Annotated in this window: 54 protein-coding genes, 1 other RNA gene and 1 other annotated feature (1 of these 56 cut by a window edge); of the genes, 27 read left to right on the forward strand and 28 right to left on the reverse strand. The window is 54.0% G+C overall.

The window, feature by feature from the left end; genetic code table 11:
• A protein-coding gene (locus tag QNN86_RS15040; RefSeq protein WP_115259223.1) for a YbaY family lipoprotein crosses the window boundary here: on the forward strand, positions 1-460 show its 3' portion. It extends 110 nt beyond the left edge of the window; 460 of the gene's 570 nt are visible here — the last part of the coding sequence; the start codon falls outside the window, past its left edge; its stop codon occupies positions 458-460.
• Between the two features lie 31 nt (positions 461-491).
• Here the strand turns inward: QNN86_RS15040 and QNN86_RS15045 are convergent, their stop codons facing one another.
• Positions 492-803: an MGMT family protein gene (locus tag QNN86_RS15045; protein ID WP_153879390.1), complete on the reverse strand. Its 312-nt coding sequence runs from the start codon at positions 801-803 to the stop codon at positions 492-494.
• Positions 804-965: 162 nt separating this feature from the next.
• On the opposite strand from QNN86_RS15045, the gene ffs reads away from it, so the two are divergent.
• Positions 966-1,062, forward strand: an RNA gene (gene ffs, locus QNN86_RS15050) — signal recognition particle sRNA small type.
• A 50-nt stretch (positions 1,063-1,112) separates the two neighbouring features.
• On the opposite strand, the gene QNN86_RS15055 is transcribed toward ffs, so the two are convergent.
• A complete protein-coding gene (locus QNN86_RS15055; protein WP_096758046.1) occupies positions 1,113-2,540 on the reverse strand; it encodes a PLP-dependent aminotransferase family protein in 1,428 nt (475 codons plus the stop codon).
• An 88-nt stretch (positions 2,541-2,628) separates the two neighbouring features.
• On the opposite strand from QNN86_RS15055, the gene QNN86_RS15060 reads away from it, so the two are divergent.
• Together QNN86_RS15060 and QNN86_RS15065 are read left to right on the forward strand one after the other, a co-directional pair.
• Entirely contained in the window at positions 2,629-3,240 is a 612-nt protein-coding gene (locus QNN86_RS15060; RefSeq protein WP_153879388.1) for a YczE/YyaS/YitT family protein, read from the forward strand.
• Positions 3,241-3,322: 82 nt separating this feature from the next.
• Positions 3,323-3,676: a DUF1428 domain-containing protein gene (locus tag QNN86_RS15065; RefSeq protein ID WP_115259217.1), complete on the forward strand. Its 354-nt coding sequence runs from the start codon at positions 3,323-3,325 to the stop codon at positions 3,674-3,676.
• Positions 3,677-3,729: 53 nt separating this feature from the next.
• Here the strand turns inward: QNN86_RS15065 and QNN86_RS15070 are convergent, their stop codons facing one another.
• Complete coding sequence (locus tag QNN86_RS15070; protein WP_115259216.1) at positions 3,730-5,283, reverse strand: EAL domain-containing protein; 1,554 nt, start codon at positions 5,281-5,283, stop codon at positions 3,730-3,732.
• 184 nt (positions 5,284-5,467) lie between these two features.
• Between QNN86_RS15070 and QNN86_RS15075 the strand changes: the two genes are divergently transcribed.
• Both QNN86_RS15075 and ykgO read left to right on the forward strand, forming a co-directional pair.
• Positions 5,468-5,728 carry a type B 50S ribosomal protein L31 gene (locus QNN86_RS15075; RefSeq protein WP_115259215.1) on the forward strand — a complete coding sequence of 87 codons (261 nt, stop codon included), beginning with the start codon at positions 5,468-5,470 and terminating at the stop codon, positions 5,726-5,728.
• Position 5,729: 1 nt separating this feature from the next.
• The gene (ykgO, locus tag QNN86_RS15080; RefSeq protein WP_005125190.1) at positions 5,730-5,870 is read left to right on the forward strand and encodes a type B 50S ribosomal protein L36; all 141 of its coding nucleotides are present in this window, start codon (positions 5,730-5,732) and stop codon (positions 5,868-5,870) included.
• 73 nt (positions 5,871-5,943) lie between these two features.
• Here the strand turns inward: ykgO and QNN86_RS15085 are convergent, their stop codons facing one another.
• The 5 genes from QNN86_RS15085 to acrA form a co-directional block, all read right to left on the reverse strand.
• Positions 5,944-6,417, reverse strand: a complete 474-nt coding sequence (locus QNN86_RS15085; protein WP_096758041.1) for a YlaC family protein — start codon at positions 6,415-6,417, stop codon at positions 5,944-5,946.
• 381 nt (positions 6,418-6,798) lie between these two features.
• Entirely contained in the window at positions 6,799-7,017 is a 219-nt protein-coding gene (locus QNN86_RS15090; protein ID WP_002892050.1) for an HHA domain-containing protein, read from the reverse strand.
• A 27-nt stretch (positions 7,018-7,044) separates the two neighbouring features.
• Positions 7,045-7,419, reverse strand: coding sequence for an Hha toxicity modulator TomB (gene tomB, locus QNN86_RS15095; RefSeq protein ID WP_115259201.1), 375 nt, complete (start codon positions 7,417-7,419; stop codon positions 7,045-7,047).
• A 488-nt stretch (positions 7,420-7,907) separates the two neighbouring features.
• Complete coding sequence (gene acrB, locus QNN86_RS15100) at positions 7,908-11,057, reverse strand: efflux RND transporter permease AcrB (RefSeq protein WP_096758039.1); 3,150 nt, start codon at positions 11,055-11,057, stop codon at positions 7,908-7,910.
• A 22-nt stretch (positions 11,058-11,079) separates the two neighbouring features.
• Positions 11,080-12,273, reverse strand: a complete 1,194-nt coding sequence (gene acrA, locus QNN86_RS15105; RefSeq protein ID WP_096758038.1) for a multidrug efflux RND transporter periplasmic adaptor subunit AcrA — start codon at positions 12,271-12,273, stop codon at positions 11,080-11,082.
• Between the two features lie 141 nt (positions 12,274-12,414).
• Here acrA and acrR point away from each other — a divergent pair, with 141 nt between their 5' ends.
• On the forward strand, positions 12,415-13,059 hold the full coding sequence (gene acrR, locus QNN86_RS15110; RefSeq protein ID WP_096758037.1) for a multidrug efflux transporter transcriptional repressor AcrR: 645 nt from the start codon (positions 12,415-12,417) through the stop codon (positions 13,057-13,059).
• Positions 13,060-13,185: 126 nt separating this feature from the next.
• The gene (mscK, locus tag QNN86_RS15115) at positions 13,186-16,527 is read left to right on the forward strand and encodes a mechanosensitive channel MscK (protein WP_414211508.1); all 3,342 of its coding nucleotides are present in this window, start codon (positions 13,186-13,188) and stop codon (positions 16,525-16,527) included.
• A gap of 71 nt (positions 16,528-16,598) precedes the next feature.
• Here the strand turns inward: mscK and rsmS are convergent, their stop codons facing one another.
• Together rsmS and priC are read right to left on the reverse strand one after the other, a co-directional pair.
• Positions 16,599-16,760 (reverse strand): pleiotropic regulatory protein RsmS, encoded by a 162-nt coding sequence (rsmS, locus tag QNN86_RS15120; RefSeq protein ID WP_181490496.1) that lies wholly within the window; start codon positions 16,758-16,760, stop codon positions 16,599-16,601.
• 14 nt (positions 16,761-16,774) lie between these two features.
• Positions 16,775-17,302 carry a primosomal replication protein N'' gene (gene priC / locus QNN86_RS15125; RefSeq protein WP_414211512.1) on the reverse strand — a complete coding sequence of 176 codons (528 nt, stop codon included), beginning with the start codon at positions 17,300-17,302 and terminating at the stop codon, positions 16,775-16,777.
• A 69-nt stretch (positions 17,303-17,371) separates the two neighbouring features.
• Here priC and QNN86_RS15130 point away from each other — a divergent pair, with 69 nt between their 5' ends.
• The 8 genes from QNN86_RS15130 (at position 17,372) to hemH (ending at position 25,613) form a co-directional block, all read left to right on the forward strand.
• A complete protein-coding gene (locus QNN86_RS15130; protein ID WP_135912453.1) occupies positions 17,372-17,749 on the forward strand; it encodes a DUF454 family protein in 378 nt (125 codons plus the stop codon).
• 194 nt (positions 17,750-17,943) lie between these two features.
• On the forward strand, positions 17,944-18,495 hold the full coding sequence (apt, locus tag QNN86_RS15135; RefSeq protein ID WP_096758032.1) for an adenine phosphoribosyltransferase: 552 nt from the start codon (positions 17,944-17,946) through the stop codon (positions 18,493-18,495).
• Between the two features lie 209 nt (positions 18,496-18,704).
• Positions 18,705-20,630 (forward strand): DNA polymerase III subunit gamma/tau, encoded by a 1,926-nt coding sequence (gene dnaX / locus QNN86_RS15140; protein WP_414211515.1) that lies wholly within the window; start codon positions 18,705-18,707, stop codon positions 20,628-20,630.
• Positions 19,963-20,027: a sequence feature (DnaX frameshifting element), on the forward strand. (Overlaps the previous gene by 65 nt.)
• Before the next feature lie 62 nt (positions 20,631-20,692).
• A complete protein-coding gene (locus QNN86_RS15145) occupies positions 20,693-21,022 on the forward strand; it encodes a YbaB/EbfC family nucleoid-associated protein (RefSeq protein WP_003021764.1) in 330 nt (109 codons plus the stop codon).
• Positions 21,022-21,627 (forward strand): recombination mediator RecR, encoded by a 606-nt coding sequence (gene recR, locus QNN86_RS15150; protein WP_096758029.1) that lies wholly within the window; start codon positions 21,022-21,024, stop codon positions 21,625-21,627. Before QNN86_RS15145 ends, recR begins: the two co-directional genes overlap by 1 nt.
• 110 nt (positions 21,628-21,737) lie before the next feature.
• Positions 21,738-23,615: a molecular chaperone HtpG gene (gene htpG, locus QNN86_RS15155; RefSeq protein ID WP_414211518.1), complete on the forward strand. Its 1,878-nt coding sequence runs from the start codon at positions 21,738-21,740 to the stop codon at positions 23,613-23,615.
• Positions 23,616-23,848: 233 nt separating this feature from the next.
• Positions 23,849-24,493: an adenylate kinase gene (gene adk, locus QNN86_RS15160; protein WP_181618818.1), complete on the forward strand. Its 645-nt coding sequence runs from the start codon at positions 23,849-23,851 to the stop codon at positions 24,491-24,493.
• Positions 24,494-24,650: 157 nt separating this feature from the next.
• Positions 24,651-25,613, forward strand: a complete 963-nt coding sequence (hemH, locus tag QNN86_RS15165; protein ID WP_115259982.1) for a ferrochelatase — start codon at positions 24,651-24,653, stop codon at positions 25,611-25,613.
• Here the strand turns inward: hemH and aes are convergent.
• On the reverse strand, positions 25,610-26,569 hold the full coding sequence (aes, locus tag QNN86_RS15170) for an acetyl esterase (RefSeq protein ID WP_181618819.1): 960 nt from the start codon (positions 26,567-26,569) through the stop codon (positions 25,610-25,612). The two genes, hemH and aes, sit on opposite strands and share 4 nt — an antisense overlap.
• Before the next feature lie 153 nt (positions 26,570-26,722).
• Between aes and QNN86_RS15175 the strand changes: the two genes are divergently transcribed.
• Positions 26,723-28,027 (forward strand): inosine/guanosine kinase, encoded by a 1,305-nt coding sequence (locus QNN86_RS15175; RefSeq protein ID WP_181618820.1) that lies wholly within the window; start codon positions 26,723-26,725, stop codon positions 28,025-28,027.
• Positions 28,028-28,067: 40 nt separating this feature from the next.
• On the opposite strand, the gene ybaL is transcribed toward QNN86_RS15175, so the two are convergent.
• Positions 28,068-29,747 carry a YbaL family putative K(+) efflux transporter gene (gene ybaL, locus QNN86_RS15180; RefSeq protein WP_181618821.1) on the reverse strand — a complete coding sequence of 560 codons (1,680 nt, stop codon included), beginning with the start codon at positions 29,745-29,747 and terminating at the stop codon, positions 28,068-28,070.
• 225 nt (positions 29,748-29,972) lie between these two features.
• Positions 29,973-31,193: an MFS transporter gene (locus tag QNN86_RS15185; RefSeq protein ID WP_414211522.1), complete on the reverse strand. Its 1,221-nt coding sequence runs from the start codon at positions 31,191-31,193 to the stop codon at positions 29,973-29,975.
• A 162-nt stretch (positions 31,194-31,355) separates the two neighbouring features.
• On the opposite strand from QNN86_RS15185, the gene ushA reads away from it, so the two are divergent.
• Entirely contained in the window at positions 31,356-33,008 is a 1,653-nt protein-coding gene (gene ushA / locus QNN86_RS15190; RefSeq protein ID WP_414211524.1) for a bifunctional UDP-sugar hydrolase/5'-nucleotidase UshA, read from the forward strand.
• Between the two features lie 240 nt (positions 33,009-33,248).
• Here the strand turns inward: ushA and ybaK are convergent, their stop codons facing one another.
• The 3 genes from ybaK to copA form a co-directional block, all read right to left on the reverse strand.
• Positions 33,249-33,728, reverse strand: a complete 480-nt coding sequence (ybaK, locus tag QNN86_RS15195) for a Cys-tRNA(Pro)/Cys-tRNA(Cys) deacylase YbaK (RefSeq protein ID WP_146717221.1) — start codon at positions 33,726-33,728, stop codon at positions 33,249-33,251.
• A gap of 201 nt (positions 33,729-33,929) precedes the next feature.
• On the reverse strand, positions 33,930-34,724 hold the full coding sequence (locus tag QNN86_RS15200) for a TraB/GumN family protein (RefSeq protein WP_137362748.1): 795 nt from the start codon (positions 34,722-34,724) through the stop codon (positions 33,930-33,932).
• A 153-nt stretch (positions 34,725-34,877) separates the two neighbouring features.
• The gene (gene copA / locus QNN86_RS15205) at positions 34,878-37,379 is read right to left on the reverse strand and encodes a copper-exporting P-type ATPase CopA (RefSeq protein WP_182270291.1); all 2,502 of its coding nucleotides are present in this window, start codon (positions 37,377-37,379) and stop codon (positions 34,878-34,880) included.
• Positions 37,380-37,488: 109 nt separating this feature from the next.
• On the opposite strand from copA, the gene cueR reads away from it, so the two are divergent.
• Positions 37,489-37,899, forward strand: a complete 411-nt coding sequence (gene cueR, locus QNN86_RS15210) for a Cu(I)-responsive transcriptional regulator (protein WP_414211527.1) — start codon at positions 37,489-37,491, stop codon at positions 37,897-37,899.
• Here the strand turns inward: cueR and QNN86_RS15215 are convergent.
• The 4 genes from QNN86_RS15215 to QNN86_RS15230 are packed head-to-tail and all read right to left on the reverse strand — an operon-like array spanning position 37,896 to position 42,119.
• Positions 37,896-38,612 carry a DUF3142 domain-containing protein gene (locus QNN86_RS15215; RefSeq protein ID WP_414211529.1) on the reverse strand — a complete coding sequence of 239 codons (717 nt, stop codon included), beginning with the start codon at positions 38,610-38,612 and terminating at the stop codon, positions 37,896-37,898. The two genes, cueR and QNN86_RS15215, sit on opposite strands and share 4 nt — an antisense overlap.
• Positions 38,582-40,726 carry a hypothetical protein gene (locus tag QNN86_RS15220; RefSeq protein ID WP_414211531.1) on the reverse strand — a complete coding sequence of 715 codons (2,145 nt, stop codon included), beginning with the start codon at positions 40,724-40,726 and terminating at the stop codon, positions 38,582-38,584. The genes QNN86_RS15215 and QNN86_RS15220 overlap by 31 nt, the downstream gene beginning before the upstream one ends.
• 26 nt (positions 40,727-40,752) lie before the next feature.
• Entirely contained in the window at positions 40,753-41,205 is a 453-nt protein-coding gene (locus QNN86_RS15225; protein ID WP_117342146.1) for an NfeD family protein, read from the reverse strand.
• On the reverse strand, positions 41,202-42,119 hold the full coding sequence (locus tag QNN86_RS15230) for an SPFH domain-containing protein (RefSeq protein ID WP_096758014.1): 918 nt from the start codon (positions 42,117-42,119) through the stop codon (positions 41,202-41,204). Before QNN86_RS15230 ends, QNN86_RS15225 begins: the two co-directional genes overlap by 4 nt.
• Before the next feature lie 132 nt (positions 42,120-42,251).
• Here QNN86_RS15230 and fetA point away from each other — a divergent pair, with 132 nt between their 5' ends.
• Together fetA and fetB are read left to right on the forward strand one after the other, a co-directional pair.
• Complete coding sequence (gene fetA, locus QNN86_RS15235; RefSeq protein ID WP_137362753.1) at positions 42,252-42,929, forward strand: iron efflux ABC transporter ATP-binding subunit FetA; 678 nt, start codon at positions 42,252-42,254, stop codon at positions 42,927-42,929.
• Entirely contained in the window at positions 42,916-43,695 is a 780-nt protein-coding gene (gene fetB, locus QNN86_RS15240; protein ID WP_117342149.1) for an iron efflux ABC transporter permease subunit FetB, read from the forward strand. The genes fetA and fetB overlap by 14 nt, the downstream gene beginning before the upstream one ends.
• 105 nt (positions 43,696-43,800) lie before the next feature.
• Here fetB and QNN86_RS15245 read toward each other — a convergent pair whose 3' ends face one another.
• From QNN86_RS15245 to tesA, 3 genes are read right to left on the reverse strand one after another with little or no spacing between them, the layout of a single operon-like run.
• A complete protein-coding gene (locus QNN86_RS15245; protein ID WP_414211535.1) occupies positions 43,801-44,655 on the reverse strand; it encodes a co-chaperone YbbN in 855 nt (284 codons plus the stop codon).
• A 59-nt stretch (positions 44,656-44,714) separates the two neighbouring features.
• Positions 44,715-45,485, reverse strand: a complete 771-nt coding sequence (locus QNN86_RS15250) for an SDR family oxidoreductase (RefSeq protein ID WP_096758010.1) — start codon at positions 45,483-45,485, stop codon at positions 44,715-44,717.
• A gap of 28 nt (positions 45,486-45,513) precedes the next feature.
• Positions 45,514-46,140: a multifunctional acyl-CoA thioesterase I/protease I/lysophospholipase L1 gene (gene tesA / locus QNN86_RS15255; RefSeq protein ID WP_220132988.1), complete on the reverse strand. Its 627-nt coding sequence runs from the start codon at positions 46,138-46,140 to the stop codon at positions 45,514-45,516.
• Here tesA and ybbA point away from each other — a divergent pair.
• The 6 genes from ybbA (at position 46,108) to QNN86_RS15285 (ending at position 53,374) form a co-directional block, all read left to right on the forward strand.
• Positions 46,108-46,794: a putative ABC transporter ATP-binding protein YbbA gene (ybbA, locus tag QNN86_RS15260; RefSeq protein ID WP_181618831.1), complete on the forward strand. Its 687-nt coding sequence runs from the start codon at positions 46,108-46,110 to the stop codon at positions 46,792-46,794. The genes tesA and ybbA overlap by 33 nt on opposite strands.
• Positions 46,791-49,205: a putative ABC transporter permease subunit YbbP gene (gene ybbP / locus QNN86_RS15265; RefSeq protein ID WP_182270286.1), complete on the forward strand. Its 2,415-nt coding sequence runs from the start codon at positions 46,791-46,793 to the stop codon at positions 49,203-49,205. Before ybbA ends, ybbP begins: the two co-directional genes overlap by 4 nt.
• 190 nt (positions 49,206-49,395) lie before the next feature.
• A complete protein-coding gene (locus tag QNN86_RS15270; RefSeq protein ID WP_414211538.1) occupies positions 49,396-50,529 on the forward strand; it encodes a porin in 1,134 nt (377 codons plus the stop codon).
• Between the two features lie 283 nt (positions 50,530-50,812).
• Positions 50,813-51,643: a MetQ/NlpA family ABC transporter substrate-binding protein gene (locus tag QNN86_RS15275; protein ID WP_117342153.1), complete on the forward strand. Its 831-nt coding sequence runs from the start codon at positions 50,813-50,815 to the stop codon at positions 51,641-51,643.
• Between the two features lie 62 nt (positions 51,644-51,705).
• Entirely contained in the window at positions 51,706-52,722 is a 1,017-nt protein-coding gene (gene sfbB, locus QNN86_RS15280) for a virulence-associated ABC transporter ATP-binding protein SfbB (RefSeq protein ID WP_414211541.1), read from the forward strand.
• On the forward strand, positions 52,715-53,374 hold the full coding sequence (locus QNN86_RS15285) for a methionine ABC transporter permease (RefSeq protein WP_005125237.1): 660 nt from the start codon (positions 52,715-52,717) through the stop codon (positions 53,372-53,374). The genes sfbB and QNN86_RS15285 overlap by 8 nt, the downstream gene beginning before the upstream one ends.
• Here QNN86_RS15285 and mnmH read toward each other — a convergent pair.
• From mnmH to QNN86_RS15310, 5 genes are all read right to left on the reverse strand, one after another.
• Positions 53,371-54,456 carry a tRNA 2-selenouridine(34) synthase MnmH gene (mnmH, locus tag QNN86_RS15290; RefSeq protein ID WP_414211543.1) on the reverse strand — a complete coding sequence of 362 codons (1,086 nt, stop codon included), beginning with the start codon at positions 54,454-54,456 and terminating at the stop codon, positions 53,371-53,373. The two genes, QNN86_RS15285 and mnmH, sit on opposite strands and share 4 nt — an antisense overlap.
• Before the next feature lie 96 nt (positions 54,457-54,552).
• Positions 54,553-55,620, reverse strand: a complete 1,068-nt coding sequence (gene purK, locus QNN86_RS15295) for a 5-(carboxyamino)imidazole ribonucleotide synthase (RefSeq protein WP_182270283.1) — start codon at positions 55,618-55,620, stop codon at positions 54,553-54,555.
• On the reverse strand, positions 55,617-56,126 hold the full coding sequence (gene purE, locus QNN86_RS15300) for a 5-(carboxyamino)imidazole ribonucleotide mutase (RefSeq protein ID WP_096758002.1): 510 nt from the start codon (positions 56,124-56,126) through the stop codon (positions 55,617-55,619). The genes purK and purE overlap by 4 nt, the downstream gene beginning before the upstream one ends.
• 106 nt (positions 56,127-56,232) lie before the next feature.
• Positions 56,233-56,724 (reverse strand): hypothetical protein, encoded by a 492-nt coding sequence (locus QNN86_RS15305; protein WP_135912434.1) that lies wholly within the window; start codon positions 56,722-56,724, stop codon positions 56,233-56,235.
• Complete coding sequence (locus QNN86_RS15310) at positions 56,708-57,553, reverse strand: winged helix-turn-helix domain-containing protein (protein WP_414211546.1); 846 nt, start codon at positions 57,551-57,553, stop codon at positions 56,708-56,710. Before QNN86_RS15310 ends, QNN86_RS15305 begins: the two co-directional genes overlap by 17 nt.
• Between the last annotated feature and the right edge of the window lie 118 nt (positions 57,554-57,671).

The raw sequence follows: 57,671 nt of genomic DNA on the forward strand, positions 1-57,671 counted from the left end.
TGCTGACACACAGTCAAAAATTCAACAGCCGAATGTTTCTGGTACGGTGTGGATCCGCCAGAAAGTTGCGCTGCCACCGGATGCCGTACTGACCGTCACACTGTCGGACGCTTCGCTGGCGGATGCCCCGTCAAAAGTTCTGTCGCAAAAAGCGGTGCGTACTGAAGGGAAGCAGGCGCCATTTAGCTTTGTGCTGCCGTTTAACCCGGCAGATATTCAGCCGAACGCCCGTATTTTGTTGAGTGCAGCCATTATGGTGAACGACAAACTGGTGTTTATTACGGACACCGTGCAGCCGGTTATCAACCAGGGCGGTACCAAGGCCGATCTGACGCTGGTTCCTGTTCAGCAGACGGAAGTTCCGGTTCAGGCCAGCGGTGGTGCGGCAACTACGGTGCCGTCAACGTCTCCCACGCAGGTGAATCCGTCTTCAGCCGTCCCTGCACCTACGCAGTACTAAGACTGGCATAACCCTCTCCGCCAGGGGAGGGTTAATACACCCAGCGATAACGTTGTAAATCGATGTGCCCACTTCCCGAAACCACCACCCCTTCAGACAGCAATGCCTGACGCTGGCGCTGTAGATCCGGCCCGGTCAGCGATATAGCACCATGGCGATTAACGACTCGATACCACGGCAGGGTGCTGCCTTCGGGAAGCCGTTTGAGGACGCCGCCGACCTGACGCGCTGCGCGCGGAGATCCGGCAAGTCTGGCGACATCACCATAGGTAGTGACGAATCCTTCGGGGATTGCGGCGACAATTTGCCAGACGCGTTGGGGGAAAGAGTCTTGTATATCCATCAGTTATTCCTGCGCTAATTCCCCAGCATAATCTGGAATGGCGGGTGAGTGAAGCCGCATTGCACAAGAAAACAGCATCTGGTGCTGGATGGGTTGCAATTACACGGTGCAGCAGTGATAATGCGCCTGCGCGTTGGTTAACAACGCTCTCAATGGGGGCTCTGTTGGTTCTCCCGCAACACTACTCTGTTTACCAGGTCAGGTCCGGAAGGAAGCAGCCAAGGCAGATGACGTGTGTGCCGGGATGTAGCTGGCAGGGCCCCCACCCAATTCTGCCGTTCGGCAATCTCTTTCACCTTTCCTCGTCACTTAGATTATTTTACGTATTTTCCCATGACTTGCCTGTGAACGCAGAGTGTCCCAGATCGGCTGCAATGTGTTGAAGGCGGCGCGCATCGTGTCATCCGGCAGCGCGAAGGGCATGCGTAAGAAACGATCGAATGCACCCGCTAACCCAAAGCGCGTTCCGGTACCTAACTGAATACCGGCGCTGTCGGCGCGAGTGGCAAACAGCGTCGCCAGCGTATCGGGCAATTCTACCCAGAAAGATAACCCGCCCTGCGGTTGGGTAAATTGCCATTCCGGGAAATGCGATCGCATCAGAGTATGGCACTGGTCGCGTCTGGCGGTGAGCAGTTGTCTTCTGTCCGGGAGAAACTGCGCGGCGTTATCCAGCAGCCAGCCGGTAGCGAGCTGTTCCAGCACCGGAGAGCCTAAATCGAACGTGTCGCGGGTTTGCACCAGTGCGGCAATAGTCCGTGATGACGCCCGCACCCAGCCAAGACGTAATCCTCCCCAGAAACTTTTACCGGCAGACCCCAACATAATGATGGGTGCATCGCGATTGAAGGCGGCAAGCGGCGGTGGTGGCGGGGCGTCATACCACAGATTGACCATGGTTTCGTCCACCACCAGCGTGGTGTGCGTTTTGGCGGCGATATCGGCCACCACCTGGCGTGTGGCGGCGTCCATGCAACGTCCGGTAGGATTGTGAAAATCCGGCATCAGGTAGGCCATGCGTGGGGCGGTTTGTGCGATGGTGGCGACAAGACCCGCAGTATCCCATCCCTGTTCAGGCAGCGACACCCCCACGGGTCGGCAGGAGGCCCCCTGAATCGCCGCAATAGCGAGCGGGTAAGTAGGATGATCGACCACCACGCGATCGCCTGGGCCGGTAAGCAACCGCAGGATCAGCGCCAGCCCGCTGACTGCACCATTGACCACCATAACCTCATCCGGCTGCGTGGGTAATCCGCGTTCGCAGTAATGCCGGGCAATGGATTCGCGCAAAGACGGTAGCCCCTGGGGCAGATACCCGGAACTTAATAGATGCTGCGGTATGGCAAACAGCGCCTGCTGGTAAGCCTGATGAATTTCGGGACCTGCGCTGAGCGCGGCGGTGGACAGATCGAGTGCGGTACCGGTGACGGTGCGAGTCGGTACATGGCGAATATGTTCCGGCAGGATCACCCGTGAGCCGCTACCCTGGCGGCTTTCCAGATATCCTTCTTCCCGCAGCTGTGCCATTGCGCTGGCGATAGTTGTTCGGCTGACTTCCAGCACCGTAGCAAGTTCGCGCTCGCCGGGAAGCCGGCTATCCAGCGCCAGCCGGCCATCCAGTATCAGCAGACGCAAGGCTTCGGCCAGCTGTCGCCAGATTGGGGTACGTGAGGGACTCTCCTGCCAGTGCCCGAGCAGGCGCTGGAGAGACTGACTTCCATAACGGCGAGATGACATTGCAGTCCACTTTTTGGAAACTGGTCATTAATCATAGTGCCAATTGCGTTGAAGATGAAGACTGTCTGCGCAGGGAGAGGAGAAAAGCATGCTGCGTCGTTTACTGCAATTGTTTATCGGGCTGATGCTTTACGGCGTGTCGACGGCGATGTTTGTGCGTGCGGATTTAGGCGCTGATCCCTGGAACGTTTTTCATCTGGGTGTGGCAAATCTGTTGTCGATGAACATCGGCTTGGTGATTATTGCCGTGGGCGTATTGGTCCTGTTGGCATGGATCCCACTACGCCAGCGTCCGGGGTTTGGCACATTGAGTAATGTCATTATGATTGGGCTGGCGGCTGATGTGGCGCTGATGGTAATCCCGGGATTTGAATCCCTGTTTGCCCGCAGCGGTTTGTTGGTATCTGCGGTGATACTGAACGCCTTAGCGACCAGTCTGTATATCGGTGCGGGGTTCGGTGCTGGCCCACGAGATGGTCTGATGACCGGCATTCACGCGCGTACCGGTTGGCCGGTGAGGCGAATTCGAACGGCCATCGAAGTGTCGGTGTTGCTTATCGGTTGGCTACTCGGGGGAACCCTGGGCGTTGGTACGGTGCTGTATGCACTGGCGATTGGTCCGCTCATTCAGCTTTGCCTGCCGTGGTTTCGGTATCAGCCGCAGTCACGCATTCGGGTTCGGAATGAACCTACGGCATGATCGCGGGCTGACGACTAAACTTAATCTCGACTGACGCGGCCAGAATTGGCTTGCCGCGCAGTAAACTTCGGAGGCTTTTCTCATGAAGTATGTTGATGGTTTTGTGGTTGCCGTACCCGCTGAAAACAAGGAGGCGTATATCGCGATGGCGGCAAAAGCGGCTCCGCTTTTCAAGGAGTTCGGTGCATTGCGCGTGGTGGAATGCTGGGCAGACGATGTCCCTGACGGCAAATTGACCGATTTTCGCATGGCGGTAAAAGCGCAGGATCATGAAGAAGTGGTATTCAGCTGGATTGAGTATCCTTCAAAAGAAGTCCGTGACGCGGCGAATCAGAAGATGATGTCCGATCCCCGAATGAAGGAATTTGGCGAATCGATGCCCTTTGATGGCAAACGCATGATCTACGGTGGATTCTCGCCCATTATGGATGACTGACGTGACTGGCTGTGCGGCGTGCCGCCAGCCATCTCAATCTTTTCGCATGTCGGCTACAGTCGTGTCTCCGCCCACAGGATAAACTCTGCCTTTGGCAATGCCTTACTGTATAGCCAGCCCTGGCCGTACTGCACACCATGCTGTCGTAGCCACTCTTCCTGATTTTTCGTCTCGATACCTTCTGCCACCATTTCCAGCTTCAGCGTTTTTGCGATCTCGATAATATGCGGCGTCACGTTGTTGTATCCCAACGCATCCACGAACGATTTGTCGATCTTCAGAATATCGACATCCAGATCCTGCAAGTAACTGAGACTGGAATAACCGGTGCCAAAATCATCAATGTAAATCGAATGGCCGGCCTGGCGGTACTTGGCGATGAACGGAGCGCTGGTTTTCGGATCGGCAAAGGCGCGTTCTGTGAGTTCGAGTGCAATTTGCGACGGGTTTATCTGATAGTGATTCACCTTCCGGCTGAGCAGACCTGGCAGCGTTTCTGATGTCAGATTATCGGCTTCAAGATTGATGGAGATATGCTGCTCCGGATGGTGATGAAGCCATTTGCCCAGATCGTCAAACACGCTTTCGATAATCAGGCGAGTGAGAGGGGTTGTCAGGCCGGTCTGCTGTGCCAGCGCGACGAAAATCTCTGGTGAGAGAAAACTGCCATCGGGCTGCGGCCAACGGGCCAGCGCTTCGGCACCTACCACTTTCCCGGTACGAAGAGAAATGATCGGCTGATAGTACACCTTAATTTCACGGCGCTGGATAGCCTCCTGCAACTGATGATGGGGAGACTGCAAACGACGTAAAATACGCAGAACAAAGGCGGCGGTCAGCAGACCGATAAGAATTCCCGCCGGGAGCCAGATAAGCGCCTGTCGGTGCCATATTTTTTTTAGCGGCAGCGTAGATGCCCAACTGACGACGGTAATACCTAATGCAGGGAAGGGACGAGCGTTGTAAATAACGCCCTCTTTTTGCAAATGCGTAGTGGCATTATCTTGTTGAAAATTTTGCAAAATATCTTCGGGTAGCGTTCCGCTACTGGTGACAATCCTGCTTTTATCGGCGCCAATAATGGCGACATCAATCGGCCACGAACCAAACGGAACAACGTCAATGAACGTGGCGGGATCGACCATCACCACATAGTTTTCGCTGCCTAATGCAGCCATAAAACGCTGGATACCTAAGTCGTTATCCGTGGTTAACCAGGCACGGTAGCCATCCTCGGTGACTTTCATCGCCGCAGGGAAGGCGACAGCACGGCTTTTATTCTCGAGGGAAGAGCATTGCGGGACGTTGTCCTTAAGGTACACCACTTCCTGAATGTAACGATAGCTGTATGACAAACGACGCATTTCCAGTAAATGTTCCGTTCCGCAAGGTTCTCCCTTGAAGGTCTCAATCTGGCGTAATGCTTTTTTCGCCTGCTCGCCGACCCTTTCTGTGCGCAAAGCAACCCGGCTGGTGTAAGAATCAAGCTCGTCCATAAATTTAGTTTCAACCTGACGATACGCCAGCCACAGACTCAAACCCACTGGCGCAAGGATGGACAGAATCAGTATTCCGGTCACCAGGCCGATCAAATGTCGTGTTGTCACAGTGATATCCTTATTTACACAGCGTAGGGAAAGTATATCCGAAAGTGAAAAATCTATTCGAATGACCTAATAGATTTAAGAGGGGTATTTCCAGATTAATTACCCACTGTGTAAATGAGGTTGAGCCAGGGACGAGAGTAGTGTACTTTATTGTTATGTTATAATGTAACAATTAGAGGTTGCTATGAAACCGGATATCCATCCTTTTTATCGTACTGTGGTATTCCACGACACCAGTGCCAATGAGTACTTTAAGGTCGGTTCGACCATCAAAACGGAACGTGAGATTGAATTTGAGGGGCAAACGTATCCCTACGTGACCCTTGATATTTCGTCTAAATCACACCCGTACTACACCGGGAAGCAGAAGACGTTCGACAACGAAGGCAGTGCGGCGCGCTTCCAGAAACGTTTTGGCCATTTTATTGGCACTAAGCGAGGTTAATATGCAGGTTCTTAATTCACTTCGAAGTGCCAAACAGCGCCACCCTGACTGTCAGATAGTCAAACGCAAAGGGCGTTTGTATGTTATCTGCAAAACGAATCCGCGATTTAAAGCGGTGCAGGGCAGGAAGAAAAGACGTTAGACATTTTGCCAATATTTCAGGGAAACCAGTGCGTGCCAGCGGGTACGCACTTTTTTATTGGCTGGTAGGCAAGCTACTGACCGGCAGCTTCTGCGCGAGTTAGCGTGAAGACGTCGTAGAAAGAGAGTTCGCCTTTCCGCGCCATCATTTTTTGCAATTGGGCTTTACGTTCGCCATCCACCCGCGGTGAATGCAGAATGGTCTCGATAAGCGCTGGCGGAACAAAACGGGTGTTATACCATTCGCCGTTATAGCAGACTCTGAAGTCCAGCACGTCGATGTCTTCGAAACGGTAACGCGGCGCGACGTCAAAAAAGAAAAAACCATTGAGGATGACAAACAATACCACCAGCAGCCACACTGAATCGACCAGCGTTTCTGATTGCAGCATAACCGCCAGCGTGGCGAACCAGGCGACATACATGCCAATAAACAGTCCCGGATACTTGCGAATGAAGCTGATGCTAAAGCGCGGTCTGTTATCGCGCTTTTCGCGCACATTTAAGTCGTCAATTGTTTCGGTGAGCAGGCGCTGTATTTCTGTCATCTCTTGCCTTCGTGATGTCTTCAATATTCAGGTGGGATCGACCCATTTTAAGAGGGGATAGTGCCTGAAAAAAGTAACAGATTAACCACAATTTAGCATAACAGTTACATTTGAACGTATAGCGTTTTGATGAGGCGCGCAGGATTGCCGCCTACAACGGTGTTTTTGACCCAACAGGTTATGCAGGACAGTCTGCATCTTCTGTTTGCCGAACGTTCATTATGGCAAAACAATAAAATGCAATGCGCACAGGGGAGCGTTCCCATTACCTTATTGTGATCGAAGTCACCTGATTTGAATTAAATAACTATTGTAAATATGAGGAGGTGGTCAGCCAGACAAACAAATCTAACGCGATACCTGACTTAACCTCGTGAACAATTAGCGAATAAATTTCCAAACGGAAGTTGGAATCTTGTCGTACAGCTTATTCATCGTCAATTCAGCAAGGCGATGATCTGCTGCTGAGTAAAATACAGCCAGTTCATTGTCGGACAATTCATATTTATTTTTCTCAATAACGCGCTCGAGCGTGTCAATTGTCTGGCAGCGTCGAAGACGCATCAAATAATCTGTTTTAGTTAATGGTTTATCAGACATAACTCTTACCTATGATTGTAATATTTTTTAACAAGACAAACTAACAGGATTAGCCCTGGTGGCATTGACAAAACAGCGAAACAGTCGATTTCCGGACTTTCGCCATTTCTGCAAATCCTGCGTATTAATACCATAATTGCTGAACAACATAAAAGTGTCATCCAGGTATTCATCAATCTGCGCAATCAGCTTATTGTCCTCATTGTACTTAATTTTATAATTAAGTGCGAAGGTTGCAATATGCTCTATCAGTTCGTTGAGCTGCAGGCTGGTTGCTGAAGTCGGGTCATTAACCCAGCCATGGTTGCTTTGTTCAAGGTTTGCAAGACAGTCATGATACAAGGTTTCGCAGAGAAATTTAAGCTGCGCGATATCATGCCGTTTGGGTGAGTACTCGTCCATAGCGCATCCCCTTCTTAGTGGTTTAAACTAACCGAACACCTTCGGGGTGGATACAACAAACTACCTGAAACTTGCCCGTGACGCCTGATGATTTAACTATAATCTACTCTAAAAAAGATTTCATCGTCATATCATGAAAAATTACAATTGCGTAAAATTATGATGTGGCACCCTTTTTACATTTTACCTTAAAAATGAAGGTATTCGAAATGGAACAACTTCTTTATTGTTCGGGCAATCATCAGGTTAACGGAGTTAGCTTTAGCAATCAAAGGCAACCTCTAACAATGCAGATTAGCTGCTAGGATTAATCTTAATAATTATTCAGGTAAAATAAGAAACCTCAAGAATTCTTAAGAATAGCCTTTAAGCCTACAGGGATTATATCGCTTATTCACTCGGCAGAAAATAAACGTAATCACAATAAGTGATTTTTATGATTTTTCCAGAAAAAAGGCCGCTTGCGCGGCCTTTTCATTAGCGATGAATCAATGGTGATCAACCGGGTGGCTGTGTTCAACATCTTCATTCTTGCGGCTAAAGCGGCGGCGAACCACCACAAAGAACACTGGAACGAAGAAGATAGCCAGTACGGTTGCTGTAACCATCCCGCCCATTACGCCAGTACCAACGGCGTTCTGCGCGCCACTCCCTGCGCCGGAGCTGATAACCAACGGCATAACGCCAAGAATAAAGGCCAGCGAGGTCATCAGGATCGGACGTAAACGCATACGAACTGCATCCAGCGTCGCCTCGATCAACCCTTTACCCTCTTTATCCATCAAGTCTTTGGCGAATTCGACGATCAATATCGCGTTCTTCGCCGACAACCCAATGGTTGTGAGCAGGCCTACCTGGAAGTAAACGTCGTTAGTTAATCCGCGGAACGTCGCGGCCAGCAACGCACCGATAACCCCCAGCGGAACCACCAGCATAACGGAGAACGGAATTGACCAGCTCTCGTACAGTGCTGCCAGACACAGGAAGACGACGATCAGTGAAATGGCATACAGGGCCGGAGCCTGGTTGCCAGACAGTCGTTCCTGATAGGACATCCCGGTCCAGTCATAGCCGATACCGGACGGCAGTTTGCTTGCCAGTTGCTCCATCATTGCCATGGCTTCACCGGTACTTTTACCCGGTGCAGCCTGGCCTAAGATTTCCATGGAAGGCAGACCGTTATAGCGTTCCAGTCGCGGTGAACCATATTCCCAACGTGAGGTAGAGAAGGCGGAGAACGGTACCATTTGTCCATCGCTACCGCGAACGTACCAGTTTCCAATATCTTCCGGCAACATACGGTATTCCGCTTCAGACATGACGTAAACTTTCTTCACGCGACCGCGGTCGATGAAGTCGTTCACGTAGCTTCCGCCCCATGCTGCACCCAGCGTTGTATTAATATCACTAATGGAAACGCCCAGCGCCTGCGCTTTTTCCTGATCGATATCGATCTTGAACTGCGGCGTATCTTCCAGGCCATTAGGACGAACACCGACCAACAGATCCGGATGCTTGGCCACTTCACCAAACAGCTGGTTACGCGCCTGTGTTAGTTTGTCATGGCCCAAACCACCCTGGTCAATCAACTGGAAGTCAAAACCAGTTGCGGTACCCAGTTCGACAATCGCGGGCAGGTTAAAGGCGAAGACCATCGCATCTTTAATCTTCGAGAACGCCCCCATCGCGCGAGCGGTTATTGCCTCGACCTTGTTCTCATCACCCGGACGTTCGCTCCAGTCTTTTAACGACACGAAGGCAATACCGGTGTTCTGACCGCGTCCCGCAAAACCGAAGCCGTTAACGGCAAATACCGATTCAACGTTATTTTTTTCTTTGGTCAGATAGTAATCCGTCATTTCGTCCAGCACCTTCTGGGTACGCTCTTGCGTAGCACCTGCAGGTAGCTGAGCCATGGACAGGAATACCCCCTGGTCTTCATCCGGCAAGAAGGAGCTTGGCAGGCGAACGAACAGATAAGCCATGCCGACGACAATGATCAGATACAGCGCCAGATAACGACCCGTACTGCGCAGAATGCCGCCAACGCTGTCGGTATAGTGGTTGGTGCTCTTATCGAACATGCGGTTAAACCAGCCGAAGAAGCCTTTTTTGCCTTCTCCGTGATCGCCCTTAGCGATCGGTTTGAGCATGGTGGCACAAAGAGCCGGCGTCAGAATCAACGCCACCAGTACTGACAACGCCATTGCAGAAACAATGGTGATGGAGAACTGACGGTAGATTGCCCCGGTAGATCCGCCAAAGAATGCCATCGGGATAAATACCGCTGACAGCACCATCGCGATGCCCACCAGTGCGCCCTGAATCTGGCCCATTGATTTACGCGTCGCTTCTTTCGGCGGCAGTCCTTCCTCCGCCATAACGCGCTCAACGTTCTCGACCACCACGATGGCGTCATCCACCAACAGGCCGATGGCGAGCACCATCCCGAACATCGTCAGGGTGTTTATCGAGAAGCCGAAAATGGCCAGCACTGCAAAGGTACCCAGCAAGACCACCGGTACGGCAATGGTCGGAATCAACGTCGCGCGGAAGTTCTGCAGGAACAGATACATAACCAGGAACACGAGGATGATTGCTTCCACCAGCGTTTTCACCACTTCGTGAATTGAGATTTTCACGAACGGCGTGGTGTCATACGGGTAAACAATTTTCAGGCCTGATGGGAAGAACGGCTCCATCTTCGCCAGTTCAGCGCGGATGGCGCTAGCGGTATCCAGGGCGTTAGCACCTGTCGCCAGTTTGATACCCAGACCGGAAGCCGGTTTGCCGTTAAACTTCGCAATGATGTCGTAGTTTTCGCCACCCAACTCCACTTTCGCCACGTCACGCAGACGAACCTGAGAACCGTCCTGATTCACTTTCAGCAGAATTTTGCTGAATTCATCGGCAGAGGTCAGACGGGTTTGCGCGATGATTGACGCGTTAAGCTGCTGGCCTTTCACCGGTGGCGTACCACCTAACTGACCGGCTGCAACCTGGGCGTTCTGCGCTTTAATGGCGTTGATCACATCAACCGGCGTCAGCTGGAAGTTGTTCAGTTTGTTCGGATCCATCCAGATACGCATTGCGTACTGGGAACCGAACAGCTGAACGTCACCCACACCTGAAGTACGGCTGATGGCGTCCTTCATGTTAGCGCCCACGTAGTCTGAAATATCTTCCTGGGTCATGGTGCCGTTGGTGTTGATAACACCGACAACCATCAGGAAGCTACTTGAAGACTTCTCTACGCTAACCCCTTGTTGTTGAACTTCCTGAGGCAGTAACGGCATCGCCAGCTGCAGTTTGTTCTGTACCTGCACCTGTGCGATATCCGCATCCGTACCTGACTGGAAGGTAAGGGTGATCTGCACGGTACCCGTGGAGTCACTGTTGGAGGACATGTACATCAGGTTATCGATACCGTTCATATTCTGTTCGATAACCTGCGTAACAGTATCCTGTACTGTTTTCGCATCAGCGCCAGGGTAGGTCGCGGAGATCGTCACTGCAGGCGGTGCAATAGTTGGATATTGCGCTACCGGCAATTTGAGGATCGCGAGCCCCCCTGCCAACATGATGATAATGGCGATCACCCACGCAAATATGGGGCGATCGATAAAGAAATTAGGCATGTCTTAACGGCTCCTGTTTAAGTTAAGACTTGGACTGTTCAGGCTGGCTACCGCTTGCGGCTTGCTGGTTGTTATCCGCGGTGACTTCCTGCGCTTTTACCTGCGCGCCTGGACGTACTTTTTGCAGCCCCGTGACAATCACGCGGTCGCCTGGCTTAAGTCCTTCTGTGACCAACCATTTATCGCCAATTGCTTGTGCTGCCACAATCTGGCGGGTTTCCACTTTGTCATCTGCACCGATAACTAACGCGCTGGCTTCACCGCGCGGTGTACGGGTTACGCCTTGCTGTGGAACCAGTATTGCCGTTGGGTTGATCCCTTCTTCCAGACGAGCACGGACGAACATACCCGGCAGTAAGGTGTGATCCGGGTTAGGGAAGATGGCGCGCAGCGTGATAGAACCGGTGGTCTGATCAACCGTCACGTCAGAAAACTCCAGCGTACCGGATTGCGGGAATTTAATGCCGTCGCTGGTCACCAGTTCCACTTTCGCTTTACCGTTCTCTTGCTTCAGTTTGCCGTTCGCCAGCTCTTGTTTCAGTCGCAGGAAATCGTTGCTTGATTGTGTGACGTCGACATAGATCGGATCCAACTGCTGTACGGTTGCCAGCGCGGTCGCCTGACCGTTTTGCACCAGGGCACCTTCCGTAACGGCAGACTTACCAATACGGCCGCTAATTGGCGACGTGACTTTGGTATACGCCAGGTTAATACGCGCCGTTTCTACTGCGGCTTTCGCGGCAATAACGGCAGCATTTGCCTGTTGCGCATCGGCCTTGGCGGTATCGTATTCCTGTTGACTGATGTACTTGGTACCCAACAGTTTCTGATAACGATTCACCGTCAACTGAGCGATATTAGCTGCCGCCTGCGCTTTAGCCAGATCGCCTTTTGCACTTTCATATGCGGCCTGGTAAGTAGCAGGATCAATCTGATAGAGAGACACACCCGCTTCAATGTCACCGCCTTCTGTGAAATTACGCTTCAGGATGATGCCGCTAACCTGAGGGCGAACTTCTGCAATGCGGAAAGCACTGGTGCGACCCGGGAGTTCAGTTGTTATCTGTAGAGGTTCAGCTTTGAGCGTCACAACTCCAACCTCTGGCATCTGCTGGCCCCCTTGTTGGGCCTGTTTGTCGTCACATCCTGTTAGCGCTAAGCTGCCTGAGAGCATCAGAACGACTGCCAGAGGCGTTAACCCTCTGTTTTTGTTCATATGTAAACCTCGAGTGTCCGATTTCAAATTGATCAATGGCTTAAAGCCTATAAACCCATTGCTGCGTTTATATTATCGTCGTGCTATGGTACATACATTCACAAATGTATGTAAATCTAACGCCTGTAAATTCACTAACATATGGCACGAAAAACCAAACAACAAGCGCAGGAAACGCGTCAACACATTCTCGATGTTGCTCTGCGTTTGTTCTCGCAACAAGGGGTCTCTTCCACCTCGCTTGCAGAGATCGCAAAAGCCGCTGGCGTCACGCGTGGTGCAATCTATTGGCATTTCAAAAACAAGTCGGATTTATTCAGTGAAATCTGGGAGCTGGCAAAACCCAATATTGATGAACTAGAGTCTGAGTATCAGGCAAAATTCCCTGACGATCCACTATCAGTATTAAGAGAAATTTTAGTTTACGTTCTTGAAGCTACCGTGACAGAAGAACGCCGGCGTTTGCTGATGGAGATTATATTCCACAAATGCGAGTTTGTCGGGGAAATAGCCTCTGTTCAGTTGGCACAACGTAGCCTGTGTCTTGAAAACTATGATCGCATCGAGCAAACCCTTCGCAACTGTATGAACGCAAAAATGTTGCCGGAGAACCTGAACACGCGTCGTGTGGCGGTGTTACTGCGCAGCTATCTTTCCGGCATTTTAGAAAACTGGTTATTTGCACCAGAGTCTTTTGACCTGAAAAAAGACGCGCGTGAATATGTCGCTGTGCTGCTGGAAATGTGTCTGCTGTGCCCTACGCTTCGCGTGCCTGAGACCTGCTGACCAGAGGGTTTCACTCCAGGAATTTTCCTGGACATTTTCACCCCCGCTATTTTGTCCATCACAGCCGTGATATTCTAGCCGCTTGACTATTTTCGGTCACTTTTCTGGTTAGAAACATTCATCCTCATGACTATGTTGCAGCTTTATAAACGTTCACAGCATCTCATTGCTATTACCATTATTTTCTTCATTCTATTGCTGTCTTGCCAGTCATCAGCATTTGCGCGAGCGCAACAGAATGGCGAACTGCCGACGAAAGCGGATATTCAGAGCCAGCTAGACACGCTGAATAAACAAAAAGACCTTTCTGCGCAGGATAAATTGGTTCAGCAGGATCTCATCGATACCCTCGCCACGCTCGATAAAATTGAGCGGGTGAAGGACGAGACCGTTCAACTACGCCAGAAAGTGGCCCAGGCGCCGGAAAAAATGCGCGAGGCGACGGCGGCGTTAAATTCGCTCAGCGATGTCGATAATGACGATGAAACGCGAAAAACACTGAGCGCGCTCTCTCTGCGACAACTCGAGTCGCGCGTCGCCCAGGTGCTGGATGACCTACAAAGCGCGCAAAACGATCTGGCCGCTTATAACAGCCAACTGGTTTCGCTACAGACTCAGCCCGAGCGCGTGCAAAATGCGATGTACACCGCCTCGCAGCAAATGCAGCAAATCCGCAATCGCCTGGATGGTACCAGCGTTGGCGAGGCGGCATTACGCCCCAGCCAGCAGGTGCTGCTTCAGGCGCAGCAGGCATTGCTGAATGCGCAAATCGACCAGCAGCGTAAAAGCCTGGAGGGCAACACGGTTTTGCAGGATACCCTGCAAAAACAACGGGATTACGTGACGTCCAACACCAACAGGCTCGAACATCAGCTCCAGTTGCTGCAGGAAGCGGTGAACAGCAAACGTCTGACGTTAACCGAAAAAACCGCGCAGGAAGCAGTGACGCCAGATGAAGCGGATCGTATCCAGACCAATCCGTTGGTAAAACAGGAACTGGATATTAACCATCAGCTTAGCCAGCGCCTGATTTCCGCCACGGAAAACGGCAACTCACTGATGCAGCAAAACATTAAAGTCAAAAACTGGCTTGATCGTGCGCTGCAATCGGAACGCAATATTAAAGAACAAATCGCTGTGCTGAAGGGCAGTCTGCTGCTATCGCGCATTCTGTATCAGCAGCAGCAAACGCTGCCGTCGGCAGACGAGCTTGCTGATATGACTAACCGCATTGCCGATCTGCGTCTGGAGCAATTTGAAGTTAACCAGCAGCGTGATGCGCTGTTCCAGAATGATGCCTTCGTTGCCAAACTGGAAGAAGGGCACAGCAATGAAGTGAACGGCGAAGTTCATGATGCGCTGCTGCAGGTTGTGGATATGCGCCGTGAACTGCTGGACCAGCTGAATAAGCAGTTGGGAAATCAGCTGATGATGGCGATTAACCTGCAGATCAACCAGCAGCAGTTAATGAGCGTGTCGAAGAACCTCAAGAGCATCCTCACTCAGCAAATTTTCTGGGTTAACAGCAACCGCCCAATGGACTGGGATTGGGTGAAATCCTTCCCGCAAACGCTCAAAGACCAGTTTAAATCGATGAAAATCACCGTGAACTGGGAAAAAGCCTGGCCGGCGGTGTTTATCGCATTCCTGGCCGGTTTGCCGCTGCTGTTGGTAGCCGGGCTTATCCGCTGGCGCCTGAAGTGGCTGAAAGCGTACCAGGCGAAACTCGCCGCCGCGGTGGGTAACTTGCGCAATGACAGCCAGCTCAACACACCTAAAGCGATACTGATCGATCTGATTCGCGCCTTGCCCGCATGCCTGATTATCCTTGCCGTGGGCTTGATTCTGCTGACTATGCAACTGAACGTCAGCGATCTGCTATGGGCATTTAGCAAGAAAATGGCCGTCTTCTGGCTGGTGTTTGGCCTGTGCTGGAAGGTGCTGGAAAAAGACGGCGTGGCGATCCGCCACTTCGGCATGCCCGCGAAACAGACCAGCCACTGGCGCCGCCAGATCGTGCGTATTAGTCTGGCACTGCTGCCGCTAAATTTCTGGTCGGTGGTCGCTGAGCTTTCGCCTCTCAATCTGATGGATGATGTGCTTGGGCAGATTGTTATTTTCTTTAACTTGCTACTTATTGCCTTCCTGGTATGGCCAATGTGTCGTGAGAGCTGGCGTGATAAGGAATCGCACGGTCTGCGCCTGGTGACGATAACGGTATTGTCGATTATCCCGGTAGCTTTAATGGTGCTGACGGCAACCGGTTATTTCTATACCACGCTCCGTTTATCCGGCCGCTGGATTGAGACCGTATATCTGGTGATCATCTGGAACCTGCTGTACCAGACGGTGCTGCGCGGATTGAGCGTTGCGGCGCGCCGAATTGCCTGGCGTCGTGCACTTGCCCGTCGTGAGAACCTGGTGAAAGAAGGGGCCGAAGGCGCTGAGCCGCAGGAAGAACCTACCATTGCGCTGGAGCAGGTCAACCAGCAAACGCTGCGTATTACCATGCTGCTGATGGTGGCCCTGTTTGGCGTGCTGTTCTGGGCTATATGGTCCGATCTGATCACCGTGTTCAGCTATCTCGACAGTATCACGCTCTGGCATTACAACGGCACAGAAGCCGGTGCCGCGGTGGTGAAAGATGTCACTATGGGCAGCCTGCTGTTTGCGATTATTGCCTCAATGGTGGCCTGGGCGCTGATCCGCAACTTACCGGGTCTGCTGGAAGTGTTGGTGCTGTCGCGCCTGAAAATGCGCCAGGGCGCATCGTATGCGATCACCACAATCCTCAACTACGCGATCATTGCTATCGGTGCGATGACGGTCTTCGGGTCGCTCGGCGTATCGTGGGATAAATTACAGTGGCTGGCCGCTGCTCTGTCGGTCGGTCTCGGTTTTGGCTTACAGGAAATCTTCGGTAACTTTGTCTCGGGTCTGATCATTCTGTTCGAACGCCCGGTGCGTATCGGCGATACCGTCACGATTGGCACTTATTCCGGGACAGTCAGTAAGATTCGTATTCGTGCGACCACCATTACCGACTTTGATCGCAAAGAAGTGATCATCCCGAACAAAGCGTTTGTGACCGAGCGACTGATCAACTGGTCGCTTTCAGATACCACCACGCGTCTGGTTATCCGCATTGGGGTCGCTTACGGTTCAGATCTCGATAAAGTGAAAAAAGTGTTGCTGCAGGCGGCAATGGAACACCCGAAAGTGATGCACGATCCTGAGCCAGCCGTGTTCTTCACCGCCTTCGGTGCCAGCACGCTGGATCACGAACTGCGTCTGTATGTCCGTGAACTGCGCGACCGCAGCCACACGGTTGATGAACTTAACCGCGCGGTTGACCGCTTGTGCCGTGAAAACAACATTGATATCGCCTTTAACCAACTCGAAGTGCACTTGCACAACGCCAAAGGGGATACTGTGACTGAAGTTAAGCGCGGATATCATCAACGGTGATGATCCGACGCCTTCAGTAGGCTAATAGGAAATGTGATTGCCTGATGGCGCAGCGCCATCAGGCAATCCTGCTACCGTTCTTTTTCGGATGAGGCGAGCTGTTTCGTTTCATAATCCCGCTTAACGATCTCTAGTGCTTTCAGCACGGTTTCAGGCGCAACCTGATTCTCTTCAAGTAGGACAATCAAATCGACGGCCAGTTTGACCTCGTCCGGGGCGTTTTCAAGTGACATACATTCTCCGACGATTAACGGGTGATACGTGCGAGCACGTTTTCTATTCTTTCCAGCGCATGGCGACAGCGTGCCAGACGCGCCTCGAAGGCTTCCACTTCTCGTAGCAGGCGCTGCTGCTCCTCAAAATTAGTTGCCCGAGCCAGTTGAGCCTTACGTTCGCGCGTCATCTCGACCAGTCGGCGCTCATATTCCTGATGTTGAACGCGTTTGCGCTGCCAGCGGGCAAGCGCTGGCGACGCGCTGTCCCATTCTCTGAGCGACCAGGTGGCGGTCTCACGGGAAATGGCTTCCAGTTGAGACGCTAAATGTTCAGCCAGCCAGGCTACCTGGGGGAGTTGCTGGTGTTCAACGGCATGGCGTAACGCAATCAGGTTAGCATCGGCTTCATCCAGGCAGGCCTGTAACCGTGTGCTGCGGGTGCGAAAAAGCTGGCGATCGAAACGGGCGCTAAGCGTTGCGTGATGCGCAAGAGGGGCGCAACGCTGCCGCAGGCTGTTGAGCTGGCTTTCGAGCGTCTGAAGCAGCAGGGCGGTTTTCACGATAACACTCCGATGAAAATGAGAACCGTTATGCTAAAGTAGCGATTCTCTGTGTTAAGTATTGATATTATGCGACGCATTATTCTAATCATCATTGGCTGGATAGCGGTAGTATTAGGCACACTGGGTGTGGTTTTGCCCCTGTTGCCCACAACACCGTTTATGCTGCTGGCCGCCTGGTGCTTTGCCCGCTCATCGCCGCGTTTTCACGATTGGCTGCTGTACCGTTCATGGTTCGGCGGTTATCTGCGCCACTGGCAGAAACACCGTGCGATGCCGTCAGGGGCAAAGCCGCGCGCCATTGTGTTTATTTTGCTGACGTTTGGCGTTTCGCTGTGGCTGGTTGAGATGATGTGGGTACGCGGACTGCTGTTGGTTATTCTCGCCTGCTTGTTGATTTTTATGTGGCGGATCCCGGTGGTTGATGAAGAGCAACAAAAGCACTGAAGCATAATAATCGCTGTTGCAATTGTCTCCCGCAGCCAGTAAATTTGACCGTTTTCGAGCACAGGCGCAGGCGGTCAAAGGTTAAACAGATGTAACCTTTGCTCTTTATATATACAAAAAATCATTCAAGACGCGTCGAGGATGGAGTATATAGTGCGCCGTGAAGTAATACCGTATCAATCAGGCACAAACTTATGACCGCAACTGCACAGCAGCTTGAGTTTCTCAAAGATAGCATCAAAAGCATCAACGACTACCCAAAACCGGGCATTCTTTTCCGCGATGTCACCAGCTTGCTGGAAGACCCGAAAGCTTACGCACTCAGCATTGAACTGCTGGTTGAGCGTTACAAAAATACGGGTATCACGAAAGTTGTCGGCACCGAAGCGCGCGGCTTCCTGTTTGGCGCACCAGTCGCCCTGGGGTTGGGCGTTGGGTTTGTTCCGGTGCGTAAACCCCATAAACTGCCACGCGAAGTGATTGCTGAAAGCTATGAGCTGGAATACGGCACCGATCAGCTGGAAATCCATGTTGATGCTATCAAACCGGGCGACAAAGTTCTGGTTGTAGACGATCTGCTGGCGACCGGCGGAACCATCGAAGCGACCGTGAAGCTGATCCGCCGTCTGGGTGGTGAAGTGACCGATGCGGCGTTCATCATCAATTTGTTCGATCTGGGTGGCGAACAGCGCCTGGAAAAACAAGGGCTGACCTGCTACAGCCTGGTCCCTTTCCCGGGCCACTAAGTCGGACTATCTTTTTTGCCATTTTGGCCCCGGTCAGTGCTCAAAATCCTCACGTACTACGTGTACGCTCCGGTTTCTGTGCGCTGCCCGAAACCAAACTGACTGCAACGATAACGCCCGAATATAACGTGTCAACCTCGCCGTCGCTGCGAGGTTGTGTTAGCATTACTCCCCTGTGAATCCACCCTCCAGCCTTTCAGAGCCTGCCAATGAGTTATCAGGTCTTAGCCCGAAAATGGCGCCCACAAACCTTTGCTGACGTCGTCGGCCAGGAACATGTGCTGACGGCACTGGCTAACGGCTTGTCGTTAGGGCGTATTCATCATGCTTATCTTTTTTCCGGCACCCGTGGCGTCGGAAAAACCTCTATCGCCCGTCTGCTGGCGAAGGGACTCAACTGTGAAACCGGCATTACCGCCACGCCTTGCGGGGTGTGCGACAACTGCCGTGAAATCGAGCAGGGACGTTTTGTCGATCTGATTGAAATCGACGCCGCATCGCGCACCAAGGTCGAAGATACCCGTGACTTGCTGGATAACGTCCAGTACGCGCCCGCACGTGGACGCTTTAAAGTCTATCTGATCGACGAAGTGCACATGCTGTCGCGCCACAGTTTTAACGCCTTACTGAAAACGCTCGAAGAGCCGCCAGCGCACGTTAAGTTCCTGCTGGCGACTACCGATCCGCAGAAGCTGCCGGTCACTATCCTGTCGCGCTGCCTGCAATTTCATCTTAAAGCGCTGGACGTTGAGCAGATCCGCCATCAGCTTGAGCATATCCTCAATGAGGAACACATCGCCCACGAACCGCGTGCACTGCAGCTGCTGTCGCGCGCGGCGGACGGGAGCCTGCGCGATGCGCTAAGCCTGACCGATCAGGCGATTGCCAGCGGCGACGGCCAGGTCTCAACTCAGGCGGTGAGTACCATGCTCGGTACGCTTGACGACGATCAAGCGCTGTCTCTGGTTGAGGCGGTGGTTTCCGGGAATGGCGAACGCGCCATGACGCTGGTTAATGACGCTGCCGCGCGTGGTATTGAATGGGAAGCGCTGCTGGTTGAGATGCTGGCGTTGCTGCACCGGATTGCGATGGTTCAGCTCACGCCTTCCGCGCTCGGTAGCGATATGGCCGCCATTGAACAACGTATGCGCGAACTGGCGCGGACCGTGCCGCCGACCGATATTCAGCTGTATTACCAGACTCTGTTAATTGGACGTAAAGAGCTGCCGTATGCGCCGGACAGGCGTATGGGCGTAGAAATGACGCTGCTGCGGGCGCTGGCTTTTCACCCGCGCGTACCGCTACCGGAACCCGAAGTCCCTCGCCAGTCGTTTGCACCCGCGGCTCCTGGCGTGGTCATGGCACCGACACAGGCCCCGGAGCAACAACCTGCGCCTGCGCATCAGGACGTGCCGTTGTCTGAGGCAACCAGCCAGGTGCTGGCTGCGCGTAGTCAACTGCAGCGTGCTCAGGGAGCGACCAAAGCAAAAAAGAGTGAACCGGCAGCCGCATCCCGCGCGCGGCCGGTGAATAATGCTGCGCTGGAAAGACTGGCGTCGGTGACGGAACGCGTTCAGGCGCGCCCGGCGGCCTCTACGCTGGAGAAAGCACCGGCGAAAAAAGAAGCCTATCGCTGGAAGACGACCAATCCGGTTGCAGAAGTCAAAGAAGTTGTTGCCACGCCAAAGGCGCTGAAAAAAGCGCTGGAACATGAAAAAACACCGGAACTGGCGGCAAAACTGGCGGCGGAAGCCATTGAACGCGACCCGTGGGCCGCGCAGGTCAGTCAGCTTTCATTGCCCAAGCTGGTGGAGCAGGTGGCGCTCAATGCCTGGAAAGAAGAGAATGGCAACGAGGTTCGCCTGCACCTGCGTTCCACGCAGCGGCACCTTAATTCCAGCGGCGCGCAGCAACGACTTGCCGAAGCGTTGAGCACCTTAACGGGCTCAGCGGTTGAATTGACCATCGTTGAAGATGATAATCCTGCGGTGCGCACGCCGCTGGAGTGGCGTCAGGCCATTTATGAAGAGAAACTTGCGCAGGCGCGTGAGTCAATTATTGCGGATAATAACATTCAGACACTGCGTCGTTTCTTCGATGCGGAGCTGGACGAAGAGAGTATTCGCCCCATTTGATCGTAAGCCATTTTCCATGGTTTTATGGTTGTCATCCCTTAACGTGATTGAGAGAGAAGCCTATGTTTGGTAAAGGCGGTCTGGGTAACCTGATGAAACAGGCCCAGCAGATGCAAGAAAAAATGCAGCAGATGCAGGAAGAAGTGGCCAAGCTGGAAGTGACCGGCGAATCCGGCGCGGGTCTGGTGAAAGTGACCATCAACGGCGCGCATAACTGTCGTCGCGTGGAAATCGACCCAAGCCTGTTAGAAGACGACAAAGAGATGCTGGAAGATCTGGTTGCTGCGGCGTTCAACGATGCGGCTCGTCGCATTGAAGAAACCCAGAAAGAGAAAATGGCCTCCGTTTCCTCCGGTATGCAACTGCCGCCTGGCTTTAAGATGCCGTTCTGATGCAAACCAGCCCGCTGTTAACTCAGCTTATGGAAGCACTGCGCTGTCTACCGGGCGTTGGCCCGAAGTCAGCGCAGCGCATGGCGTTCGCGCTACTTCAGCGCGATCGCAGCGGCGGGATGCGTCTGGCGCAGTCGTTAACGAAGGCGATGTCGGAAATCGGCCACTGTGCGGATTGCCGTACCTTCACCGAACAAGAAGTATGCAATATCTGTGCGAATCCGCGTCGCCGGGAAAACGGCCAAATTTGCGTGGTAGAGAGTCCTGCGGACATCTACGCCATTGAGCAAACGGGGCAGTTTTCCGGCCGTTATTTCGTGCTGATGGGACACCTGTCGCCGCTGGATGGCATCGGGCCTGATGATATCGGGCTTGATCGTCTGGAGCAGCGACTGGCGTCTGAGCACATCAATGAAGTGATCCTGGCGACCAACCCGACGGTCGAAGGCGAGGCTACCGCCAACTACATTGCCGAGCTGTGCATGCAATATGACGTTGAAGCCAGCCGTATCGCCCACGGCGTACCGGTTGGCGGTGAGCTGGAAATGGTCGATGGCACCACGCTGTCGCACTCTCTTGCCGGGCGTCATAAGATTAAATTCTGAACAAACGGAAGCCGCGACGGCGGTTTCCGCTTGAAATTATCATTCCCTGTCCCCATTTCACTCTCAACGTGTTTTTACCATTAAAAATGGCATTGTTGAGGTAGATCTACATGAAAGGACAAGAAACTCGTGGTTTTCAGTCAGAAGTAAAACAGCTTCTGCACCTGATGATCCATTCTCTGTATTCCAATAAAGAAATCTTCCTGCGTGAGCTTATCTCTAACGCCTCCGATGCGGCAGACAAGCTGCGTTTCCGTGCGCTGTCTAACCCGGACCTGTATGAAGGTGACGGTGAACTGCGCGTGCGTGTCTCCTTCGATAAAGATAAGCGTACGTTGACCATCGCCGACAACGGCGTGGGGATGAACCGCGATGACGTTATCGATCATCTGGGGACCATTGCTAAATCCGGTACCAAATCTTTCCTCGAATCTATGGGTTCCGATCAGGCGAAAGACAGCCAGTTGATCGGCCAGTTCGGGGTGGGTTTCTATTCTGCATTTATCGTGGCTGACAAAGTCACCGTGCGCACCCGTGCAGCGGGCGACAAGCCGGAGAACGGCGTGTTCTGGGAGTCTGCGGGCGAAGGTGAATACACCGTGGCCGACATTACCAAAGACGATCGCGGCACCGAAATCACCCTGCACCTGCGTGAAGGGGAAGATGAGTTCCTCGATGACTGGCGTGTACGCTCCATCATCAGCAAATATTCTGACCATATCGCCCTGCCGGTAGAGATTGAAAAACAGGAAGAGAAAGACGGTGAAACCGTGGTTTCCTGGGAGAAAATCAACAAGGCGCAGGCGCTGTGGACGCGTAACAAGTCGGAAATCAAAGACGACGAGTACAACGAATTCTACAAGCACATCGCTCATGACTTCACCGACCCGCTGACCTGGAGCCACAACCGTGTGGAAGGTAAGCAGGAGTACACCAGCCTGCTGTACATCCCGTCGCAGGCCCCGTGGGATATGTGGAACCGCGATCACAAGCACGGTCTGAAGCTGTACGTCCAGCGCGTGTTCATCATGGACGACGCCGAGCAGTTCATGCCGAACTACCTGCGTTTTGTGCGTGGTCTGATAGATTCCAACGATCTGCCGCTGAACGTGTCCCGTGAGATCCTGCAGGACAGCACCGTCACCCGTAACCTGCGCAGCGCGCTGACCAAACGCGTACTGCAGATGCTGGAAAAACTGGCGAAAGACGATGCAGAAAAATACCAGACCTTCTGGAAACAGTTTGGCCTGGTGCTGAAAGAAGGTCCGGCGGAAGACCACGCCAACCAGGAAACGATCGCTAAGCTGATGCGCTTTGCCTCCACGCACACCGACTCTTCTGCACAGACAGTGTCTCTGGAAGACTACGTGTCGCGGATGAAAGAAGGACAGGAGAAGATTTACTACATCACCGCTGACAGCTATGCGGCGGCGAAGAGCAGCCCGCACCTGGAACTGCTGCGTAAGAAAGGCATCGAAGTTCTGTTGCTGTCCGATCGCATCGACGAGTGGATGATGAACTACCTGACCGAGTTCGACGGCAAGCCGTTCCAGTCCGTTGCTAAAGCTGACGAGTCTATCGACAAACTGGCGGATGAAGTCGACGAATCGGCAAAAGAAGCTGAAAAAGCGCTGACGCCGTTTGTTGAGCGTGTGAAAACCCTGCTGGGCGATCGCGTGAAAGAAGTGCGCCTGACGCACCGTCTGACCGACACACCGGCTATCGTAACCACCGATGCGGACGAAATGAGCACGCAAATGGCGAAGCTGTTTGCCGCCGCGGGCCAGGCCGTACCGGAAGTGAAATATATCTTTGAACTCAACCCGGACCACGTGCTGGTAAAACGCACGGCGGATACCCAGGATGAAGCGCAGTTCAAAGAGTGGGTTGAACTGCTGCTGGATCAGGCGCTGTTCGCCGAACGCGGCACGCTGGAAGATCCTAACCAGTTCATCCGTCGCATGAACCAGCTGCTGGTGTCCTTATAGCGGTTGCGTTATGTGATGCCGGATGGCGCTAACGCTTATCCGGCCTACAAAATCTCGTATACCGTAGGCCGGATAAGGTGTTTACACTGCTATCCGGCATTTTCTCTTCTTATTTTCAATTTTCCCACCGTTAAACGTTTCAGCGTCAAGCGCCTTTCTTGAGCCAATTGCGTGATGGTGGTATCGTTTAGCGCTTTTTTAAAATATCGACAACCTTTAAGGGGATTTTCGTAATGCGTATCATTCTGCTTGGCGCTCCGGGCGCGGGTAAAGGAACTCAGGCTCAGTTCATCATGGAGAAGTATGGTATTCCGCAAATCTCCACCGGTGATATGCTGCGTGCTGCCGTGAAATCTGGCTCCGAGCTGGGCAAACAAGCGAAAGACATCATGGACGCCGGTAAACTGGTGACTGATGAGCTGGTGATCGCGCTGGTAAAAGAGCGTATCGCACAGGAAGACTGCCGTAATGGTTTCCTGCTGGACGGCTTCCCACGTACGATTCCGCAGGCTGACGCCATGAAAGAAGCGGGTATCGTCGTTGATTACGTTCTGGAATTCGCGGTACCGGACGAACTGATCGTTGATCGTATCGTTGGTCGTCGCGTTCACGCGGCATCTGGCCGTGTGTACCACATCAAATTCAATCCACCTAAGGTTGAAGGTAAAGACGATGTGACCGGCGATGAGCTGACCACGCGTAAAGATGACCAGGAAGAAACCGTGCGTAAGCGTCTGGTTGAATACCATCAGATGACTGCCCCGCTGATTGGTTACTACCAGAAAGAAGCGCAAGCGGGTCAAACCCAATACGCGAAAGTTGACGGTACACAGGCCGTTGCCGCCGTTCGCGCTGACCTGGAAAAAATCCTCGGTTAAGTTTTAGCGTTGTGAAATTCTTATCAGGCCTGCCATTATCTCGTAGGCCTGATAAGCGCAGCGCCATCAGGCATATTCTTACCTCTCGCAGCAATTAGTTCTTCTTCCTCGCTTTTCCGCTACAATTATCAACAATTTGAATCAATACGAGGCGGTAATGCGTCAGACGAAAACCGGTATCCTGCTGGCCAATCTCGGCACCCCCGATGCCCCCACACCCGAAGCAGTTAAACGTTATCTGCGCCAGTTTTTAAGCGACACACGCGTGGTCGATACTCCCCGTCTGCTGTGGTGGCCGCTGCTGCGCGGAGTTATCCTGCCGCTGCGCGCGCCGCGCGTGGCGAAGCTATACCAGTCAGTCTGGATGGATGAAGGCTCGCCGCTGATGGTCTACAGCCGTCGTCAGCAACAGGCGCTGGCAAAATGCCTGCCGGATACGCCGGTTGCGCTGGGGATGAGCTACGGTTCACCCTCGCTGGAAAGCGCGGTCGATGAACTGCTGGCGAGCGGCGTTGAGCACATTGTGGTGTTAACGCTGTATCCGCAATACTCCTGTTCAACGGTAGCCGCGGTGTGGGATGAACTGGCGCGCATTTTAGCGCGAAAGCGTGCGATCCCAGGTGTCTCCTTTATTCGCGATTATGCAGACGACAGCGCGTATATTGATGCGCTGGCCAAAAGCGCCCGAGATGCGTTTGCCCGGCACGGAGAACCCGATTTACTGCTGCTTTCTTACCACGGCATTCCACAGCGTTACGCTGATGAAGGCGATGACTACCCGCAACGCTGTCGCGATACCACGCGGGAGCTGGTGTCGGCGTTAGGACTGCCACCGGAAAAGGTGATGATGACCTTCCAGTCACGCTTCGGTCGGGAACCGTGGCTGACGCCATATACCGACGAAACGCTCAAAATGCTGGCGGAAAAAGGAACCCGGCATATCCAGGTTATGTGTCCGGGATTTGCTGCCGATTGCCTCGAAACGCTGGAGGAAATCGCCGAGCAAAACCGAGAAATTTTCCTCGAAGCGGGCGGGCAGAAATACGAATATATTCCGGCGCTGAATGACGCACCGGAACACATCGAAATGATGCTGAAACTGACCGCTGCCTATCGCTAAAGCTGCGCTCTGAAGAAACGCGCGCCATCCCGCAAGGCATCGTCGGCGGTTTTCATCATCCGCGAGTAATGCAGGAAGGCGTGCAGCGTGCCGAGGTACATTTTGTACTGACAGGGCTGCCGATGCGCCTGGAGCGTCTGGAACAGTAAGCGGCTGTCGTCAATCAGCGGGTCAAACTCTGCACTGGCGATAAAACACGGCGGCACATCGCGGGTGAGATCGTTGTTAAATACACAATAGTACGGCGACTCGCGGTCATCGACGCTGCGCAGATAGGCGTCTTCGTACATCTGCAGATCGCCTCGCGTTAAGCCATCCCATTCTCCGCCCATCAGTCGTCGGCTGATCGAATCCCGTAAACCGTACAGCCCGTACCACAACAGCACGCCCGCGACCTTACCGCAGGCAATTTGCTTATCGCGTAGCCACAGTGCGCTGGCAAGCGCCAGCATGGCGCCCGCGGAATCACCGGTAAAACCGATATTCTCTACGTTCAGCGCATAGTCAGCGGCATGGTGATGAAAGTACTGGCAGGTCGCGACAATTTCTTCGATGGCCTGTGGAAAGCGCGCTTCCGGCGAAAGTGAATAGTCGATGCCAATTACCGTGCAGCGCGTGTAACTCGCCAGCAAGCGCATAATGCGATCGTGCGTATCCAGATTACCGAGAATAAAACCGCCGCCGTGCAAATAGTACAGCGTGGCCTGGCTATGGGGTTGGGGGGAGTAAATCCGCGTCGCCACCGGGCCGCACGCGGTAGAAATGACGCACTCCCGGGTACTCATCTGCGGAGCATCGGCATTCCAGAACTGGCGCTCGTGCACGTAGTGCTGGCGTTGGGCAACGAAATCATCCGCGGCGGGCCACGGCGGCAGGTCATCGCGATGAAAGTTCACCACGCTTTTCATTTCGTCTGAAATAAGGTCGAGGACGGGGATCTTGTTTTCCGGCTGCATAAAACGCTCCTTGTAAAAGGTGATGTATTGTAGAAATTAACGGCGGATAAACTGCGATCTCACCGTCCGATATTGAAAATTAGCGCCGCGTCGCGCGAGCAGGAGGGAATGTGCTACCATGCATCGCTCAGTTAACCACCCGTAAAATCGACCATGAAATTTCCCGGCAAACGCAAATCCAAACACTATTTTCCCGTCAGCGCGCGCGATCCGTTGCTGCAACAAATTCAACCTGAAAACGAGACCAGCGCCGCCTGGGTCGTCGGTATCGACCAGACTCTGGTGGATATAGAAGCCAAAGTCGATGACGACTTTGTGAAGCGTTATGGATTAAGCGCCGGGCATTCTCTGGTGATTGCTGATGATGTTGCTGAGGCGCTCTATCAGGAACTGGTGCGGGAAAATTTAATCACTCATCAGTTTGCCGGTGGAACCATCGGTAACACCATGCACAACTATTCGGTACTGGCGGATGACCGCTCTGTATTGCTGGGCGTCATGTGTAGCAACATTGAGATTGGCAGCTACGCGTATCGCTATTTATGCAATACCTCCAGCCGTACCGACCTGAACTATCTGCAGGGCGTTGACGGGCCGATTGGTCGCTGCTTCACGTTGATTGGCGAATCCGGAGAGCGTACCTTCGCCATCAGCCCCGGCCACATGAACAAACTGCGGGCAGACAGCATTCCCGAGTCGGTGATTGCCGGTGCCTCTGCGCTGGTGCTGACCTCATATCTGGTGCGCTGCGAACCGGGCGAGCCGATGCCGGAAGCGACCATGAAGGCTATTGAGTTCGCCAAAAAGCACAATGTCCCGGTGGTGCTGACCTTAGGAACCAAATTCGTTATTGCGGATAACCCGCAGTGGTGGCAGGAATTCTTGAAAGAGAATGTCTCCATTCTGGCGATGAACGAAGAAGAAGCCGAAGCGCTGACCGGCCTGAATGACCCGCTGCTGGCATCTGACAAAGCGCTGGATTGGGTGGATTTGGTGCTGTGTACCGCCGGTCCGGTGGGCCTGTATATGGCCGGTTTTACGGAAGATGAGGTTAAACGCAAAACGCAGCATCCGCTGCTGCCTGGCGCTATTGCTGAGTTCAACCAGTACGAGTTCAGCCGCGCGATGCGCCATAAAGACTGTAGCAACCCGCTGCGCATTTATTCGCACATTGCCCCGTACATGGGTGGCCCGGAAAAAATCATGAACACCAACGGCGCGGGTGACGGTGCGTTGGCGGCCCTGCTGCATGATATTACGGCAAACAGCTACCATCGCGGCAATGTGCCGAACTCCAGCAAGCACAAATACACCTGGCTGACCTATTCCTCGTTAGCGCAGGTGTGTAAATATGCCAATCGCGTAAGTTATCAGGTGCTGAACCAGCATTCGCCGCGCCTGACGCGCGGATTGCCGGAGAAGGAAGACAGCCTCGAAGAGGCTTACTGGGAGCGTTAAGTTCTTGCCCGATGGCGATAGCGTCATCGGGCACGCAACATTAACTGGCGGTAGCCACCTCACCCGCAGGCGGTGTTTCAATCAGTTCCAGCATGGTACGCGCGATTTCACGTTCACCCATCACTACCTGATTAGCCCCGCGCTCGGTAATGTATTCCACTTCATCGTCATAATGCGCGCGGGCGATAATCTCAATCGTCGGGCACTTCTCACGCGCGGAAGCCACAATCTCACCGGCTTCATAACCATTCGGGATGGTCAGCAGCAGCCAGCGCGCACAGTCCAGATGCGCCAGGTTCATGATCTCTTCGTTGGCTGCATTGCCCAGTACCGCGCGGATCCCACGTTCACGTAGCTCGTCCACGCGAGTCCGCGACGTTTCGATAACCACCAGCGGAATACCCGCAGCCATCAGTTTTTCACCTAACAAGCTACCGACGCGGCCAAAACCGACCAGCAGGGCATGATTACAGATATCGACCGGGATTTGCTTCTCTTCTTCGATAGCTTCTTCCAGCGTCTGCTCTTCCAGCGTTTCGGTTTTTGCGAGGTATTTTTCCAGCACGGCGAACAGCACCGGATTCAGCATGATGGACAGGATAGCTCCTGCCAGCACAAGGTTTTGTCCCGCCTGCGGTAACAGGTTAAGCGCCATGCCAAGGCCGGCAAGGATAAAGGCAAATTCACCAATCTGCGCCAGACTGGTGGCAATGGTGAGCGCTGTGCGCTGCGAGTGACCGAACAGGCGCACCAGGAAATAGGCGGCGAGGGATTTACCAAAGATGATAATCGCCAGCGTGCCCAGCACAGCCAGCGGCTGCTGGATCAGGACCAATGGATCGAACAGCATGCCGACGGAAACAAAGAACAGCACCGCAAATGCATCACGCAGCGGCAGGGTGTCATGCGCCGCACGGTGGCTCAGTTCAGATTCGTTCAGCACCATACCGGCGAAGAACGCGCCCAGAGCGAAGGAAACATCGAATACTTCTACGGCACCAAACGCGATACCTAATGCGAGTGCCAGTACTGACAGGGTAAACAGTTCACGCGAGCCCGTGGCGGCGCTACGGGCCATGATCCACGGCACCAGGCGACGACCGACCAGCATCATAATGGCGATAAACGCGACTACTTTACCGATGGTGATGCCCATATCAACGGCCAGTGACGCAAAGCCAACGTTATCTTTTTCCAGCATACCGGCGATGGCTGGCAGGAGAACCAGCGTCAGCACCATCATCAGGTCTTCAACAATCAGCCAGCCAATGGCGATCTGCCCGCGCTGGCTGTCAATCAACTGTCGTTCTTCAAGCGCGCGCAGGAGCACTACGGTACTGGCGGTAGACAGACATAATCCAAAGACGATACCGACCATCAGCGACCAGCCCAGCACAGCTGAAAGCGCCATACCCAGCACCGTTGCTACGGCTATCTGGGCTATCGCACCGGGAATAGCGATGGACTTTACCGCCATTAAATCCTTCAACGAAAAGTGTAGCCCCACGCCGAACATCAGCAGGATCACGCCAAGTTCTGCCAGTTCCGGCGCAAGCTTGGTATCTGCAACAAAACCAGGTGTAAATGGACCGGCCAGAACGCCCGCTAACAGATATCCCACCAGAGGAGAAATACGCAGTTTATTGGCAAGCATGCCAAAGATAAAAGCGAGCACAAGGCCGCCAACAATGGTGGTGATAAGCGGGGTGGCGTGATGCATTCCGTCTCCTTTGATTGCTGTGGTGATCCTGAAAACCCTAATTACGAGTAATAGTTTATGACAATTTTAATGTTTATGTTTATGAATAATTATTGAAATTTGATGAAAACAGGAATTTAGGCGTAAAAAAGCACGGATCGGATAACTGCGGGGGGAAGCATAGAGCAAACGCTGATGGTCACTGTAAGTGATGGCGGCCAAAGTTTACTTTTGGCCGCCATAAAATCAGTCTTTATGTCGGTTATCAGGTAAGAATATGGTCAGTATCCCCAGAAGAGGCAGGAAAGCACATATTTTATAGACCAAATCAATACTGGTATGGTCGGCAACCAGCCCTAACACCGCGGCCCCTAAGCCGCCCATGCCAAAAGCAAAACCGAAAAACAGCCCAGAAACCATGCCGATACGCCCCGGAAGCAGCTCCTGAGCGTACACCAGAATGGCAGAAAAGGCCGATGCCAGGATAAAACCAATGATCACGGTTAAAATCCCGGTCCATTCCAGCGTTGCATAGGGTAAAACGAGGGTAAACGGCGCTACGCCGAGGATAGAGCCCCAAATGACATATTTTCTACCGATTTTATCACCTAGCGGTCCGCCAATAACCGTCCCTGCCGCAACGGCAAACAGGAACGCAAACAGGTGGAACTGCGCGTTTTGTACCGATAATCCGAATTTTTGCATCAGATAAAAGGTGTAATAGCTGCTGATGCTCGCCATATAGAAATATTTGGAGAAAATCAGTACCAGCAGGATGCTAATCGCCAGCACCACTTTGTTGCGCGGTAGCGGGTTAACGATGGCGACTTTCGGCTTACCTTTACTCATCCGATGTTGGGCCGAATACCAACGGCTGATTTGCGCCAGTACCACAATCGCTAACAACGCGGCCAGCACGAACCACGCTACATTACCCTTACCGTATGGCGCGATGATGACAGCCGCCAGCAATGGCCCCAGAGAACTGCCGAAGTTACCGCCCACCTGGAAAATAGACTGGGCCAGACCATGGCGACCGCCGGAAGCCATCCGTGCCACGCGAGACGATTCCGGGTGAAACACCGATGAACCTGTGCCGACCAGCGCGGCGGCGAGCAGCACCATATGGAAATTACCGGCCATTGCCAGCAATACCAGCCCGCTGAGCGTAAAGCACATGCCAATAGGCAGCGACCACGGCATCGGATATTTGTCCGTCCAGTAACCGACCACCGGTTGAAGCAGGGAGGAGGTGAGCTGGAAAGTCAGGGTAATCATCCCGATCTGCATAAAACTCAGCGAGAACTCTGACTGCAACAACGGATAAATCGCCAGGATCAGCGACTGGATCATATCGTTGAGCAGGTGAGAAAGGCTGATCGCCCCTAAAATGCCAAACGAGGTGCGTGCTTTTTGCGACTGCGCAGCAGAGCCGGGGAGCGGTTGAGCGGTTTGATTGGTAGCCATAGGTCCACTTCAGTAATGATGAGAAAGGAGCAGGTGTAATTATTATCCGACTAACATACCTGTGGAAGGTGTTTGAAGGAAGTCTCATTTCTGAAAACATTTTCGACTATTATTTCATATCGTTGTAATTTCAGCGGTTGATATTGGGTCAGGGAGAGAAGCATGAAATTTTTGAAACGGGGTGTGGCGCTGGCATTATTTGCCGCCTTTACACTGGCAGGTCAGTCTGCTCAGGCTTATGAAAAAGATAAAACCTATAAAATAACCATTCTGCATACCAACGATCATCACGGTCACTTCTGGCGCAGCGAATACGGCGAATACGGACTGGCGGCGCAAAAAACGCTGGTGGACGGTATTCGTCACGAGGTTGCAGCCGAGGGCGGAAGCGTCCTGTTGCTTTCCGGCGGCGACATTAATACCGGTGTACCGGAGTCCGATCTTCAGGATGCGGAACCGGATTTTCGCGGCATGAACCTGATTGGCTATGACGCGATGGCGGTAGGAAATCACGAATTTGATAATCCGCTTACCGTGCTGCGTCAGCAGGAAAAATGGGCCAAATTTCCGCTCCTCTCCGCCAATATCTACCAGAAAAGCACTGGTGAACGTTTATTCAAACCCTGGGCCATCTTTAAGCGCCAGGATCTAAAAATTGCCGTTATCGGTTTAACCACCGACGACACCGCGAAAATTGGCAACCCGGAGTTCTTCACCGATATCGAGTTCCGTAAACCTGCGGATGAAGCGAAGCTGGTGATTCAGGAACTCAATATGGGTGAAAAGCCCGACGTTATTATTGCCACCACGCACATGGGGCATTACGACAACGGCAACCACGGTTCCAACGCCCCTGGCGACGTGGAAATGGCGCGTAGCCTGCCTGCCGGTGCGCTGGCGATGATTGTGGGTGGTCACTCACAGGATCCGGTGTGCATGGCGTCGGAAAACAAAAAGCAGGTTGATTACGTACCGGGCACCCCGTGCGCGCCAGATAAGCAAAATGGTATCTGGATCGTACAAGCGCACGAGTGGGGAAAATATGTGGGCCGCGCGGACTTTGAATTCCGCAATGGCGAAATGAAAATGGTTAACTACCAGCTCATTCCGGTCAACCTGAAGAAGAAAGTAACCTGGGATAACGGCAAAAGTGAGCGCGTACTTTTCACCCCGGAAATCGCTGAAAACCCGCAAATGCTCTCCCTGCTAACGCCGTTCCAGAATAAAGGCAAAGCGCAGCTGGAGGTCAAAATTGGCAGCGTCAATGGGCGTCTGGAAGGCGACCGCAGCAAAGTCCGTTTTGTCCAGACCAATATGGGACGTCTGCTACTGGCGGCGCAAATGGCGCGCACCAGCGCTGATTTTGGCGTGATGAGCGGTGGCGGTGTGCGTGACTCCATCGAAGGCGGCGACATTACCTATAAAAGCGTGCTCAAGGTTCAGCCGTTCGGCAACATTGTGGTGTATGCCGATATGAGTGGTAAAGAGGTGATTGACTATCTGACGGCGGTTGCGCAAATGAAGCCGGACTCGGGGGCCTACCCGCAATTTGCCAACGTTAGCTTTGTGGCGCAAGACGGCAAGCTTAACGATTTGAAAATCAAGGGCGAGCCCGTCGACCCGGCAAAAACTTATCGTATGGCAACGCTGAGCTTTAACGCCACCGGCGGTGACGGCTATCCACGCATTGATAACAAACCAGGCTATGTGAACACCGGGTTTATCGATGCAGAAGTGCTGAAAGAGTACGTGCAGAAGAATTCACCGCTGGATGTCAGTGCGTTTGAGCCGAAGGGTGAAGTTAGCTGGCAGTAACAGGGCTATTTTGTTCGCCATTTTGAACGCGGGCAGTGCTCGGACAAAACTCACAGAGTTTTGAACGCCCATCAGGGCGGCCCGGAGGGGGAGCGTAGCGAATAATCCTCACGTACTACATGTACGCTCCGGTTCCTGCGCGCTGGCCGAGTCCAAACTGCCTTCACCAATAACGCCCTGTAGAGTATTCAGTTGTAGGCCTTAAAGCTGCGCGCCATCAGGCAATCATTCCAAAACAGGTTAATCGCGGCGTGCGATATCGGCGAATTTCGCATCCAGAATTTTGGCCAAATCGTCCGCCGCCAGTTCAATATCCAGCCCGCGTTTGCCGCCGGAAACATAAATGGTGTCAAACGTCCGGGCGGGGGCGTCGATAAGCGTCGGCAATCTTTTTTTCTGCCCTAATGGGCTGATGCCGCCCACCAGATAGCCGGTGGTACGCTGCGCCACCATCGGGTCGGCCATGTCGACCTTTTTCGCGCCCAGCGCCTTGGCGACCTTTTTCAGATCCAACTGTCCGGCTACCGGCGTGACGGCGACGGCCAGATGTTTCATATCGCCATTCACGGCAACCAGCAGCGTTTTATAGACCTGATCTGCATTCAGACCCAGTTTACGCACCACTTCATCACCAAAATTGGTCTCTGACGGATCGTGGTCATAGGTATGAATCTGGAACGAAATGTTGTTTTTTTCGAGTAAGTTAACGGCGGGTGTCATAGCAATTTTTCCTGGCTCAGACAAAATACGACTAAAGCATACGCCTGATGGCGGTCGAAAAAATAGTACCATCTTGCGCAATAGTATTGGCAGGATGCTGACTTTGAGCGACAATCGACCTACACCGATGCTTTAAGCGTCGGCATAATAATAATGATGAAATTCCTCTTTGACGGGCCAATAGAAATATTGGCCATTTTTTTATCGCAACATCTCCGGCAAATTCCCTTCCCCATAAAGATGCAGTGCACCTACTGCCACCACATAATGGCCTGCGGGCAACGCGTTAAGCTTGTCCCGCCATGCCTCATTTCGCTGGTGCATCAGGACGTCATATAACGACTGACTGAACGTATTGGGTAACGTGAGATCGTTATTCTGCGGCGGCGTTTTTAACCACCAGCCCATCATCTGTTGCAGCAGGCGGGCATTGGTGTGCCAGTGCGTCAGGGTATCGTCCAGTAACGCCAGACCGTTATCCGGTAGCTGACATAAAAGATCGATTTGGCTGGCAGCACCTTCCAGCTCGATAACCGGCTTTTGCGCCTGCTTCGCCTGTTTCAGCAACTGGTAATCAATTCCGTATTCCGCACGTAACCCCAGCTGCTGCGCCTGGGTTGCCTGCAATATCATGGCGATTTGCCACAAAGGTTGGGTGGAAAACAGGGAAGGGGAAATGCCCAACTCAGCGCTGACTTTTTGCACGTGGCGGAGCTGCTCGTCGCTGATGCGGTCTTCCAGAGCGGCAAATGTGGGCAGGTTAGCAAACGGCGCATCGTCACCGGAAACATCGGCTTCGACGATCAGCGCGTCGGCGCGGTAGAGCTTTTTCAGGAGTTTGGCGGGCAGAGGGGCCATTTCACGGCTGCCCATATGAATACTGCCAATCAGATGAAAATGGCGATTACCGGGCAACGAGATGTCGATAGCAGGCCAGGTATAATGGTGACCGCGCAGCGCAGACCATAATGCTTTTACCCGGTATAACAGATCCATACGACCTCCCGTTGAAAAATCCCATGCTAGCGCGTGGTCCGGGAAGGTGCAATGCGTGAATCGCCGGATGGCGACGCGAAAGCGTCTTATCCGGCCTACGATATCACCTGCATTTTGTAGGCCGGATAAGCGTTAGCGTCATCCGGCACAGGGTTACTCTTTGGGTTTAAAGCGCAGCAGTCGGTTCGCGTTGCTTACCACGGTGATGGAAGAGAGCGCCATCGCCGCCCCGGCCACCACTGGGTTAAGCAGGGTACCGGTAAACGGCCACAGGATCCCGGCGGCAACGGGAATACCAATGCTGTTATAGATAAATGCGCCGAGCAGATTTTGCTTCATGTTCCGCAGGGTGGCCCGCGAGATAGACAGCGCATCCGCTACGCCCATCAGACTATGGCGCATCAGCGTAATGGCGGCGGTTTCAATGGCGACATCGCTACCACCGCCCATGGCAATCCCTACATCAGCCTGGGCAAGTGCTGGCGCATCGTTGATCCCATCACCGACCATCGCCACCTGATGTCCCTGGCTTTGCAGGCGTTTAATCGCTTCTGCTTTTCCGTCCGGCAGAACGCCTGCGATCACCTCGTCGATGCCTGCTTCTTTGGCAATAGCGTTAGCGGTGGTTGGGTTATCCCCGGTGAGCATCACCAGACGATACCCGGCGCGGTGCAAACGCTGCAGTGCCGCCACGCTGTCGCTGCGCAGCGGGTCACGTACCGCGAGCAGTGCGGCCGCTTTGCCGTCAATCGCCAGCAGTACCGGAGTTGTTCCTTGTGAGGCATGCGCGGTGATTTCAGCTTCCATTTCAGTGGTATCTACCTGCTGTTCATTGAGCAGCGCCTGGTTGCCCAGCAGCAGTCTATGACCTTCCGCTTCACCGCTAACGCCTAAGCCGCGCAGCGTACGGAACCCATTGACCTGCGGCAGGACCGCATCGCCAGCTTTATCCAGAATCGCCCGAGCCAGCGGGTGGCTGGAACCCTGTTCAAGGGCCGCAGCCAGACGGATGGCCTGCGCTTCATCGGTGTCACCGAAGGTTTTGATGGCGACTACCTGCGGTTTCCCTTCGGTCAGCGTCCCCGTTTTATCAAACACCACGGTATCAAGCGTGCTGGCACGCTGCAGCGCATCGGCATCGCGGACCAGAACACCAAACTCTGCAGCACGACCGACCCCGGAAATAATCGACATCGGCGTTGCCAGACCCAGCGCACACGGGCAGGCGATAATCAGTACGGTGGTGGCAATCACCAGCGTATAGACAATTTGCGGTGCCGGGCCGAAGAAATACCAGATTGCGGCGCTGACCAATGCAATTACGACCACCACCGGAACGAACACCGAGGAGATGCGGTCGGCCAGCTTGCCAATCTCCGGCTTGCTGCTTTGCGCCTGACGGACCATGCGAATAATGCGCGACAGGGTGGTATGACTGCCGACAGCGCTGGCGCGGAACAGCACGCTGCCATCCTGAACCACCGTACCGGCGTGAACGCTGTCGCCTTCGCCTTTTTGTTGTGGGATCGGCTCGCCGGTGAGCATGGCTTCATCCAGCCAGGCTTCGCCCTGGGTGATTTCACCGTCTACCGGGACGCGGTCACCGGTGGTCAGGCGCAGTAACATGCCTGCCTGAACATCAGCCAGCGGGACGTTTTTTTCGCCTTCGTCGGTGACGACGCGTGCGGTCGGTGGCGTGAGGTCGAGCAGTTTTTCCAGTGCTTTGGAAGAGCGTTGACGGGCGCGTGCCTCCAGCATATGTCCGAGGTTAATCAGACCGATAATCATCGCACTGGCTTCATAATAGAGGTGGCGTGCTTCCATCGGGAACCACTGCGGCCAGAGGTTAACGCTCATCGAATAGAGCCAGGCCACCCCGGTGCCGAGTGCTACCAGGGTATCCATGGTGGCGGTGCCGTTCATCAGGCTTTTCCACGCGCTACGGTAAAAATGACCGCCCGCGAAGACCATCACGGCGAGGGTTGCCAGACCAATGACCAGCCACAGGCTGCGGTTATCGGCGGTGACCATCATGTTATCGCCAATCATGCCCCACACCATCACCGGGACGCCGAGCAGCAGCGCGACGGCGGCCTGCCAACGGAAACGTTTCATGGTGGCAATGGCCGTTTCCTGCTGGCGTTCACGACGCTCAAGGTCGTCTTCAATGGCTTCAGCACCGTAGCCGGCTTTCTCTACGGCCTGCACTAATTCGTCGGCGGAAGCGCTGCCCATTACCAGCGCAGTACGCTCCGCCAGATTTACCCGTGCCTGCGTGACGCCCGGTACGTTTTGCAACGCATTTTGTACCCGGGAAACACAGCTGGCGCAGCTCATGCCGCTCAACAACAACTGTTGGCTGTCATCTTCAGCCGTCGCTACCGGAAGCTCAGAAGAGACCGCTGTCAGCGCTTCCGACGGGATTGATGACTCCGCCAGCGGTTTAGCCTTTGGGTGGCTTAACTCTGCGCCGTAACCGGCTTGTTTGATGGTTTCAATTAACGCGTCGGCGCTGGCGCTACCGGTGACGTGTGCTTCGGTCACGGTGACATCCGCTTGCTCAACGTCCGGACGCTGCTCGAGACTTTCTTTGACGCGTTTAACGCAGTGACCACAGGACAATCCGTCCAGGGTCAGGTCGATGGTTTGAGACATAACAATAATCCTCTATGATTGGTCGGTGGTTTATTGACCTTGGCAATCGTTTTGACTAACTGTTATAAAGGTTAAACCTTCCATCAAGGGGAAGGTCAAGGGGGAAGATGTGAATATATCCGATGTTGCTAAAAAAACCGGTTTAACCAGTAAAGCTATCCGCTTTTATGAAGAGAAAGGGCTGGTGACGCCGCCGATGCGCAGCGAAAACGGATACCGCACCTATACGCAGCAACATCTGAACGAACTGACGTTGCTGCGTCAGGCGCGGCAGGTTGGCTTTAACCTTGAAGAGTGCGGTGAGCTGGTAAACCTGTTTAACGATCCGGCACGCCACAGCGCAGATGTGAAAAAGCGCACCCTGGAAAAAGTGGCCGATATCGAGCGGCACATTAGCGAACTGCAGGCGATGCGCGCACATTTGCTGGCGCTGGCGGACAGCTGTCCCGGCGATGACAGCGCCGAATGCCCGATCATCGATAATCTCTCCGGCTGCTGCCACCACAAAGCGAAGGCCTAAAGGCGAGGCGGTTGCAGCATAAAGACCACCGTGCCGCGATACCACGGCGATGTCTCCAGCTGCGCTTCCGCTTGTACATCCCGGCTACCGTGTTGAACCAGCCCGAGCTTAAACGGAATGCGTAACTGGGTGAGTGCGGGCAGATACGCCTGATAATTAGCTACCGTGTGACGTCCCTGATAGCTCTGCACCACCAGTTCATCAACCGGTAGCGCGTTCAGCGTGGCGACATCGCCTGTTTTAGCCCAATCCAGCAGTCCGGTCACCCCAAGGGCGAACTCCGGCGGCAGCTGTTGGCGCAACTGTTGCAGAAATCGGGCGTAATCGGCGAGCTGATGGGTTGCCGCGTCAAAATCAACCTGTAGACCGACCACGTGGTTGCCTGCGGCCTGCCAGCGCTGCAACAGCCGCACGATACGTGCCGGGATCGCATCCGGCACGTCGAGGGTAGTAAAACGCACGGTCAGCCAAATTGATGGAAAGGTCAGGCGGCTGACCGGCAGACCCAGACGCTGAAAGACCACCAGGCCCGAGCGGGTCAGCACTTCCCCCTGGTGCAGATACACCGTTTGCGCGTCCCGCAGCTCGTCGCTGGCTTTTACCCCGGACCATAACCAAAAGGCCTGATGTTCACGGGCCGCTACCGTTTCCCCGGCCTGAGCCTGTCCGCTCAGCAGCGCAATTACCAGTAGTATTTGAGTTTTTGCGCCCACGGGCTTCCTGGATACTGCGTCTTTAACTGTGTGTACCAGTCTTTACGCTGCGACTTGTCCACCTCTTCACCGCCGCATTCGTTATAACCCGATGGCGCATAGCACATGATGGCCCGGTACAGCGCAAAACTCTTGTCCTCGACTTCTGCGTTGGGGGAGGCGATCACCTGCTGATAATAACGCTGGCGGTCAAACTGCCCGAACGGCTCTTTGCGTGAGATGGCCGTGCCCAGCACGTCGTTACCGGCACTGTCTGCCTGCAGATCCACATGGGTTTGCGAAGTGCGGAAGAACTCCCCCAGGCAGTTCAGCGCGTGGGCATCATCCGCTTTTTTGCTTAGCACAGTGACCGTTTCATCAAGGCTACGGCAGGTGTAACCGGCTTGGGCGGCGTCGCCGTTCCAGTCAAAGGTACTCAGATTCACATCAGCAAACGACTCGCCAATCACCGGTGGCGTAATCGCGCCAGCCAGCTTTTTGTCGTTCAACCAGTCGCTAAAACGATTCTCGGTGAGATCGCGTACCAGCAACGTATGCAGGGCAATAGTGCGTTCTTCGTTGTTGGGGCCGCGAGTGGCCTGCTGGCGCAGCAGCTCGGGTGTTGCCTGCGCTTTCAGCACCTGCGAACGGAAACGCAGGTTTGATACCGCGCTGTCCGGTACAAAAATGGCCGCAACGTCGCCGCTGTAGACCAGCGTAGCCGCCAGCTTGGCCTGCACGTACTGCTGCTGTTCGGGATCCTGACTAAGTTTCAGTAGCTGCTGCCAGAACGCGCGTGCAGCGGGCCACTGCTGTTGCCCCATCAGCGCTTCGCCGTACAGCACCTGCTCGCTGAAGGCGAGAATATCGTGCGCGGGGAGTTTTTGCGCCGGGGTCATCGCCTGCACAATGGCTGCGTAGTTGCCCGTCGCCATCCACAGATTCAGCTGCAGGTTCTGCCACAGGGCGAGTTTACCCCCCTTTTCAAACACCGGTTTGCTGGCATCAAGCTGGGCCTGCGACAGCGTCGGTTTGTTGTCGTTGTTCAGACGCAGCGCGCGCAGCAACTCGATATAGCTGACCAGCGGCGCGTCGGGGAAGGCCTCCACCACGGGGCCTTCAAAGAAATGCATACCGAAAACATTATCGTATTCGATAACCGTATCGCGCAGTTGCTGTGCGTCCGCCGACTGCTGGAGGGTCTGTTCATACAACCCGGCTAGCGGCGACCATGCCTGCAGATACCAGTTAATCCGGCGTAGCATGCCGCGTGCGGAGTCGGCGTACAGCCCCTGCGGGAAGCGTTGCAGATAAGCCTGGGCTTGAGTCTGCGCCTGACTGGCATCCTGGCGGTTGATTTTTGCACTATCAAAATCGCCGTATTCACCGACGCTGTTCTGGCTGCTCTTGTTCAGCGCTGTGCGCATCAGCATGTATTGCGCGGTTTCTGCCAGCCACGGACTACCGCTGGTGGTAAGCTGCGTGAAATCCTGGTCGGCAGTGATGTAGTCGCCTTCGTAGAAACGGGCGGCGGCAATCAGATAGGTTTTGTACTGTTGCGCAGAGGTGTCGGTAGGGATCGCGGCAAGCGAGGACGTAATTTGCTCCGCGGTTGCGCCGGACAGTATCCCAAGGCGTGCCCGGGCTAACGCCTGGCGCTGTTCCGCCGTTAACGTGGTATCGGCCAGCAGCGCGGCAAAGAACTGGCTGACGCTGGCCGTAGTATTCGACACATGACGGTTCTCATGTTCTGCGTCGTCGGCGCTTATCTCTTCGGCAGTAATCTGCAGTTCGGCCATCTGGTGGGCAAGTACATCATCTGTGCTTTGCACAGATGCGGCGGCTGGTGTCGGAGAGACTTCATCCCACTGTGGATGATAAGCAAAGTAGTAATCGCGGGAGTGGGTAACATCCGCAGGCAGCGACTGTACCGGCAGGGTGAATGATTTTTCCTGGCTCAACAGACGCAGCAGGTTATCACGGGAGTCGTTTTCTGGGCTGAGTACCGGGATGCCTTTCAGCAGACAGCTCGCATCGCTCCATTTGCAGTCTTCCATATCAAAAGAGGCGAATGCCTGTGGGGCACCCGCCAGCAAGGTACACACGGCAAAGGCGAGGGATGTCTTCCTGACCATAATCTTTGTTCCTGTCATTATGTGGGTTATAAGGCTCTGATAATCAGGGTAATGCCTTCAACGGCAATCACCTCAACCTGTGTTCCTGCACTCAAATCGTCACGCGCGCTGACCGGCCAGGAGCTGTCGCCCACGCGCATATGTCCGCGCCCGTTCACCAGCGCCGTTTCCAGCACAAACCGGCGGCCGACCAGTTGCTGTCCGCGCTGGTTGAGATGGCTGTCTGCCGGTTTTTGTTCCTGCACACGCTTTGCCAACCACTTCCACCACAGCCAGGCTGCCAGCAGCGTTAAGACGGCGAACATCGCGCCCTGCCACGCCCAGTCGAGCGGCAATAGCCAGACGACCAGACCGGTGATGACTGCCGCCACACCGCTCCACAGCAGATAGCCGTTGCCGCCCAACATCTCAGCGGCCAGTAACAGACCGCCGAGGCTGAGCCAGAAGAGGTGTGGATGAACCAGAATCATCGCAATCATGATTTGTTCCGCTCGCTGGCGCTGTCCTTAATCAGTTCGCTAATACCGGCAATGGAGCCCATCAGGCTGCTGGCATCCAGCGGCATCATCACCACTTTGCTGTTATTGGACGAACCGATTTGTTGCAGCGCTTCGGTGTATTTCTGTGCCACGAAGTAGTTCACGGCTTGAATATCCCCGGCGGCAATGGCCTCAGACACCATCTGCGTTGCACGGGCTTCAGCTTCGGCGGAACGTTCGCGCGCTTCGGCCTGCAAGAACGCGGACTGGCGTTCACCTTCCGCTTTCAGGATTTTCGACTGCTTCTCACCTTCGGCCTTGACGATCTCGGCCTGGCGGATCCCTTCGGCCTCAAGAATATAGGCGCGCTTGGTTCGTTCGGCTTTCATCTGGGCGTTCATGGCGTCGATAAGCTCGGCCGGTGGGCGCACATCGCGGATTTCAATACGGGTAATTTTGATGCCCCACGGGTTGGTTGCCTCATCAACGATATGCAGCAAACGCGTATTGATGTTGTCGCGCTGGGAAAGCATCTCGTCCAACTCCATCGAGCCGAGCACGGTACGGATGTTGGTCATCGTCAGGTTGATGATCGCCAGTTCCAGATTGCTGACTTCATACGCCGCTTTTGGCGCATCAATCACCTGAATAAAGCACACTGCATCGATGGACACGTTGGCGTTATCTTTGGAGATAACTTCCTGCGACGGAATATCGAGAACCTGCTCCATCATATTGATCTTACGACCAATCCGGTCCATGAACGGTACCACGAGGCTTAAGCCTGGCTGCAGGGTTTTGGTGTAACGACCAAAGCGTTCCACCGTCCACTGGTATCCCTGAGGGACGATTTTGACGCCCGCACCGACAATCACCAGTGCGACAAAAATGAGAATGGGGATGAAAATGAGCATCGATAAAACCTCCTGTTACGCTGTCCTTTACTGCCTGATAAGTCAAATTATACCCGATTTATCAAGGTGGCTCCCCAATAATAAATTACAGGGATAGACTGTCTGCACGAAAGCGGTGAAAAGGGAATGATAATGGAAGAAAGCAGTATTTTGCTCCAGCTCAACGATGTCGGCTGGCAGGCGGGTAACACGAAGATTCTCAATAATATCTGTTTTAATCTCCACGCCGGGGAATTTAAGCTTATCACAGGCCCATCCGGCTGCGGTAAAAGCACATTGCTGAAGATTGTGGCCTCGTTAATTAGCCCAAGCAACGGTGAGATCCTCTTTGAGGGAAAGGAGATATCCACGCTCAAACCCGAAGCGTATCGACAGCAGGTCTCGTATTGTGCGCAAACCCCTGCATTGTTTGGCGACACCGTTTACGACAATCTCATTTTTCCGTGGCAAATTCGGCATAAACACCCACAAGAAGAGGCATTTCTCGACGATCTGGCGCGCTTTGAGCTGCCCGAGACAATCCTCAAAAAAGGCATCAATGAACTGTCCGGCGGTGAAAAGCAACGCGTCTCGCTCATTCGTAATTTGCAGTTTTTGCCCAAAATTCTGCTGCTCGATGAAATCACCAGCGCGCTGGATGAAACCAATAAGCGGAATGTAAATGAGCTTATACATCGCTACGTTCGCGAGAAAAATATGGCGGTGTTGTGGGTGACGCACGACAAAGATGAAATTAATCATGCGGATAATGTCATAACCCTTCAACCGCATGCCGGAGAAATGCAGGAAACACGCAATGAACGAGCATAATATTACCAATGAGTCGCTGGCATTAGCGATGATGCTGGTGGTGGTGGCTATTCTGATTAGCCATAAAGAAAAACTGGCGCTGGAAAAAGATATTCTCTGGAGCGTATGTCGGGCGGTTATCCAGCTTATTATCGTCGGCTACGTGCTGAAATATATCTTTGGCGTGAATCACAGTATTCTGACCTTATTGATGGTGCTGTTTATCTGTCTTAACGCCGCCTATAACGCGCAAAAACGCAGTAAATATATCGGCAACGCCTTTATCTCGTCGTTTATTGCAATAACGGCAGGGGCCGGACTGACGCTGGCGGTACTGGTGCTGTCAGGCTCCATTGCGTTCACGCCGATGCAGGTGATCCCGATTTCCGGCATGATTGCGGGCAACGCGATGGTGGCGGTCGGGCTGTGTTATAACAATCTGGGCCAGCGATTTAACAGCGAACAGCAGCAAATTCAGGAAAAGTTGAGTCTCGGCGCCACGCCGAAGATTGCCTCCGCGCCGTTAATTCGCGACAGTATTCGTGCGTCGTTGATCCCAACCATTGATTCCGCGAAAACCGTCGGTCTGGTGAGCTTGCCGGGGATGATGTCGGGGTTAATCTTTGCCGGTATCGATCCGGTAAAAGCGATCAAATATCAGATTATGGTGACCTTCATGCTGCTTTCTACCGCCAGCCTGTCGACCATTATCGCCTGCTATTTAACCTATCGGAAGTTCTATAATTCGCGTCACCAATTAGTCGTAACGCATCTGAAGAAGACGTAATGTGAAGCCGGATGGCGGCTACCGCCTTATCCGGCCTACGGGATCGGTATTTGTAGAATTTGTAGGCCCGATAAGCGCAAGCGCCATCGGGCAACATCACGCGGATTAGTACAACAACGCGTACAGCTGACGACGATACTTCGACGCCAGCGCATCGCCGGTGCCCAATGCGGCGAGGATCTCCTGGAAGGTCTTACGCGCCTGGCCGTCAGCGGCAGCAAGATCTTTTCTCAGGTGGCTGAACAGCAGCTCCAGCGCTTCTTCGTTACGTCCGACCTGATGCAGTTGGATCGCCAGTTGGGTGGCCAGTGCGGCATCCTGCGGGTTGTCTGCTACCTGCTGCTGCAACAGTTGGATTTCCGGCGTGTCCGCTGCCTGCTTCAGCAGTTCAATTTGGGCGACCAGACCCTGATAGCGGGTGTCCTGATCCTGTAACGGAATGGTTTTCAGCACTGCTTCGGCATCGTCGGAGCGGTTCAGGGCGATTTGCGTTTCTGCCAGCAGCAGGCCAATTTCGCTGCTCTGGTTGGACATCTGCCAGGCTTCTTTCAGCAGCGGCAGTGCGTCAGCGTGGTTGCCAGCTTCAATGAATTCGATGGCCTGGCGTGCTTTCAGCTCTTCTTCACTTGGCAGGACTTTCTCGAGCAGCGCACGGATCACCTCTTCCGGCTGCGGACCCTGGAAACCGTCCACCGGCTGACCGTTCTGGAACAGATACACCGTTGGGATGGCACGCAGGCCAAACTGCGAGGCGATCATCTGCTCGGCGTCGCAGTCCAGCTTGGCGAGAATAAACTGACCGTTGTACTGCGCGACCAGGCTTTCCAGCACCGGCGTCAATTGCTGACAGTGCTGGCTGCGTTCAGACCAAAAATAGAACAGGACCGGCGTGGTCATCGACAGTTCAAGGGTCTGCTGCAGGTTAGATTCGTTAATAATGACAATATTTTGTACGGACATGGAGTCACTCTCTATTCGTCGATTTGTTTTTACATGGGGGCAGACGCGCTGGCTTCAACTCAGCCCTGTAAAATTTTGTCCATTACGCGACCTGGCAACAGGCGCTTCAACAGCATGACTGCCCAGGTCACCAGGGTCACGGGGTAGCGCAGTTTCGGTTTATCGCTCTCAAAAGCATGGCGCACTTTGGCGACCACGGCCTCAGGCCCTAATGTGAAACGTGCAGCAATACCGGGGTTTTCAACCGGGGAATCGCTCTGGGTCTGGTTAACGTTTTCGGTGAAACGGGTGCGGATAGGGCCGGGTTCAATCAAGCTGACTTTGATACCGCTGTGACGTAACTCCATACGCAGCGCATCGGACCAGGCTTCCAGCGCATATTTACTGGCGGCGTAGGCCCCACGTCCCGGCGTGGAGATCAGGCCCATCACTGATGACGTCATCACAATACGCCCTTCACCGTGGGGCAACATGGCGGGCAGCAGGCGCATGGTCAGCTGATGTGCGCCAAAGAAGTTGGCGGAAAACTGCTGTTCCATCTGCTCACGGCTGATGGTCGGCAGCGGGCCATACACGCCGAATCCGGCGTTATTAAAGATCCCATACAAACGATTATCGGTCAGGGCGATCACCTCATCGGCTGCGCGATCCACGCTTTCTGTAGAGTCCAGATCCAGCAAGATGCCGGTGAATCCCATACCGTTCATGCGTGCGACATCGTCGGGTTTGCGGCAGCCTGCCAGAATTTGAAAACCCTGGCGCTTTAGCTCAAGCGCGCTTTCCAGGCCGATTCCACTGGAACATCCTGTTATTAAGACCGATTTTTGCATAACTTTACCTGTCAGGATCTCCGTTGTTTTACGAGTCGTGATTTACTAAAGGGGTCAACTGTTTCGCCATCCAGTCAGCGATAAACGGCTGGGCGTCACGATTAGGGTGGATACCATCATCCTGCATCCATTGGGGTTTCAGATAGACCTCTTCCATAAAAAAGGGCAGCAGAGGAATATCAAACTCGCTGGCGAGCTTTGGATAAATTGCGCTAAAGGTTTCATTATAACGGCGACCGTAGTTGGCTGGCAGACGAATTTGCATCAGCAGCGGTTCGGCCTTTGCCGCTTTAACGTCGTGTAAAATTTTACGCAAGGTTTGTTCAGTTTGCGCAGGTGAAAACCCGCGCAGGCCGTCATTGCCGCCCAGTTCGACCAGCACCCAGCGTGGCTGGTGTTGTTGCAGTAATGCGGGCAGACGCGCCAGGCCCTGCTGTGAGGTGTCGCCACTAATGCTGGCATTCACCACCGATGTTTTATTTTGCCATTTATCATGCAGCAGCGCTGGCCACGCTGCGCTGGCCGACATTCGGTATCCGGCACTCAGGCTGTCACCCAGAATTAATAACGTGTCCGCCGCGGCGGCGCGGAAAGTTAACAGAACCAGGAACAGGAAGGGCAAATGCCAGCGGAAAACATTGTTGAAGTTCATCATCTTAAGAAATCCGTCGGTCAGGGGGATCAGGAGCTATCCATCCTTACCGGAGTTGAACTGGTTGTCAAACGCGCCGAGACTATTGCGCTGATTGGTGAGTCGGGATCGGGGAAATCCACGCTGCTGGCGATCCTCGCCGGGCTGGACGATGGCACAAGCGGCGAAGTCAGCCTGGTCGGGCAGCCGCTGCATACCATGGATGAAGAAGCCCGGGCGCAGCTGCGCGCGCAGCATGTCGGCTTTGTCTTTCAGTCCTTCATGCTCATTCCGACCCTCAACGCACTCGAGAACGTCGAACTACCCGCGTTATTGCGCGGGGAAAACAGTGGCAGCAGTCAGGCAGGGGCCAAAGCCTTGCTGGAACAGTTGGGGTTAGGTAAACGCCTCGATCATCTTCCGGCCCAGCTGTCCGGTGGGGAGCAGCAGCGCGTGGCGCTGGCGCGGGCGTTTAATGGACGCCCGGACGTGCTGTTTGCCGACGAGCCGACGGGCAACCTCGATCGGCAAACCGGAGACAAAATTGCCGATCTGCTGTTCTCTCTCAACCGTGAACACGGCACCACCCTGATTCTGGTCACGCATGACCCGCAGCTGGCGGCGCGCTGCGACCGGCGTTTACGTCTGGTCAACGGGCTGCTACAGGAGGAGGCATGATTGCACGCTGGTTCTGGCGCGAATGGCGCTCGCCCTCATTATTAATTGTCTGGCTGGCGCTCAGCCTGGCGGTGGCCTGCGTGCTGGCGCTGGGGAATATCAGCGACCGCATGGAAAAAGGGCTGAGTCAGCAAAGCCGCGAATTTATGGCGGGCGACCGGGCGCTGCAAAGCTCGCGGGACGTGCCGAAAGCCTGGATTGACGAGGCGCGACAGCGCGGCCTGAAGGTGGGCGAACAGCTGACCTTCGCCACCATGACCTTTGCCGCCGATACTCCGCAACTGGCGAACGTCAAAGCGGTGGATGACGTGTACCCCCTGTATGGCGCGCTGCAAACTAATCCGCCGGGGCTGAAACCGCAGCCCGGTTCGGTGCTGCTGGCCCCGCGCCTGATGGCGCTGCTCAATTTGAAAATCGGTGATGCCATTGATGTCGGGGACGCCACGCTGCGTATTGCTGGCGAGGTGGTACAGGAGCCGGATTCCGGGTTTAACCCGTTCCAGATCGCGCCGCGTCTGATGATGAATCTTGCCGATGTCGAAAAAACGGGGGCCGTCCAGCCTGGAAGCCGTGTTACCTGGCGTTATAAATTTGGCGGCACGCCGCAGCAGTTGGAAGATTATGAAAAGTGGCTGTTGCCGCAGTTAAAACCGGAGCAGCGTTGGTACGGGCTGGAACAAGATGAAGGCGCGTTGGGGAAATCTCTCGAACGCTCGCAACAGTTCCTGCTGCTGTCGGCACTGTTAACGTTGCTGCTGGCGGTGGCCGCCGTTGCCGTGGCGATGAATCATTACTGCCGCAGCCGCTACGATCTGGTGGCGATACTAAAAACGCTCGGCGCGGGCAGGGCGCAGCTACGCAAGCTGATTGTCGGCCAGTGGTTGATGGTGTTGGCGTTGTCCGGTATCACCGGCGGGGCGTGTGGTCTACTGTTTGAACGCATACTGGTGCTGCTGCTCAGGCCCGTTTTACCGGGTGAATTGCCGCCTGCCAGCCTGTGGCCGTGGCTGTGGGCGTTCGGCACCATGACCGTCATTTCACTGCTGGTCGGGCTGCGTCCCTATCGTCTGCTGCTGGCCACGCAGCCGCTGCGGGTGCTGCGCCGCGACGTGGTGGCCAACGTCTGGCCGCTGAAGATCTATTTGCCCGTGGCGACGATCGTGGTGGTTGCGCTGCTGGCCGGGCTGATGGGCGGAAGCATGCTACTGTGGGCGGTGCTGGCCGGTGCGGTGGTGCTGGCGCTGTTGTGCGGCGTGCTGGGCTGGATGCTGCTCAACCTGCTGCGCGGCCTGACGCTCACCTCGCTGCCGCTGCGTCTGGCGGTCAGTCGCTTACTGCGCCAGCCGTGGTCAACGCTGAGTCAGCTGTCGGCCTTTTCGCTCTCTTTTATGCTACTGGCGCTGTTGCTGGTGTTACGGGGCGATCTGCTCGACCGCTGGCAGCAGCAAATGCCGCCGGAAAGCCCGAACTACTTCCTCATCAATATTGCCACTGAACAGGTGGGGCCGCTGAAGGCGTTCCTGTCCGAGCATCAGGTGATCCCTGAGTCGTTCTACCCGATTGTGCGGGCGCGTCTGACCGCCATCAATGATAAGGCAACCGAGGGTAATCAGGATGAATCGCTGAACCGCGAACTGAACCTGACCTGGCAGGATACCCGTCCGGATCATAACCCGATAACCGCCGGAAGCTGGCCGCCAAAAGCAGGTGAAGTGTCGATGGAAGAAGGGCTGGCGGAGCGATTGAACGTCAAACTTGGCGATCGCGTGACCTTTATGGGTGACACCCAGGATTTCAGCGCCACGGTCAGTAGCCTGCGTAAGGTGGACTGGGAAAGCCTGCGGCCTAACTTCTTCTTTATCTTCCCGCAGGGCGCGTTGGACGGGCAGCCGCAAAGTTGGCTGACCAGCTTCCGTTGGGAAAATGGCAACGGTATGCTAACGCAGCTTAACCGCGAGTTTCCGACCATCAGCCTGCTGGATATCGGCGCGATCCTCAAACAGGTTGGCCAGGTGCTTGAACAGGTCAGCCGGGCGCTGGAGGTGATGGTGGTGCTGGTCACCGCCTGCGGTATGTTGCTGCTGCTGGCGCAGGTGCAGGTCGGCATGCGCCAGCGTCATCAGGAGCTGGTGGTCTGGCGGACGCTGGGGGCGGGCAAGAAATTGCTGCGTACCACGTTATGGTGTGAGTTCGCCATGCTGGGGATGGTCTCCGGGCTGGTGGCGGCCATAGGCGCTGAAACCGCGCTGGCGGTTCTGCAAACCCGCGTGTTTGATTTCCCGTGGGAGCCTGACTGGCGGCTGTGGGTCATCTTACCGGTTTGCGGGGCGCTGCTGCTCTCATTATGCGGTGGGTGGCTCGGCGCACGTCTGCTAAAAGGCAAAGCCCTGTTTCGTCAGTTTAACAATTAATTCATTTTAGTGATGATTACGCACCGGTTTTTACACCGGTGCGTATTTTTTGTTTATCCCGCACAAATTGATAACTCCTTGATATTTAACCGCACAGAACAATAAAAAACCGCCAACACGCGAGTATTAATAAACGTTAATATTTGCGTGCTGAATAATTGGCAGGCTATCTATCAAGGTAAAACAATCCATGACTATAAAAAAAACAGCGCTGGCGGTATCGATCGGCGCAGTAGTGGCATTAACGACGTTCGCCGCCCAGGCGGAAATCACCGTCCTGAAACAAGATCCGCAGGCGGGTAATCCGCTGAGCCGTCTTAACTTCACCGTCGGTGGCAGTATCCGTCCCCAGTTCCAGAACATGGCGGGCGACGATGGCAAGAATGGCTACAAGCGTAACGGTTTTGACGGCGGTACCCGTTTTCGCTTCGCCGCAGATTACTATCTGTTTGATGACATCAGTTGGGTGAGCTACTACGAGCTGGGTGTTAACTTCCCGGCGATGTTCGACTGGGATAATCACCATGCCGACGGCGCCAACGACACCACGCGTCGTATGCTGTACACCGGGCTGAAGAGTGCGACCTGGGGTACGCTGACCTTTGGTCAACAGAACAGCATTTACTATGATGTGGTCGGTGCGAAAACAGATATCTGGGACTACGATATGATCGGTCAGGCACCAGGTAACGGGATTAATGGCGACTACGATGGTTCATATCGTACGCGTAAATCACTGAAGTATAAGAAAACCGTGGGCGATGTAGATCTCTATGCCTCTTATCTTTTCAGCGATGACTACAACCCGAACAACGGTCTGCGCTACAAACGTAAAGGCGGCGGCTCGCTGGGTGCCGATTACCACATTACCGACGACTTAACCTGGGGTACGGCGTGGAACTACACCCGTGCGGAAATGCGCGGCAATGGCAGCAAAACGTACGATCAGAACATCGTGGGTACTGCGCTGAGCTGGAAACCGGACAACTGGACCTTCTCCCTGGGTGGCGGCTGGTATCAAAACTACATGACCACCAAGAAAGTGTCGGTTAACGACTATTTTGCCGGTGACGCGTGGGGGCTGGAATACTTTGCCGGTTACACTTTCCCGGTTGGTCAGTATGCGCTGAAATCCGTTCAGCCTTACTTTATGGGTGATCGTATTGAATACGTGAATGGCCGTAACTACCTGCGCACCGACAACGGCGTGGGGATCAGCTTCCAGCTGGACTACGGCTTCCGTGTCGATTATGAACACGTCTTTACCTCCAGCACCGATAACCTGGGCGACATGAACCTGGTGCGTCTGCGTTACGATTTCTAATCGAACACCTGCCAAACGGAATGCCCGATGCGCGTGTGTTATCGGGCCTACGAGAGCAGCGTAATCGAGTTATTTGTAGGCCGGATAAGGTGCTTGTGGCGCCATCCGGCTTTTTTCATGCCTTCCCCTTCAATTACACACTCTGCAACATCATGAAATAATTTCAAGGACAGCAGGTTGTGATCTGTGTCATGTTAACAATCAGCCTGTTAGGCAGGTCAACAACAACAACGCCGCATGAACGGCGTGAGACACCACATCACAACGTTAAAATGGAGAGATTATGGGATTGCGCCACAATTTACGCATCGCGACCGGAGCATTATTACTGGCCTGCGGCTTACAGTTTGCTCATGCCAATAGCGATCCACAGACTATCGTTTTCGGCGTCGCGCCGGGTCCGTATGGTGACATGGTAAAACAGGCTATTGCCCCGACGCTGAAAGAAAAGGGCTACAAGGTGGTGGTGCGCGAATTCAGCGACTACGTCCAGCCCAATATGGCGCTTTCCAACGGTAGCATTGACGCCAACCTGTTCCAGCACTCGCTGTACTTTGACAAATTCACTGCCGACAAAGGCCTGAAGCTGAGCAAATTGATTGTGGTCCCGACGGCCGGAATGGGGTTCTACTCACATAAAATCAAAAGCCTGGATGAGCTGAAGAAAGGGGACGTGATTACGCTTTCCAACGACCCTACCAACCTGGCTCGCGGGCTGCGCTTCCTGCAATCCATCGATTTGATCACCATTAAAGATAATATCGATCCCACTAAAGCTTCCGAGCGTGATATCGCCAGCAACCCGAAAGGGCTGATTTTCAAACCGCTGGAAGCTGCGCAGTTGCCGCGTACGCTCGACGGTGTGACCGGCGCGTTGGTCAACGGTAACTTCGCCGTTGCCGCAAAACTGGATCTCGCAAGTGCGTTGAAGCAAGAGAATCTGGATGAAAACCTGAAAAATATCATCGCGGTACGCAGTGAAGATGCGGATAAACCGTTCGCCAAAGACATTGTTGAGGCGGTGAAATCACCGGCTTATCGCGCGGTGATTGACGACCCGAAAAATATTTACAGCGCCTTCCAGAAACCGGAATGGATGTCGGCAGCCCAGTAATCGCTGCGCCAATGGGTTAACAGGGCAGCGATGACTGCCCTTTTCGCATTTCTGAGGTGGCTATGATTGAGATAGATAAGGTTTGCGTGGACTTCGCCGCAGGCCGTGGGCCGTCAACCCGTGCGGTTGATGACGTCAGCCTGCGGATCGGCGCAGGCGAGATATTCGGTATTGTTGGGACCAGCGGCGCGGGAAAAAGTACCCTGCTGCGTACCCTGAACGCCTTAACGCGCCCGAGCGAGGGAAGCGTAAAAGTGAATGGCGTGGAAATCTCCGCGCTTGAGGGACGTCAATTACGCAAGGCGCGTCAGCGTATCGGCATGATCTTCCAGCACTTTAACCTGATGCATACCCGCACCGTGGCGCAAAATGTGGCCTTCAGCCTGAAGGCTGCAGGCTGGGAGGGCAGTAAAATTGCCCCACGCGTGACGGAGATCCTGGCCCTGGTGGGACTGTCTGATAAGGCCAACCGTTATCCGGTGCAGCTCAGCGGCGGGCAAAAGCAGCGTGTGGGTATTGCCCGTGCGATTGCCAACCACCCGGATGTGCTGCTCTGCGATGAACCGACTTCCGCGCTGGATCTGGAAACCTCCTCCACCATTCTGGCACTGCTCAAGCAGATCAACGCCCAACTGGGGATCACGATCGTCCTGATCACCCACGAGATGAACGTGATCAAATCTATCTGCGATCGCGTGGCGGTGATGTCCGGCGGCAAGGTGGTGGAGTCCGGCGAGGTGTTTGATGTTTTTGCCCATCCGCAGCACGCGTTTACCCAACAGCTGGTATCACACACGCTCAACCTGACGCTACCGGATCGCCTGCGGCAACATTTGCCGGGGCAGCTGTTAAAAATTCTGTTTATTGGCGATTCGGCAGAACAGCCGGTGCTGTCCGAGGTGGCGGTGAAATTTGGCGTGGCGGTGAATATCCTGCACGGCAAAATTGAATATATTGGCGAGCGGGCGCTGGGGATATTGGTGGTGCAACTGACCGCGCCGCATAATCCTGCGGCGGTCGATGTCGCCGTGGAGCACATTCGTCAACGTACCGCACAGGTGGAGGTGATTCGTGGATGATTTATTGCCGGATTTGACGCTGGCGTTCAATGAAACCTTCCAGATGCTGAGCATCTCAACGGTGCTGGCAATTGTTGGCGGCCTGCCGCTGGGTTTTTTAATCTTCGTAACCGACCGTCATTTATTCTGGCAGAACCGTTTTGTGTATCTGCTCAGCTCCGTGCTGGTGAATATCATCCGTTCGGTGCCGTTTGTGATCCTGCTGGTGCTGCTGCTGCCGTTAACTCAGTTTCTGCTCGGCAATACCATCGGGCCGATTGCGGCGTCGGTACCGCTGTCGGTAGCGGCGATTGCATTTTATGCCCGACTGGTGGACAGCGCCCTGCGCGAGGTCGATAAAGGCATTATTGAAGCGGCGGAGGCCTTTGGCGCCAGCCCGATGCGCATCATTTGTACGGTGCTGTTACCGGAAGCCAGTGCCGGCCTGCTGCGTGGGTTGACGATAACGCTGGTCAGCCTGATCGGCTATTCCGCGATGGCCGGGATTGTTGGTGGCGGCGGCGTTGGTGACCTGGCGATTCGCTTCGGTTATTACCGCTACGAAACCCAGGTCATGATCGTCACCGTGGTGGCGCTGATTATTCTGGTACAGGTTGTTCAGGTGCTGGGCGACTGGCTGGCGAAACGCGCGGATAAGCGCGACCGGCATTAATGCGTCTGAACCCAGTCATTCACCTCCTGCCATGTGCCGCGAAAGACAATTTTCGCGGCTTTCTTCTCTAACTGGTAACGATACATCGGATCGTAATATTCGTTGAGTAACGGCACCAGCCAGCCCATGTGACCGTCGGTGCTGCCGCTGGCCTGTTGCTCGTTCAACGCGACGTCGAGCAGCTCGGTCAGTTCCGCAAAACGTTGTAACCCTAAACGACGGCGGATGGCGAACAGACCGTGGTGCAGGTATTCGCTGTATTCCTGCCAGCCCTGGGTTTCCCCGTACGCTTGGGTGAAATCGTGGTGCATGCGCACGAAATACTCTTCACGCAGTCGTTCGAGGCGCAGTTCAAAGGGATCGTCGACCACCGCAATCGTGGCCTGAGTCATGCGCTCGCGCAAGCACTCGGGCAAATGATTGGCGCCAATCATGCGGCCTTCATCTTCCAGCACCCAGCGATGCAGGTCCTGACGGCTGTCGGTTTTCAGCATCTCGACCGCCAGCAGGTTTTCAAAACTGGCCTGGCTCAGTTGCGGCTCAACCGTGCGACCAAAAGAAGAGCCGCGATGGTGCGCCAGACCTTCAAGGTCTACGCCGTTTGGCTGTTGTTGCACCAGTAACGTTTTACCGCTGCCGGTACAGCCGCCAATTAAGACGATGGGTTTTTGCACCAACTCTTCGGTTATTTGTATCGCGGCCTGACGCAGGGCTTTATAACCGCCCTTTATCAACGGGTAGTCAATGCCGGATTCACGCAGCCACTGCTGCACAATGTGTGAACGTTGACCGCCGCGCGCGCAGCATAGGTATCCTTTTGGGTGCTGACGACAGGCGGCTTGCCAGGCATTCATCCGCTGCTGGCGAATGTCACCGCTCACCAGCTGATGTCCCAGTGCCAGCGCCGCTTCCGGTCCCTGACGTTTGTAACAGGTCCCGACCGCGGCACGTTCGTCATCGTTCATCAGGGGAAGGTTGATAGCCTTCGGCATCGCACCTTGTTGAAACTCAACCGGGGCGCGTACATCGATTAAGGGCGTACCGGCGAGCAGAATCGCGCGATAGTCCGTTCCATCGTTCATGTTCAATCCTGAAAATACAAAACAGCAATGGAGGGGATTTTACGCGCCAGAGGAGGGGCCGGGGAAGGATAAAATCCATTCCCCGGCATTAATGGCTTATTTCAGTTTGGACTGTGCCCAGATAATGCCGCTGGCATATTCCGGCGGTAGCAGGGGAATCAGTGCTTCCAGCGTGGCGCTCAGGCGAGCGGTATCGCTGTCGGTCAGGTTCAGGTGACCAACCTTACGGCCTTCACGCACCTCTTTGTCATACCAGTGCAGATGCACCAGCGGCAGCTTCAGCCAGTCGTAGTTCAGGTTGCTGCCGATCAGGTTTACCATCACCGAAGGATTGTTGACCACCGGCGTCGGCAACGGCAGGCCGGTAATGGCGCGCAGGTGCAGTTCAAACTGGCTGATGCTGGCGCCGTTTTGCGTCCAGTGCCCGCTGTTGTGTACGCGCGGGGCCAGTTCGTTGATCAGCAAGCCTTCCGGGGTGATAAAACACTCCATCGCCATTACGCCAACATAGCCCAGTTCCTGCATGATGGCAGAGAGCATCGCCTCGGCCTGATCCTGCTGTTTAGCATTGGCCTGCGGGAATGCAACGCTGGTACGCAGAATGCCGTCCTGATGCAGGTTATGGGTCAGCGGATAGAAGACGGTACTGCCGTCGTGCGCACGAGCGCCAACCAGCGACACTTCACCAGAGAAGTTGATTCCCCGCTCGACGATGCACTCGCCGTAGCAGTCGTCCGGCAGTTGTTCGGTTTCGTGGGCGCGTAAACGCCACTGCCCGCGACCGTCGTAGCCGCCGACGCGACGTTTGACGATCGCCAGTTCGCCCAGTTTGTCGAAGACCGCAGACCATTCGCTATTGTCTGCCAACAGCTGCCACGGCGCGGTAGCCAGCTTCAGTTTGTCAAACAGCTGCTTTTGCGTCAGACGGTCGGCAATAATCGGGAAAATATCACGGTTGACGAACGCCGGATGACGCGCCAGTTCGCGGGTGAGCGCGGTTTCCGGCCAGCGTTCAATCTCGGCGGTGATGACGCTTTGTTGAAAGGGAACGGCAGCGGGTTCGGCATCCAGCCCGACGGGCCAGACCGCAATCCCCAGCGGCTCACCGGCCTGACGCAGCATGCGCCCTAGCTGGCCGTTACCGAGTACGCAAACCTGCTTCATGCCGCACCTCGCGGGTCCGGGTTCTCCAGTACCTCGTCGGTTTGGGCTTTACGCCAGTCATGCAGACGCTGATGCAGTTCTTTATCGTGTGTCGCCAGAATTTGTGCTGCCAGCAGGGCCGCATTCGCCGCGCCCGCTTTACCAATCGCCAGCGTGCCCACCGGAATACCGCGCGGCATCTGCACGATGGAGTACAGGCTGTCTACGCCGCTCAGCGCTGCGCTTTGCACCGGAACACCTAATACCGGTACCAGCGTTTTGGCGGCAATCATACCGGGCAGATGTGCTGCACCGCCTGCGCCTGCAATAATCACCTGATAGCCGTTCTCTTCAGCACTTTCGGCGAAGCTAAACAGTCTGTCGGGGGTGCGGTGGGCAGAGACCACTTCAACGTGGTGCGGGACATTCAGGATTTCGAAGATTTCGGCGGCGAACTGCATGGTAGCCCAGTCGCTTTTGGACCCCATCACGATGGCGACTCGCGCCGGATTATTGCGGGAAGACATGCGTCTGAAAACTCCTGTGGTGCACAACACTCGACTTTTGAGGCCACAGAGAATAGCATGTTTTAACGTCAAGGAAAACGATTGCGCAGGAGGAGGGAACGCGTAGTTATCCCTCTTTATTTACACATAACGCAAAGGGTGACTGCAGGTTTCCGATTAACCACGCATTACCTGACGGACTCAGGTGCATTTGTCTACTTGTTCCTTTCTGAGCATAAAAGAAGCTATTTCTAAATAACTCATCGTTTGCGGTATCGCGCGCGTTCTTCATATATTCCACATTATAGATTGAAATCTCGTTTGGGGAGGTTATTTCATAATCAAACACGGCCATTCGCGAGATGGTTTGTACATTGCTACCCGTTTTGATATTTCCTGATAATATTACTTTACCATTGTGATCCTTACCCAGACGAAAGTTCATTTCAATAGTAGAGATAAAGATGGGATCTAGATGATCGTAATGTATAATTGTTGCACAGTTAATATCTAAACCGGGAGTCTGGTACCGATTGAATATAAATCTGTAAAATGAGAATGCTAATAGCAATAACAGCATAAAGGGGAACAGCCATTTTTGTTTATATATTACTTTCATGACCGCTCCAGTAATAGTTCAGGCAAGATATATAGTTTCTATCTTTAGAGGTGCAGCGACTAATAAATACACGCCCTTCTTTACCATACAAATAAGATTCAGAAGCATGGTAAGTAAAAGAAGCACCGATAAGACATGATATATTTTCTCGTCTAACGAGCTCCAGAAACAATCTTTTTTTCTTCTCTGTAAGTGAAATTGAATTTTTCTGAATGGTGTAGACTGGACACGTTTCATAGTTAAATAAAAAATATCTCGGGGTATCTTTTATGTCTGCGGTTCGGTTCTCGGGATACCAGTATTTCTCTGTTAACATGATAATGCTCATTATTACAATAATTAACGATAATATTGTGTATCTGAATCGCTGATAGGGTGTTTGTTTTTTTTCTACCAGATCGCTACGGCTTTCTTCTGCTTGTTTGCTTATCTGTAGGGTGTTTTCCTGTTGCAATACCGTTTCAGACTGAGAGAGGCTTTCAGGAATATCATTATCGATAATCTGGACGTCAATATTACGGCTGAACATAAAACCAACCCGGGGTACGGTCGTAATACATTCGGCAGAAATACCTAAACGGGAAAAACATTTTCTGAGTTCGGATATGTATTTATTCAGTGTATGATTTGATGAACGCAGACCATGGGCATCCCAAACATCATCAAGCAGTTCATTACGGGTCAGGACTTGTCCATGGCGATTAAGAAGACATGCCAGGAGTCGGTTCATGGTGAGGGTCAAAATGACAGTTGATTCCTCATCGCCCAACGGCCATATTGAGCCATCCTCAGTACGATATTTTATCCGTTTATCAATCAAATAAACCATTCCCGCCTCTCCGTGCCTCATGGTGACATAATGGCTTAAACCACCTGCATTCCTCGTGCTGTTTTCTTATCAGCATTGATGTTGGCATGATAGCACATTTAGATAGCCCTCACATTTT

This window comes from Citrobacter sp. C348, from assembly GCF_047467975.1.
Lineage (GTDB): Bacteria > Pseudomonadota > Gammaproteobacteria > Enterobacterales > Enterobacteriaceae > Citrobacter > Citrobacter gillenii.

Coding starts and splice junctions, on each gene's coding strand:
- QNN86_RS15045 (WP_153879390.1), bottom strand. CDS start 803: ATGGATATACAAGACTCTTTCCCCCAACGCGTCTGGCAAATTGTCGCC.
- QNN86_RS15055 (WP_096758046.1), bottom strand. CDS start 2,540: ATGTCATCTCGCCGTTATGGAAGTCAGTCTCTCCAGCGCCTGCTCGGG.
- QNN86_RS15060 (WP_153879388.1), top strand. CDS start 2,629: ATGCTGCGTCGTTTACTGCAATTGTTTATCGGGCTGATGCTTTACGGC.
- QNN86_RS15065 (WP_115259217.1), top strand. CDS start 3,323: ATGAAGTATGTTGATGGTTTTGTGGTTGCCGTACCCGCTGAAAACAAG.
- QNN86_RS15075 (WP_115259215.1), top strand. CDS start 5,468: ATGAAACCGGATATCCATCCTTTTTATCGTACTGTGGTATTCCACGAC.
- ykgO (WP_005125190.1), top strand. CDS start 5,730: ATGCAGGTTCTTAATTCACTTCGAAGTGCCAAACAGCGCCACCCTGAC.
- QNN86_RS15085 (WP_096758041.1), bottom strand. CDS start 6,417: ATGACAGAAATACAGCGCCTGCTCACCGAAACAATTGACGACTTAAAT.
- QNN86_RS15090 (WP_002892050.1), bottom strand. CDS start 7,017: ATGTCTGATAAACCATTAACTAAAACAGATTATTTGATGCGTCTTCGA.
- tomB (WP_115259201.1), bottom strand. CDS start 7,419: ATGGACGAGTACTCACCCAAACGGCATGATATCGCGCAGCTTAAATTT.
- acrB (WP_096758039.1), bottom strand. CDS start 11,057: ATGCCTAATTTCTTTATCGATCGCCCCATATTTGCGTGGGTGATCGCC.
- acrA (WP_096758038.1), bottom strand. CDS start 12,273: ATGAACAAAAACAGAGGGTTAACGCCTCTGGCAGTCGTTCTGATGCTC.
- acrR (WP_096758037.1), top strand. CDS start 12,415: ATGGCACGAAAAACCAAACAACAAGCGCAGGAAACGCGTCAACACATT.
- mscK (WP_414211508.1), top strand. CDS start 13,186: ATGACTATGTTGCAGCTTTATAAACGTTCACAGCATCTCATTGCTATT.
- rsmS (WP_181490496.1), bottom strand. CDS start 16,760: ATGTCACTTGAAAACGCCCCGGACGAGGTCAAACTGGCCGTCGATTTG.
- QNN86_RS15130 (WP_135912453.1), top strand. CDS start 17,372: ATGCGACGCATTATTCTAATCATCATTGGCTGGATAGCGGTAGTATTA.
- apt (WP_096758032.1), top strand. CDS start 17,944: ATGACCGCAACTGCACAGCAGCTTGAGTTTCTCAAAGATAGCATCAAA.
- dnaX (WP_414211515.1), top strand. CDS start 18,705: ATGAGTTATCAGGTCTTAGCCCGAAAATGGCGCCCACAAACCTTTGCT.
- QNN86_RS15145 (WP_003021764.1), top strand. CDS start 20,693: ATGTTTGGTAAAGGCGGTCTGGGTAACCTGATGAAACAGGCCCAGCAG.
- recR (WP_096758029.1), top strand. CDS start 21,022: ATGCAAACCAGCCCGCTGTTAACTCAGCTTATGGAAGCACTGCGCTGT.
- htpG (WP_414211518.1), top strand. CDS start 21,738: ATGAAAGGACAAGAAACTCGTGGTTTTCAGTCAGAAGTAAAACAGCTT.
- adk (WP_181618818.1), top strand. CDS start 23,849: ATGCGTATCATTCTGCTTGGCGCTCCGGGCGCGGGTAAAGGAACTCAG.
- hemH (WP_115259982.1), top strand. CDS start 24,651: ATGCGTCAGACGAAAACCGGTATCCTGCTGGCCAATCTCGGCACCCCC.
- aes (WP_181618819.1), bottom strand. CDS start 26,569: ATGCAGCCGGAAAACAAGATCCCCGTCCTCGACCTTATTTCAGACGAA.
- QNN86_RS15175 (WP_181618820.1), top strand. CDS start 26,723: ATGAAATTTCCCGGCAAACGCAAATCCAAACACTATTTTCCCGTCAGC.
- ybaL (WP_181618821.1), bottom strand. CDS start 29,747: ATGCATCACGCCACCCCGCTTATCACCACCATTGTTGGCGGCCTTGTG.
- QNN86_RS15185 (WP_414211522.1), bottom strand. CDS start 31,193: ATGGCTACCAATCAAACCGCTCAACCGCTCCCCGGCTCTGCTGCGCAG.
- ushA (WP_414211524.1), top strand. CDS start 31,356: ATGAAATTTTTGAAACGGGGTGTGGCGCTGGCATTATTTGCCGCCTTT.
- ybaK (WP_146717221.1), bottom strand. CDS start 33,728: ATGACACCCGCCGTTAACTTACTCGAAAAAAACAACATTTCGTTCCAG.
- QNN86_RS15200 (WP_137362748.1), bottom strand. CDS start 34,724: ATGGATCTGTTATACCGGGTAAAAGCATTATGGTCTGCGCTGCGCGGT.
- copA (WP_182270291.1), bottom strand. CDS start 37,379: ATGTCTCAAACCATCGACCTGACCCTGGACGGATTGTCCTGTGGTCAC.
- QNN86_RS15220 (WP_414211531.1), bottom strand. CDS start 40,726: ATGGTCAGGAAGACATCCCTCGCCTTTGCCGTGTGTACCTTGCTGGCG.
- QNN86_RS15225 (WP_117342146.1), bottom strand. CDS start 41,205: ATGATTGCGATGATTCTGGTTCATCCACACCTCTTCTGGCTCAGCCTC.
- QNN86_RS15230 (WP_096758014.1), bottom strand. CDS start 42,119: ATGCTCATTTTCATCCCCATTCTCATTTTTGTCGCACTGGTGATTGTC.
- fetA (WP_137362753.1), top strand. CDS start 42,252: ATGGAAGAAAGCAGTATTTTGCTCCAGCTCAACGATGTCGGCTGGCAG.
- fetB (WP_117342149.1), top strand. CDS start 42,916: ATGAACGAGCATAATATTACCAATGAGTCGCTGGCATTAGCGATGATG.
- QNN86_RS15245 (WP_414211535.1), bottom strand. CDS start 44,655: ATGTCCGTACAAAATATTGTCATTATTAACGAATCTAACCTGCAGCAG.
- QNN86_RS15250 (WP_096758010.1), bottom strand. CDS start 45,485: ATGCAAAAATCGGTCTTAATAACAGGATGTTCCAGTGGAATCGGCCTG.
- ybbA (WP_181618831.1), top strand. CDS start 46,108: ATGCCAGCGGAAAACATTGTTGAAGTTCATCATCTTAAGAAATCCGTC.
- tesA (WP_220132988.1), bottom strand. CDS start 46,140: ATGATGAACTTCAACAATGTTTTCCGCTGGCATTTGCCCTTCCTGTTC.
- ybbP (WP_182270286.1), top strand. CDS start 46,791: ATGATTGCACGCTGGTTCTGGCGCGAATGGCGCTCGCCCTCATTATTA.
- QNN86_RS15270 (WP_414211538.1), top strand. CDS start 49,396: ATGACTATAAAAAAAACAGCGCTGGCGGTATCGATCGGCGCAGTAGTG.
- QNN86_RS15275 (WP_117342153.1), top strand. CDS start 50,813: ATGGGATTGCGCCACAATTTACGCATCGCGACCGGAGCATTATTACTG.
- sfbB (WP_414211541.1), top strand. CDS start 51,706: ATGATTGAGATAGATAAGGTTTGCGTGGACTTCGCCGCAGGCCGTGGG.
- mnmH (WP_414211543.1), bottom strand. CDS start 54,456: ATGAACGATGGAACGGACTATCGCGCGATTCTGCTCGCCGGTACGCCC.
- purK (WP_182270283.1), bottom strand. CDS start 55,620: ATGAAGCAGGTTTGCGTACTCGGTAACGGCCAGCTAGGGCGCATGCTG.
- purE (WP_096758002.1), bottom strand. CDS start 56,126: ATGTCTTCCCGCAATAATCCGGCGCGAGTCGCCATCGTGATGGGGTCC.
- QNN86_RS15305 (WP_135912434.1), bottom strand. CDS start 56,724: ATGAAAGTAATATATAAACAAAAATGGCTGTTCCCCTTTATGCTGTTA.
- QNN86_RS15310 (WP_414211546.1), bottom strand. CDS start 57,553: ATGGTTTATTTGATTGATAAACGGATAAAATATCGTACTGAGGATGGC.